Origin of the sequence: Enterococcus sp. BWT-B8 (assembly GCF_020567625.1) — a bacterium.
Lineage (GTDB): Bacteria > Bacillota > Bacilli > Lactobacillales > Enterococcaceae > Enterococcus_L.
Genome location: NZ_JAJDJV010000015.1, coordinates 1 through 57,671, shown reverse-complemented (window position 1 = coordinate 57,671; position 57,671 = coordinate 1). Strand labels below are relative to the sequence as shown.

The following is a 57,671-nucleotide window of genomic DNA, read 5'->3' as shown; positions in this document are numbered from 1 at the left end:
AAAGAAAGTAAAACCCCTGCTAAATCATCAAGCAGTTCTGCTTCTGGCATTTCTGACAGTGATATTGAAGGAATAAAAACGTACAAAGATTATTTGGATATGTATTCAAATATTATCACAAACTATCTTTCCGAATATGAAAAAGTATTTAAAGATACTGTATTATATGATGAATCAGCTTTTGCCGATATGAAAAAAGAATACCAGGCGACACTTGATGAACAGAAAAAGCAATATGATGACTTAGGCACTAAAACATTAGTTGGTAAAGATAGTCTGGTCAGCTTCTTAAAAACTTACCGTGACAGCTTATCAGACTACATTGACCGCATGAAAGATGCACTAAATTAAGAATAAAAAAATAAATGCGAGACCGAAATTCACCTTTTCAGTCTTGCATCTATTGTATCAAGATAAGGCATAAATTTTCTGCTAAAAGAGGTCGGAGGGCAGATACGAAGAGCGCGTTTGGAACTTTATTCTGTCCCACTCTCATTATCACATTTCAGCTACCTCTGGATGTTAAAGCAAATTCATAATAAATACTTTTAATCCAGCTTATCATTCTCATAATGATGTTGTAATTCTAAATTTGGAAACGCCTGCTGACGCAACGCTTCATAGACCACCAATGCAGCAGTATTTGACAGATTCAAGGAGCGAACATGTTTATCATTCATAGGAATTCTCAGACACTTTTCCTCATTCTCTCTCATAAACTCTTCTGGCAGACCCGTTGTTTCTTTTCCAAACATAAAGAAGTGGTTCTGTCCATCTGCAAAATCTTTATCACTGTATACCTGATTGGCAAACTTCGTAATCAAGTGCAGCGGCTGATCTCCCACATAACTTAAAAAGCTTTCAAGATCGGCATGATACGTGATATCGACATCATGCCAGTAATCTAAACCAGCCCTTTTCAAGTGCTTGTCATCTGTAGAAAAACCTAACGGCTCTATGAGATGTAATGGACTGTTAGTAGCAGCACATGTCCGGGCAATGTTTCCCGTATTCGCTGGAATTTGAGGTTCAAATAAAACAATATGGTTTTTCATTTCCTAATTCCTTTCTATCTAAAAAAATACTGCTTTCATGTTATTTAAAAAATAAAAAAAACGTATCGGCTCGGTGTCAATCACTGCGAGTCGTTACGTTAGTGAAGAATCTTTTCACTAACTTTTATCAGAACAGGAACCTGATAAAAACCAATGAAAAAACAACTTGTATGTAATATAACACCAATATAGAAGCATTGCAATAGTTTTTCATAAAATAATCAAATGTAAGCGTTATCTAACTCTGCCAACTAACATCCGAAGGTCAATTGTGACTTTTTCAAGAGGATTTTGTTTAAGAACTTCTTTAATTTTTGGATCAGCCTGCCATTCCAACGGAGACATTTCCAACAGATCCAGACGTTTTTTTTGAGGTATCTCAAAAACCGAAGTGATTCTTTCATCGGCAACAACAGCCAAAGACTGTGAAAACTTCTCAATTACTTTTTCATTCGAATAGGACTGCTTAGCTTGATTGTTTGGAAAGAAAGCCTCTCTCAATTCTCTCAAATAACCCGTTTCCGGAACAATTTTCACTACGAGTCCATTGGGCTTTAAAACCCGTTGAAACTCGGCATAATGAGAAGGAGAAAAAATATTCAGCAGACAGTCAGCAGATTGGTCAGCAAATGGAAGATTGGTCAAATCAGCTGCACACCAAAAAGCCTCGATCGGCTGATTGCTTGCCAAATAAATACCATCCTTCGAAAGATCAAAACCTATCTTTGTACCAGACATCCCCAAATGGGTTAATTCTGTCAGAAAGCTGCCTTCTCCACAGCCGATATCAATGATATTCTCTTTTTCCTGTACAAAAGGAATCAATTTATCCAGCATCTTCCGGTACATACCGCTCTTTATCATAACTTGCCTGTGGCTGAACATTTCATGATTATACTCACTTTGATTATGGCTTTTCAAAAAATAGAGTGTGCCCTTTTTTGAAAGATCAAACTGATGATTTTCTTCACATTTTAATGTATAGCTCTCCTGAACAAATGACTTGTGACAGATCGGACAGCGAAACAGCTGTCTGTTTTCAGCCAAAAAAGCCTTTGCTTTATCAATTTTTTTCTGCATAAGCAGCTCCTTTATCTTCACATTCGTTTATCCTGCTTTATCTTACAATGAGAATCCCGCTTTGGCAACTGCAGAAATTGTGTTACAATTCGTATGGATAAAAATAATTAAAATGAAGGCTTCCTACACTTCATCTCATCCAGTCTTGCTCAGTATTCCTACTAGGAAAAGGGCTCGTTCATCTTGATTAGCAAAAGAATATAAACAGCAAAGGAGCAATATAAAAAATGATTAAAGAATTTTGTGCAGAAAACTTCACTGATATTCCAACAGCAATTAGAAACGGTGCCGGCAGAATAGAACTCTGCGACAATCTGGCTGTAGGCGGTACTACTCCAAGTACCGGTGTTATTGAAGAGGTACTCAATTATGCTGGAGAGCACTCTATACCTGTCATGACAATGATTCGACCGCGTGGCGGTGATTTTGTTTATAATGACATTGAATTAAAAATTATGCATACTGATTTAATCGAAGCAAAAAAAATCGGCACAGACGGCGTTGTATTTGGCTGTCTGACAGCTGAAAATCAGTTAGATGAAGAAGCACTTGAATTACTCATTGAAACATCAGAAGGGCTGCAAATTACCTTCCATATGGCTTTTGATTCCCTAAGTAAAGAAAATCAATTTAAAGCCATTGACTGGCTGGCCGAGCATGGGGTTCAAAGAATCTTAACTCACGGCGGACCTACAGGAACCCCAATCGAAGAAAATCTTCCTCATTTGAAAGAACTAATTGATTATGCAGGAGACAGAATCATCATTTTACCCGGTGGCGGAATCAACACTCAAAATATCCAACAGATAACAGACGCACTAAACATCAAAGAAGCACATGGAACAAAGATAGTTTGATGTGAATTTTAAATCTGTCATGTCTCCAAAAAAAGGGTCTCAGACATTGGTATGTCTCGGACCCTTAAAATCGAATAAACGGTGTTCCAAAAACAACACTTTCGATAATAAGCCGAAAGTGTTGAGAATTACTATTTTGTTAAAAAATAGATGTTTCCTCGTGAGACACTCGTCACAGTTTAAGTCATATAAGTGATGAACAATATCTACTTGATCATAGAAAATTTGTAGAGCACCAAGTAGGAAGCCGCATAAGAACGCCTTGCCTTGCATCTGCAATTACTCGATGCATACAGCAACTGTGACAAGTAACCACAGGAGTACCCTGAATTAAGATTGATATTCAGTTTACGTTGCCTCTGCCGTTACTCACCGCATGGAGAAGCTTTGTAACAGCCTCTTTTCTCATCTTTTCAAATAAAATAGTACATAAAAATACTGGCAATATTGAAATAAATCAGTACACTGGTTAAATCACTCAAGGTCGTAATGAAAGGTCCGCTTGCTACAGCAGGATCGAAGCCCAGCTTGTCCATCAGCATAGGAATCAGACTTCCTGCAAGATTTGCAACAGTAATTGCACAAAGCATCGCCATACCAATGACAAAACCAAGCGGGAAGTTTTGTTTCCAGACACCAACAACAATGAATATTGTCAAACCAGTAATCGCTCCGGTGACAAGCCCTGTCAGCACTTCACTCACAATTAGACGACCAAAGCTGCTGTCTTTCTCATCATTTACAGCCAGACGCCTTACCGCCACCGCCAAAGATTGAGTCCCTGCATTCCCTGCTGTTCCTGTGATTAATGAAATGAATACAGCCAAAATACTGGCTTCACTAACAAGCTCTTCATAATGACTGATTAATGTCGCTGTGGACATCCCAAGAAAAAGCAATGTGATCAGCCAAGGCAGTCTCTTTGAAGCTGCTTTAAATGGATTTTCACTGACTTGTTCAACGTCAACCCCAGCCAAACCGGAATAATCGCTGGCAGCTTCATCATCAATGACATCAATAATATCATCAACTGTGACAATACCAAGCAAGTGATCGTCATAATCAATAACCGGTAGTGCCAGAAAGTCATAGTCCCTAATAGTTTGGGCAACATCCTCCTGGTCATCTCCTACATGAACAGAAATTACCCGTTCATTCAAAATCTCACTAATTAGAGTATCATCTTCATTAATAATTAAATCACGTAGAGAAATTACTCCGACCAGACGGTTATCCTGATCCACTACATAAACATAGTAAATAGTTTCTGCAACATCTGCCTGTGTTTTCAGAACGTACATTGCAGATCGAACCGTTTGATTGGCAACAATTGATACATATTCAGTGGTCATTATTGAGCCGGCAGTATCATCTTCATAATGCAGCAGTTCCTTTATTTCACTGGCATCTTCTGTACTCATCAAACTTAGATATTTTGCTTTCTGACTTTTATCCAGCATGTTCAGCAGGTCAACTGCATTATCCGTATACATCTCTGAAAGCATTTCTGCTGCATAACCTGGACGCATCTCAGCAATATAATCTTTCATGTCCTCATTATCTTCTTCTATCACATCAAACATGTCTGCCAGTTCTTTTGGAGACAGATAATTGTATAGCTGTTTACGCTGCTTCGCTTCAAGAGATTGGTAGAACTGCCCCTGCTCATAGATATGAAGGGATAAAAACAACTCTCTAAATTCATTCATCTGCTCTTCTTCCAAGAAAGTAAGCAAATTATCAAATTGTTCCTCTATTTCCTGTCCTTCATTCATTCCTGCAACCTCCTGTTCTACCTTATTTCAATAATTCTTTTCATATCCTCCGCAACTGGAGAATCAATCCTCATTTTTTCCTGTGTAAATGGATGAATAAAACTCAACTGACTGCAATGAAGCGCCTGCCTTCTTATACCTAAATCCATGGAACCGCCGTACATTTCATCACCCAGCAGCGGACAGCCGATGCTTTCAAAATGAACACGGATTTGATGGGTTCTTCCAGTATGAAGCTGAATTTTTACATAAGCTGAATCTTTCAGCTTTTCAGCCAGCCAGTACTCTGTTTTAGCGTATTTACCATTCTCTGATACCATCCTTTTTAATAAAGAGGACGTATCTCTGCTGATCGGACCAATAATCTCTTCATGTTCAGCTAAAGAATGGACAGCTCCTCCTACAAGAGCATAATAAATCTTAATAACTTGCTTTTTGCGCAGCTGCTGATCAAGGAGCGCATGAGCAAAACCATGCTTGGCAAACAACATGACTCCCGAAGTATCCCGATCCAAACGGGTGACAATATGAACGATCTGATCCGAATACTTCATCCGCTTATAATAACCCTTCACCTGATTTGCCATGGTTTCACTTGTATGATATTGAGAAGGAATAGATGCTATTCCAGCTGGTTTATTTACTATTAAAAAATGTTCATCTTCAAATAGAATATCTAGTCTCCCCTCCGAAGGAAGCATTGTTTCATGCTCTCCTTCGTCTGGGATAACGATCTTCAGCTGATCACCGAACGAAAGCTTAAATAAAACATTTTCCACCCGATCATTCACAGTAATTCGTCCGCCTTGAAATTTTATTTTCGCCAGCAAACCTTTTGAAACACCCTGCTCTTTCAAAAAAGACTTAATTTGCCGAGACTCTTCCTTCTTGTAAACCCATTGAAATTCCATAAATTATCTAGTCCTCGCTAATAAATGCATCCTTGACTCTATTCCAAAAATGCGTATGCTTATAGGAAGCAAAATGTATCCGTTCATCAGCAATGCGATATTGGATGGTATCCACCTCTTCCTGATATATATCTAACTGATCTACAGTAATCATATAATCACCGCGTTCCTTCAAAACAATCGTCACCCATTCTTTACTGGCAATTACCATAGGGGAGCCCAATGTACGAAAAACCCGATTATTTAATGAAGCAATTTCTGCCAGCTGAAAGGCATTAATACTTGGATGAATCACAGCTCCGCCTACACTCTTGTTATAGGCAGTCGAACCTGTAGGTGTAGAAACTGATAACCCGTCGCCTCTAAATCGCTCAAACAGATCATCCTTAATATAGATATCCGCTACCATTGTTCGATTAGAACGTTTAATGGTGGACTCATTTAGTGCTAAAAAATGCTTATCAGGCTGATCATCTCTAAAGCTGATTTTTACATCCAATAAAGGATAGCTGATACTTTTTTCCTGAGACATCAGCAGACTCTCTACAAGCTCTTCCAGTTCATAATCGCGCCAGTCTGTATAAAATCCTAAATGTCCGGTATGGACACCAAGAAATCTCACACTGTTCAACAGGTGACTGAAACGGTGGAAAGCTGAGAGCAACGTACCATCCCCTCCGATGGAAATAACCAGTTGAGGTTCTTGATTCGTTACTTCAATATTTTCCCTCTTTAAAAGTACCAAAAGCTCTTCAGCAACCTTTTTTGATTTATCTTCATTATTATGAACGATCGCCACTTTCATGATCTGCCCCCCTTCCTCCTTAAATTAATACAGTTTCAAATTCTCTACTATGTATAGTTAAGAAGTATTTGAAAAATTTTTTTATAAATTCTTTTTTATGGCTGATCTTCTTTGTAATAGCTTCTTTTATTTTTTCCTCTGCCATGAGAAAATAGGTGTTGTGCTTCCTGAATTTCTTCCCGAATATCTGACATTTCTCCATCCAACTGATACGCAGCCTCTGCGGCGCGCTGCAGTCGGGCATTTAATTCTTCTGGAAAGACTCCCTGATACTTATAATTCAAGGAATGCTCAATCGTTGCCCAAAAATTCATTGCCAGCGTACGGATCTGAATTTCTGCTAAAATCCTTTTTTCTCCAGTCACAAGTTGAACAGGATAAACTATAACCAAATGATATGAACGATATCCGCTCTCTTTTTTATTCGTAATATAATCTCTTTCCTGTACAATTTCCAAATCTTTACGATTCCTAATAATTTCGACAACCTGATAAATATCCTCAACGAACTGACACATAATCCGCAGTCCGGCAATATCCTGCATCTCTTCTTCCAAACGATCCATCGGAATCTTTCGTAAGGAGGCTTTCATGAGAATACTGTCTACAGGTTTTACTCGACCTGTCACAAACTCGATGGGGGTATGTCTGTTAAGCTCATTAAATTGTTTGCGTATCCCACGCAACTTGACTTTCATCTCTCCAACAGCTTGTTCATATGGCGCAAGAAAAAGTTTCCAATCTTTCTCCATATCTCTCCCTCAATTCCCTTGAATTTGACCCAATGCCTATTTTACCATAGACCAATTAAAAATAGGATTTTTTATTCTATTATAAGGATTATCTAAAAAGTCAAATAGTTCAATCACTTTTCTTGACGAAACTATGGAAGTTGTGTGAAAATTAGTACGAAGAAGGTGAGTTTCGGATGAGTAAAGATTTAGAAATTGAATACAAAACATTGCTCTCAAAAGAAAACTTTTTCCGAACTGCTGAGTACTTCAAATTTAAGGAAACAGATTTTTTTATTCAGATGAATACCTATTTCGATACGTTCGACTTTCAACTGAAAGAAAGAGCTATTGGTTTAAGAATTCGTACATTGCCTGATAAAGCAGAGGTAACTCTGAAAATTCCTAATACCGTTGGCTTACTGGAGATTACAGATTCTCTGAGTTTTGAACAGGCGAATAAAATGATCCATGCTTTTAAACTTCCTAAAGAAAGTGAAGTATTTCAAAAACTGAAAGAACTAAACATTGATAGTCCATTGCAAGTTATTGGTGAATTAAAAACAAAAAGAGCACAGAAAAAACTTCCCCAAGGTTTGTTAGCTCTCGATGAAAGTTGGTACAATGATACCCATGATTTTGAACTTGAATTAGAGGTTGAGGATGCTGTTACTGGAAAAATAGCATTTAATGAATTGTTAGACACTCTGTCTATTGAAAAAATTAGCGGTCCTAACAAAATTCAAAGAATGATGCTTTCCGCTCCTTCGCACCTCCGGTAGTAAAATAATTGAGCAGATTAGTTTCTTTTATTCTGTTTTTTTGTTAAATTACAAGGATTAGTTCATGTTGCGGAGATTGTCAAAGTGTCGAATTGGAGGAAGTATGAATGATTGAAATTTATTTGTTCGTGAATCCATTAGGGAGTATTTGTCTAGATATTGAAAGAGAGATACTTACATTTGCTCAGGCGGAAAATAGGAAAATTCAATTACGTTTGATCCCTTTGGTGAACATGAAAACAATTGACTTTCTGCTTAAAGTACATGGAATACACCCTAGTGATATTAAAGGAAGAAATCAACTGTTTGAAACAACCTATTCTGCTGCATTAGATTTCAAAGCTGCACAGCTGCAGGGAAAAAAGAAAGGCCGTCATATTCTCCTGAATCTTCAAAGTATGATTACTGAAAGCGGAGTTGGCTATTCACCTGATTTAGCCGAAACCTTGATTGTTGATGCAGGCGGAGATTTAGAAATGTTTAAAAATGATCGTAAATCCAGTTTTGTTAAAGAGTCATTTCAAATAGATCAGCAAATTGCAAGAGAAATGGGAGTTACTCAGCATCCATCTACAGTTATTTATAATTATGCCTGTGATAGAGATTATGGTGTATTAGTGGAGGGAGACATATCCATTCAGCAAATCGAACGATTGTGTGAAACATCCGAAAAAAATTATCTTCATTTTCATGATTCGCTTGAGTTGGCAGACAATAACGAACAGTCCGTTCCAAAAGGACATTTACATTTACTTTAAAAGAAGGAAACAGCCGAATAAATTGCTGCTTCCTTCTTTTATTGTTCATAATCTTTATCCGAGCAGACCCTCTTCTCATTTTAAATCCAGAAGCAGCAATAACAAATTATCTTCGCTTCAGTCAACTGTTTTTCTACTCATTTGAATAAAATCTAGTTCTTTTCCAATGTCTCTATCAACTCTTCCAGTTCTGCCAGGCGTGATTCAAATACTTTCATCGCATCTTCTATATAAGCCGGTTTTGTCATATCAACACCTGCTTTTTTCATCACCTCAATCGGATAATCACTGCTTCCGGATTTTAAATAGCTCAAGTATTTTTCCAAAGCTTCAGGCTCCTGCTTAATAATCTTGTCTGCAAGTGCAGAAGCAGCGGAAAATCCTGTTGCATATTGATAAACATAGTAGTTATAGTAGAAATGCGGAATTCTAGACCACTCTGAAGCAATCTCTTTGTCCTCAGCGACTTCCGGTCCATAATATTTTTGATTCAATTCTGCATAGTTTTCATTTAAATATTCACTGGTCAAGGGTGTTCCCTTTGCATCCTCAACATGGATAAATTGTTCAAATTCAGCAAACTGAGTCTGACGGAAAATTGTTCCTTTGAAACCATCTAAATAGTGATTTAACACATAGGCCCTTACCCGAGGATCTGCCTCTGTTTCCAAAAGATATTCAGTCAAAATATTTTCATTCGTTGTTGATGCAATCTCTGCAAGGAAAATCGAATAATCTCCGTATACATAAGGCTGATTATTTCTTGTAAAGTAGCTGTGAACACTATGTCCCATCTCGTGAACCAGTGTATACAGCTGATCAAGGCTGTCATGCCAGTTTAACAAGATATATGGGTACGTATCATAAGCACCTGACGAATATGCTCCGCTGCGCTTTCCCTGATTTTCCACTACATCAATCCAGCGATTATCAAAGGCCTCGTTTACAACATTTAGGTACTCTTCTCCCAATGGAGCCAATGCTGTCACAGCTTTATCTTTTGCTTCTTCATAGGAATATCTTACAGGTGCATCACCCAATATTGGCGTATACATATCGTACATATGAAGCTCCTCAAGATTCAACAGCCGTTTTCTCAGGCTTACATAGCGATGCAATAATGGCAGGTTTTTATTGACTACTTCCAAAAGTGTTTCATAAACACTTTCCGGTATATGATTATTGCTTAGTGCTGCTTCTCTGGCAGAGCTGTAATTTCTGATTTTCGCTTTAAAATTATGTGTTTTTACGTGCGAAGACAAAGTGGATGCAAACGTATTGTTAAACTGTTCATAAACACTGTAAAGTCCTTTAAATGCTGCCTCTCTTACCTTTCTGGAAGTACTCTCCATTAGTTGACCGTAAACTCCATGACTTAATTGAACTTTTTCACCCTTTTCGTTTTCAATCACAGGGAATTTTAAATCAGCATTATTCAAAATGGAAAATGTATTGCTTGAAGCTCCAAAAATTTCACTTGCTCCAGCCAATAAAGCTTCCTTATCCTCAGTCAATACATGGGCGCGACTATCTAAAATATTCTCAATGAAGTGTTTGTATGATTTCAATTCAGGCATTTCTTCAAAATAACCCCATATTTCTTTATCAGTAAGTGAAAGTACTTCCGGCTCAAACCAAGCTACAGCTTCACCAACTTTTGAATATAATGTTGCAGCCCTTGAATATAACGCCTGCTGTTCTGAATTCGCAGTATCCTGATCGTTTTTTAAATGCGCGTACACATAGATCACTTCAATTTTTCTATAGACATCCAGCAGATATTCAATACCAGACAAAAACGCTTTGCTGCCATTTCCAAGCGTTCCTTTTATTTGTTCAGCTTTCGTTATTTCCTCTGAGAGCTGACTATATGCTTTTTCGAAAGCTTCGTCATCTTTAAAAATAGCAGTTAAGTCCCACGTTAATTCAGTTGCAAGTTCTTCTCTTTTTGGTAATTGTTTTGCATCGCTCATATACATTACTCCCTTCATTCATATTATCTATAGTATCATATTTTTAATGGAGTACCAGTCTTTATCACTCGACCAGTACCGAGCTTTTTAAAGGGTGTTTTTGATTTAACTGACAGACTATTTACATTTTCTGTTACAGTAAAAAAATCAGCAGAATAAGGTTCCTGCTTTAGCAAGTCAAAGGTCATTAGACTCTCAATCAAATAGCAAACATACCACTCTATCAAGTCACCTTTAAAAACCAGCGGAAAATCATAAAGGATATCTTGTTTAATGATAAGCTCATACACAGCTTTATAGATATCCAGTTTTGAAATTTTTTGTAGTTTTGCCTTCAGCAGATATTCCCAAATTCGATGACGAAGAATAAATGCAGGTGCTTTGAAAATAAATGTTTGATTGATCGTATAATAAAACCAGGGATGAAGCTCCAGCAAATGTAAGTACCTTTCATAGAAATATGCCTGTTCATTCATAATATTCCGGTCTTTTGCAATCAGCTTTCTAGTAATTGTCCGATAATTTTTACTCATTTCCAGTTTAAGCTGATATCTTCTATAATGAAGTAAAGGCGCTCCGAAATTCCCTTGCAATAGTTCACCTAAATTTCCATAAAAAAATGACCAGCTTCTACTTCCATAATAAAGGTGTTTTTCCGAATCCTCTTCCAAGTGGTAGTGAAAAGCCAGCTTCTCTTTTTTCCAGTCTGCAGACCATATATGGAAGCCCAGTTCTTTTGTATAGTTGCAAAATTGTTTTGTACTGTCCTTTAATCTCTCTGGATTCCACAGTTTGGTCCCGCAAATCCATATCGGCTGATAGCCATGCTTTATGTAAGTAAGTGTCCTTTTCAACATTTTTTCAGGTGCTAATATACTACACTGAATTTCCACTGCCAAGTGACCAATCAGTATATCAGGACGCTGCTTTAAGTCCGGCAGATAAACTTCAAGCTGGTAGTCTATTTTAGATCGAAGACACCATTCTGCCAACGTACGTTTCAGCCATAAATGTTCTTCGGTCTCCTGCTCTCCGGAATATACACACGACTGATTAGACAGATGAGCGAAATGTGGAATTCTTATTTTTCCTATTTTTAAACGAACATGCTGATAACAAATTGGACAGCTAAATACCGTTGCCTTCCAGCCATTTATCTTATCCCGGTCAGTCTGTATCAGCGTGACTAATTTTCCTGTATCAGTTTTTGCAGTCAGCATTATAATCACCTCTGAATATAATACGCAAAAAAATAAGTATCCATCTCCAGTTTCCAATTTTTTTATACAACAAAAAAACCGAATCAGTCGGTTATTAACTGATTCGGTCTGACAAGTTTGTTATTGAAAGTAGTATCTCGTTAATTCTATTGCATTACGTTCCATAATACAACTTCCGTATTCATTAAGAACTTCAGGAGTAACAGATGCTACCTGCCCAAATTCTAGTAATTTTGACCATTCATTCTCCATCTCGTGGACAGAAACTTCATCTAAAAAGAATATAACCTGTAAAAAATATTTTTCTTTATATTTATATAGGTTGGCAAGCATTGTCTTTGCATATATTTCATTAGCCAATTGAATCATTGCATCAAAACTGCTCAATTCAAGAACAAAACTTCGGACACTGTCATCAACCAGATCTTTTGTCTCATCCACATAGCTTGCTTCAAGTTGTTTTCTGATCATCTCACTTGCTTCATCAGAACTTAAGTCATTGAAGCTGCCAATATTAGGAACATCATCAACAGAAGCGTTCTTACTGATGAACAATTCTAGACCATCACTTTTAGGCAGGACCTGAAAAGTAACAGCTTCACTTCCCTGAAACTCATCCTCAATATCCACTTCTTCCAAAATACTGTAGAAAAAGTTTTCTACTTCCTTATGATTCCCCAACAAATCCAGGAAAGTAATCCCACGATCTGCCAAGTCTTCATTACCAATCAATACTCGAATTGTATTTTCATTAATATGTTCCATTTCCATCTGGTTCCACCTCGCTTTTTGCTCAAGTCAGGAAACTACTTCTAGGTTAATTGTATAGCAATCACCTCAAAAGTAAAGAGAAAAGTTCATTTATTTGAAAAATAAACACCAGACATTATAAATTTCATAATAAATAAAGTTACTGTTAACTCTGGAAAAAGTATTTGCCGACAAAAAAAAGAGTCCTACACAATTTAACAAGTAAATGTGAACAGAACTCTTTAAAACCTGCAGGAATAAACGGACAGAATCAGTAAGTATCCTGCATTATTTTATTTGTAACTATTTTGGGACTTTGTCCAAACTTCTCAATACCACAATAATTAACTTACAGTTTTATAAACCAGCCATCAATTGTGCCTGGCGTAACTCAAGTTGACGAACGTCTCTTGACAAAAAGCGTCTGATTTCATCTTCGTTAAAGCCAACCTGCAGTCTCTTGTCATCGATCATGATTGGTCGACGCAACAATCCTGGATTGTCTTTAACCAATTCTAATAAATCTTGCAGTGGAAGTTCATCAAGATCCATGTTTAACTTTTGGAAGACTTTAGAACGAGTAGAAATAATTTCTTCTGTTCCATTTTCTGTCATTCTTAAAATTGCTTTCAATTCAGAAATATCTAACGGTTCAGAAAAAATATTTCTTTCTTTAAAAAGAATTTCATGTTCTTGTAACCACGCACGAGCCTTTCGACATGAAGTACAACTTGGGGAAGTATACAGTGTCAACATTGCGCATCACTCCTCTTATGAGTTAGTTATTTTATTTAGAAAAGAAGTTATATTAGATTTCTCTTCCAAATACAGTATACCGAATTTCAAGTGGAAATACTAGAGGATTTTGAAGAAAAAAAATGTTTTTTGTAATTTTCTCTCTATTTATTTTACTAATAAAGTCAAATTAATACCTTTGAGTAATAACGTTATAACATTCCTTATCTTCCTGTAATAATTTTCACAACTATTACAGCTGAAAAAACTGTACTATTATCATCTTTTCAGAGACGAAAGAATTGATATGGGATTTAGTACCTGTCTAAAAACGCTAGTATGCCGATCGATTTAAAGCTAAGTTGGGCTTTTAATCCAAGAAATGTGCTGACAACTATCCAATAGTATTATATATGAGACTGCTGGATAGGAGACGAACAGTCGAAGAAGCGCAGGAGCAAGCTTTTAACCCCAAAATGAATTATTGCTAATTCATCTGATTGTCATTCTGCTGAAACAAGGGGGCTGACTCCGTTTAAAGATTGAATATTTACACATTCAAAGCTTACCGTCTGCATACAGCTATTTCTTTTTGACACATTTATCCCCAGCAGAGCAGTGCATGTCATCCTGCTAACGCTCCTAGATGAGCTAGTCTTTATTCAAAGAACATTTATCGAGGCTTGCGCATATAGCATGTCTTGTATGTCCTTAAGACATACGACGAGCATTCGAAAAAGCGTGGGAGCAAACTCCTGATAAGGATCTAAATTTTAACCCATTTATCTCTATCAGAGTATTGCCTACCATCTCACTAGTTTATTTATCTTAGTGAGACTGGCAATTTCATTAGATGTTTCTACACAAGTGAAACTGACAAAATATCCTCCAATTCTTTGGGTGAATTTTAGCAAATTCAACGGATCGTCGAACACATACCATCCCACTAGATGTTCCTGCAGCAATGGGACTGGCAACTCATTCCCTCCATAGTTTCCAGACACATCCTGGAAAAATTTCTGTTCTTTTCATTTTATTAATTGTATACTGTTTTATATGCGCAATTAAGAAAATAGGGTGGTTAATTATGGAAACAATTTTTTCAGGTATTCAGCCTAGCGGAGTACCAACAATCGGCAACTATATCGGTGCACTAAAGCAGTTCATTAACCTACAGAATGAATATAACTGTTACTTTTGTATTGTCGATGAACATGCAATTACTGTACCTCAGGACCCTCAAAAATTAAGACAGCAGACACGCAGTCTTGCTGCACTTTATCTGGCGGTTGGAATCAATCCTGACAAATCAACAATCTTTATTCAATCTGAAGTTTCAGCTCATGCTGAGGCTGCCTGGATTATTCAATGCAATACAACAATTGGTGAACTGGAACGGATGACACAGTTCAAAGATAAATCTCAAAACAATGGAAGAGCAGGTGTCAGCGCCGGTCTTCTGACTTATCCTCCATTGATGGTTGGGGACATCATCCTTTACAATGCGAACTTAGTTCCTGTTGGAGAGGACCAGAAGCAGCATTTGGAATTGACACGTGATTTCGTAGAGCGTTTTAACAAACGTTATGCACAGCCAAATCAGGAGATTCTTACAATGCCTGAAGTACAAATTGCAAAATATGGCAGCCGAATCATGAGTTTACAAAATCCAGCAAGTAAGATGAGCAAATCAGACAGTAATCCTAAAGGCTTCATTTCCATGCTGGATACTCCAGATGTAATTCGCAAAAAAATTAAATCAGCAGTGACAGATTCTACAGGAATTATTGAATATAATCCAGAAAATAAACCAGGAATTTCAAACCTGCTGAGTATTTACTCCGCTGCAACAAATCGTTCTGTTGACGAACTAGTTGCTTCCTATGAAAATAAAGGCTATGGAGAATTCAAAGCAGATGTTGCAGAAGCAGTTGTATCCCTCCTTTCTCCAATTCAGAAAAGACATCAGGAAATTCTCGCTTCAGATGAATTAGATGACATATTAGACCGCGGCGCAGAACGAGCTCGTTTTGTCGCAAATAAAACATTGCAGAAAATGAAAAACGCAGTGGGGTTGGGGAGAAAAGTCAGAAGAAAATAATAAATAAATAGACAAAAAAATGAGTTTGGAACAGAATTAAAGTTCCAAACTCTCTTCATATCTAAACCCGAATAAACGGCGGGATAAAAGCAAAAATTCTTTTTGCGACGAGTAACCGCAGGAGCAACTCCTTCGGAATTAAGCCGAACTATCCTGAAAATATGAGAAACTACTTTCGGATAGTCCTTCTTAATTCTCGGAGCTGATCGCTTTTGTCCCGACCTCACTTTATCTTCTAAACTGAGCATCATGAAGACGTCGATAATGTCCGCCTTTATCCATCAGCTCCTGATGGGTTCCTTCTTCGAGGATTCCTTTATCACTAACCACAATGATACGTGTTGCATGCTTAATTGTAGCCAGTCGATGAGCAATAATCAGCGTTGTTCTGCCGGCAGCCAGTGAATTCAATGATTCCTGAATAACCTGCTCTGTTTCTGTATCAAGAGCTGATGTTGCCTCATCTAAAATCAGAATAGGTGGATTTTTGAGAAACATCCGTGCAATTGCTACACGTTGTTTCTGCCCGCCGGAAAGTTTTACTCCCCGCTCCCCAATGATTGTGTCCAAGCCTTCAGGAAGTAAATCAATGACTTTTTCCAGATGTGCAAGCTTAACAGCCTGTTGAATTTCTTCCTCCTTGGCATCCAGATTTCCATAGGAGATATTCTCGCGAATCGAACCAGGAAACAGAAAAACATCTTGTTGAACAATACCGATTTGGTTTCTTAAAGATGCAAGAGTCATCTCCCGAATATCCATACCGTCAATTGTAATTTCTCCGCCCGTCACATCATAGAATCTTGGCAGCAAATTACACAATGTTGTTTTACCGGAACCGCTCTGTCCCACGAAAGCCACCGTTTCTCCCTTTTGAATCGAAAGATTAATATGACTTAAAACCTTTGTGGCATCTGCGTATGAAAATGAAACATCTTTATATTCAATATCCCCTGTTAAATGTGTAACCGCAACAGCATTGGGACGATCTAGAATGGTCGGTTTCTTATCCATTTCTTCGGCAAAGCGTTTAAATCCTGCAATTCCCTTTGGATAACTTTCAATCATCGTATTTACTTTTTCAATTGGACGAACGAAAACATTGGCCAGTAGAATAAAAGCAACAAACTCTCCCTGAGTAAGCTCTCCTTTAATAATATAGTACCCGCCAAAAATCAGTGTAAATAAGTTAATTAGACGAATCATCAAATAATTGTAAGCTGAGCTGATCCCCATAATCTTATAAAATAGGATTTTTGACTGTCTATATGTTTGATTTAATCCCTCAAAACGCTCACTTTCGAACGGTTCGTTGGCAAAGGATTGTGTCACTCGAATCCCGCTTACAGAAGCTTCCACTCCTGCATTAAACTCCCCCAGATTATCATAAATTCTGGTATTAACCTTTGTCATTTTCTTATTAAAGAAAATCAGGGCAATTGCAATGAACGGAATTAGTACAAATGTAGCAAGCGCCAGTTTGACATGAAAGCTCAGCATCAGCATGAATGAACCTAATAAGGTCATAATCGTAATGAAAATATCCTCCGGTCCATGATGGGCAACCTCAGAAATTTCGAATAAATCTGTTGTTAAGCGACTCATCAGTTTCCCCGTTTTCTGATTGTCATAATATTCAAATGGCTGAGTTTGCAAATGCTGATACAGCTCCCTGCGCATATCAGTTTCTATATTGACTCCAAGCTTGTGTCCAAAGAACACAACAATATATTGGAGAATTGTATTGAGAACATAGAAAACAAACAAACCAAAACAAGCCAAGGCAATTAAACGAAAATTTCCTTTCGGCATCAGCTTGTCCAAAACCTGATTAACAACCACCGGAAAAGCCAGCTCTAAAAGTCCAGCCAAAACTGCACAGCTGAAATCCAATAAAAATAATCCCTTATATGGTTTATAATAACTAAAAAAACGTTTTAACATGTCATCGTCCCCCTCCTTTTCACATGCACGCCTCCTATTATACGAAAAGAAAATTTGAGATGCAAAAGAAGTTGGTAAATTTTGTAAAAACATCTGAAAATTTCTTTATTCTGCTGAAAATCGAGAAAATACATCAAAGTCGCCTGATCTCATCTGTGTCCATTTTTTGTACTGTCAAAATACATGCATCGAACCTAACAGCTTCTGTCTTCATAACTTAGGGGGGGGAGCTGTTTTATTTGTTTAAATCTGCCCTTTCTTATTGTAAATAGCTTAAAATATATTTATTTAAGCCTGAATTTAGTCTATCATTCAAAACCAGCTTTGTTTTTTTAAATAAATCAATTACAATGAAAGAGTTAAATATTTTTCTGAAACTAAAGTGTGTCTGAAAAGTTAGTGGCATTTGAATTTTTCAGTGATTTTTGTTGAAATCAAGGAAGAAAACACAGCTTATGTGGTTCATAAGCGAGTATTTATGACGATGCATTCTATAAAAATCATCAAACTATTCACCGCTTGAGTTTTCAGACACACCCTAATCAAAAGGAGTTGTTTTTGTTGTTAAAGTCCGTTGTGTTTGATGTTGATGATACTGTTTATGACCAGCAGGTTCCTTTTTATTCTGCTGTAAAAAAGATTTTCCCTACATTTCCTAATGAAGAGATACCCAAATTCTATATTCGCTTCCGTCACCATAGCGACAGTGTTTTTGAAAAAACAACTTCTGGTGAATGGTCATTGGCAATTATGCGCTTTTATCGATTAGCTGAATCTCTGAAAGATTTTGGCTGGTCCTCGTTAACAGAAAAAGAAAGTTGCGCTTTTCAACAGGTCTATGAAGATGAATTAGGGAATATCCAGATGCATCCTGAAATCGTTCGAGTGTTTGACTATTTAAAGGGAAAACAGATTCCCTTGGGGATTATTACAAATGGCCCTACTGACCACCAGTACAAAAAGATTAAACAGTTAAAAATCGAAGCATGGATTCCATCTGACAATATCTTTATTTCTCAAAGTACCGGTTTTCAAAAACCTCAAAAAGAAATTTTTGATCTAACTGCGAAACAGATGCAGCTTGATCCTCAGACTGCTCTTTATATCGGAGACAGCTTTGAAAATGATGTCGTTGGTGCGCATAATGCTGGTTGGCATTCTTTATGGCTCAATCACAGATTAAGAGATAAACCAAAAAATACGGAAGCATCCTCTCTAAAAGAATTAACTTCCTTCGATAAACTTTTGATACAGTTTCCTCCTTCATCTAGTAAAAAAAAGGGTTGTGACAGAGCTTCTTCATAAGAGCTTGATCCTACACTTCTTATGAATGCTCGACTCATACAAAGACTGGAACACCGTTTATTCGGCTTTAGGGGTACTTATATCACAATCCCTCCTAAAAGTCTTTGTATGTCTCTGCGGTTAGCTACCTTCTATTTAAATTTGAATGTGTAAGCATTCAATCTTTAAACAGAGTCCATCCCCTTGATCCAGCAGAATGCTAGACAGACGACAATCTTTAAAGGTGAAACATTCACCCCATAATTGGAGCAGCTGCCAATTAATAGGAGAGAACAACGCGACATTTTCTGCTGCGTTATTCCCGTGCTGGATGCACGTTTCTTGGATTAGAGTCATAACTTAAGTTTAACTTAGTCAATACACTACCAGAAAAAGTATTCTATTTTTTAACACAAAAGCATTTTTTTATTTGATAATAATTTTTTTCTTCTCACCTTTAATAGTCAGTGTAAAGCTCAATGATTTTATCTCTTTAGGCAAATTATTTTTAACTGAAATTTCACCATTAGTAAAGGTAAGTCCAGCAAATCCATAGATTAAGCCTAGCCAAGAACCTCCCATATTAGCCGCATGAATCCCATGACTGGCATTTCCTTGATGATCTTCTAAATCCATTATTGCTGCTTCTTTAAAAAATTGATATGCCAGCTCTTTTCTGCCTAGCTTACTTGCTGCGACACCATACACTGCTTTGGAAAGTGAACTATCATGTGTAGTTAATGGTTCGTAAAAATCAAAGTCACGAGCGACTTGCTCAACAGGAACATCGAAAAGCATATGAGCTAAAATAGTATCTGCTTGTTTCAAAACTTGATACTTATAAATAATCATTGGATGGTAATGTAAGAGCAATGGATAGTTTTCCTCAGGCGTGTTTTCAAAATCCCATATCTCTTTGCTTAAAAATGTATCATCCTGATTAGTAATCATCAAAGTCTCATCAAAGCTAAAATACATTTGATCAGCACAACGCTGCCAAAGCTTTGCTTCATCGTTATTTTCGTTCAGCCGATTTGAAAGCTGAACTGCATAATAGAGATTATTTTGCGCCATTTTATTTGTATAATAATTATTATTCACTAACGCAGTATATTCATCAGGTCCAGTTACTCCATGAATTTCAAAGCCTCGCTTTGAAAAAAAGCCGTAACTTGACCAAAATCTAGCAGTTTCAAAAATTAATTCACTATTTATCTCAATAAACTCGGCATCCCCTGTTACTTTTTCATATAGTTCAAATGCATAGGTGATATCTGCATTAATATGAACTTGTGCCGTTCCAGCAGGATAATAAGCAGAGGTTTCTTCACCATTGATTGTACGCCAGGCAAAAAGAGCCCCATTCATTCCCAGTTCTTTGGCTCTATCTTGTGCTTTGGGCAAAATATTTGTACGGTAGGTTAATAAGCTTTTAGCTATTTCCGGTTGTGTATAAATAAAGAAAGGCAATAGATAAATCTCCGTATCCCAAAAATAATGTCCTTCGTATCCTTCTCCTGTTAGTCCCTTAGCACAAAAATTGCTAAAGCCATCACGTCCTGCCGAGTTAAAGAGGTGGTATAAATTGAAACGAATTCCTTTTTGAAGCTGAGCATCACCTTCTATTTCAATATCTGAGCTTTCCCAAAAATTTTTGAAAATTTCGATTTGTTGTTCTTTAAGCTCATCGTAGTGAACAGAGTCAAATTTATTTTCACGAGAAATCTGATAGAGTTGTGTGAAAGTCGATGTTTCCCCTTCATCAATTAACAACTCTTCAGAAAAAGTATCAAACCTGACATGCAGACTCAGGCAGCTATTTGGTGTAGTAAATTTATTTCCTTCGTGAAGCAAATTAACGCTGATTTTTTTAATTCTTGGATCAAATTCAAGGCTCTCCTCCACTGAAATAGGGATTGCCTTTTTAGTAATTTGTATTTTTCCGGAAAAATTGATTGCTCTAATCCTAATCTTTTGAGCATAAGTATTTCGATTGAAATGGCTAGTAAAGCTTTCAAGCTCATATTCAATTTTTTTTCCATCAGCTGTTTTATAGATAAATATTTCTGTTAGAATACCTCGTTTCATATCCAACTCGACATTCATAGAACACAAAGAAAGATTGTCATCTCCGTCAATAGCCAGTTCCACACTTCTTAAGTCAAATAAATTAACCATTGTTTGATGATTTTTGGCATATCCATATGCATTTTCTCCATAGTTAATCTCATTACTTTCATAAAATCCATTCAAAAAAGTACATGGATTACTTTCCTTTACCGGCATAGGCAGACTAGCACGAACACCTATAGCACCATTTGCTTGAGCAAATAGGGTTTCAATATTTTGAACAGAGGTATTTCCTAAATCATCTAAAGTTAAAATAAAATCATTAATCATCTATTTCTTACTCCTAATTCATAATTATATTTTTAGGTAATCTAAGAATAAATAAAAATTTTACTCAGGTCATTTATTCCTAAATAGTTCTCTAAACAGCAGCTTGCCTAGTACGTGTTCTAGTGTCTTGTCCGGAAATTACTCTTCTGTAAAACACAACTGCAAGAATCGTCATGGTCAAACATTCGGGCAGTGAGCCGCAAGCGACTCGGCTGCGAAATTTGGTTGTCCGATTCCATTGCTGAATCAAGTTAAATCAGCTGTAACGATCCTTGTAAGGCAGCTGCTGATTCCCGATTTTCCTTTAATACTATGGAAATTCTTGATTGTCCGATCTTTTTGTTTTTCACTGACTCAAACACACATCCTATCATTTCTTTCTCTTACCAAACAGCTCTTATTTAACCGTATTCGACTATTAACAAGGGTTTATCAACAAAAACAGAGAAAATAAATCTACAGATAAGAATGCTGGGGCGTGTCTGAAAAGTTAGTAAGATTTGAATTTTTCAGTGACTTTAGTTGAAATCAAGGAAGAAAACACGGCTTATGTGGTTCATAAGCGAGTATCTATGACGATGAGTTCTATAGTATTCACCGCTTGAGTTTTCAGATACCCCCTAAGATAAAATCTATTTCTCACCATCCATCCGAACACCTTGCAGAAAGTATTTATTAAAAATAACATACAATATAACAATTGGAATGATGGAGATAATACTTGCCGGCATAATTTGATCCCAGCGTTGACCAGCATTTTGTGATTTAAATGTTTGCAGTCCTAATGTCAAAGTATACTTAGATGGTGTTGTCATGTAAAGCATCGGTTTTAAGAACTCGTTCCAAAAACCCATAAAGACAAAAACAGCTTGAGTCGAAATGCTGGGTTTAGCTAAAGGCATTACAATTCTAAAGAAAGTTCCTGTTCGAGATAATCCATCAATTGTTGCCGCTTCTTCTACCTCTTGAGGGAAGCTCAAAAAGAACTGCCGCATCATAAAAATATTTCCGATATTAATTGCAGCGGGTAAAATCAAGGCTGTAAAGCTGTCCTTCATCCCAAGACTTGAAATAATTAAGTAGTTGGGAATTAATAAGACCTGAGCAGGCACCATCATCATTGCCAGCATTCCCCAATAAATTCGCTCACGACCTGGAAAGGTAATCCGAGCTAAAGCATATCCGGCCATTGTATTCAAAAATAAATTGACTGCTGTACCTATGATCGATACAATCAATGAGTTCATAAACCAACGTGGAAAATTTTCACTTCGTCCTAAAATATATTGATAATTCGCCAATGTAAAATCGCCGCCAAAAATATTCATTCCACCGGAAACAATCTCTTTTAACGGCTTAAAGCTTGCAGCTACCGCCCAAATAAATGGATAGAAGGTTATCAAAGCATATAAAATCAAGATCACATACAATAAAATCTTAAAAAATTGCTGTTTTTTTGTCTTTTTCATTATTTTCCTCCATTTAATTTTTCAGCGATACGGCTTACAATAAAAATTATTATCGATAAAACAACAGCTAAGGCTGCGGCAAATCCCATGGTTGGCATTTGTCCAAATGCATTTTGGTAAATTAAAAGACTGAGTGTCAGAGTAGAATTATTAGGTCCACCGCTTCCGTTACTAAAGATATACGCTTGGTCAAACATTTGAAAAGTTCCTATAATTCCTGTTATTATGACGTACGTTGTGATTGGTCGCAGATAAGGGATCGTAACAAATCGCAGCTTTTCTAAGGCATTCGCTCCATCAATTTCAGCTGCTTCATATAGAGAATAAGGTAAGTCCACTAAGGATGCAAGATAGATAGTCATAAAATAAGGTACAGTTGACCAGATATTCATTGCCATAATAACCTTTAATGCATATTCTGGTTCCTGCAAGAAATTGATTGGCGTATTATACAAACCTAAATTTATAAAAAAATCATTGATGGGTCCATTGATATTAAATAAGAACATAAAGATGATTGTCAAAGCGCTGGAGCTCGTCAGTGTAGGTAAAAAATATATCATCCGAAAAACTTTCTTTCCTCTAACATCACGGCTTGCTAGAACATACGCCATTACAAGGGCTATGATTGTTTGAATAGGAACAACGAACAGAGCAAAAACTGCCGTATTTTTCAAAGCGATTAAGCTCCTTGTATCTTTAAATATATTTATATAGTTTTCAAAGTTATTCCACGTATACTCACCAGTAAATAAATCAACTTTATTGAATGATAAATAGATAGCAAAAACAATTGAAATAACAAAAAATACCAACAAAACTAGAAGTGCAGGTAGGATAAAAGCATAGCCTTGCATTATTTTATTGATTTCTCTTTTTGATTTTTTCACTCTTTTTTCCATTTTTTCCTCCTTAAGACCAACCATCTTTATTCTAACAAGCTTAAAGAATGTTCCGAGTGAGTTCAGGACAAACACTCATGAAAACTTTTGTCCCCATGAGTGTTTGCCTTGACCTCCTACGCAGCTTATTCAGCTTTTTTAATATCTTCAATGGCTTGCTTGTCAGCTTTTTTCATTGCATCTTCCAGAGTTGTTTTCCCAGAAGCAACATCCGGCCAATAATTCATATAAGCATTATTAATCGTAGTCAGGCTGGTTCCTTTTTGCCAGACAGTAGAATAATCAACTGCAGTGAGATGAATCTTCAAATCTTCATTTTTACTAACATCTGCTGTTTCTGCTACATCATCTCGTGTTGGTAATGTTCCAGTACCATTTACCCATTTCGCCATACCTTCTTTACCAGTAGCAAATTTGATCCAAGCATCTGCCAAAGCCGAGCTGTTCGTTCCGGCGTATTTGCCCCAGCCAACAGAGAACATCATGCCGCCTTCTTCTCCTTTGTATGTCGCCATTGGTGAAACTGAAAAGTTGATATCTTTGAATTCATCTTTCAACGTTTGATACACCCAGTTTCCTTCATCCATCATTGCAATTTTCCCTGTACCAAATGCTTCTCCATTCCACCCGGCACCAATCTCTTGAGGGGTTACTACAGCATCCGTACCAATCAATTCTTTAAGAATAGACAGATTATTTACAACATTTTCATCTTCAAGGTTAGGCATACCATCTTCCATTATCGGCTCCGCTCCATCACGGGCCGCCAAATGATAGGCGCGCGAAAGTTCGGCAGTATAGCTCATTGCTTTTACTTTTCCCTCACCATACTTTTCATCTAATTTTTTTTGAAAACCCGGCAACCAATCGATTAACTCTTCATAAGAACCGGGAACAGAGTCAGAATCAACACCAACCTCTTCAAAAATACCTGTATTTTTATACAAAGCTAATGTTGAAAAATCTTTAGGAATAGCATAAAGATTGCCATCATCACTAAATGAATTTATCAAATTTTCATAGTATTTATCTGCTGAAAATCCTTCTTTATCTAATGGTGCAAGAGCTTTTTTACTTACTAAAAATGGAAAATATGAGGAATCTACATAAAATGCATCCGGTGCTGTTTTACCGATTAAATCTGTTTGAATTTGCGTATTATAATCTGTATATGTCTTTAAACTTACTTTTGCGCCTGTCTCTTCTTCAAAATCCGTTATCAAAGATTTTAAGGATTTTTCTTCTGACTCATTTCCTCCCCAAACACCTAATTTCAAGGTCTTACCATTAAAATCAGTCTCATCTTTTCCATTATCAGAGCTGTTGTTTCCACATGCAACCAAACTAATTGAAGCAACAGCTAAAATCCCAACCATAAATAATTTTCTCCATTTTTTCATAATCATCCTCCTAAGATAGTTGTAATCGGTCTTTTAATGTGTAATTTTTCCCTTTTGAAATAAACGTTATATCAGCTCCATTCGCTTCTTTTGTCAATTCAAATCCATCGCTAGTCACTTTAACAGTGATAGACTGTCCTTGATAATCAAATCCATACGTTAATTCTTTCCAGGCATTTGGCAGATGAGGTTCAATTCTCAACTGCCCTTCAATCATACGAACACCGCCATAGCCAAAAACAATCATTTGCCAGATTCCTCCGAGACTTCCAGCATGAATACCATCATCTGAAGATTTCATGTATTCCCCCATATCAATGTTGCAGGCTTTTTTGAAGAATTCATAGGATTCATCTAGTTTCCCAAGATCAGCAGCAAGAATGGCATGTGTGGAAAGACTCAGTGAACTATCGTGAGTTGTTTTTGGTTCATAGTAGTCAAAGTTTTTTAATTTCAGTTCATGAGAGAATAATCCTTCGAACAAGTATAAGAGCAATAACACATCTGCTTGCTTTGTTATTTGCATTTCATTTACTTGCTCTAAATTATAATCATGGAACAATCCATCAACTCCATCTACTGCCTTATAGTTAGACAAATCAATGACTTCCTTCTCTAAATATGAATCATCCTCTGGAATAATCCCTTCTTCTGTAGGCTGTGGTAAAAAGATTTTATCAACCTTTTGTTCCAGGTCACTGAGTACACGCTCCAATTCCAATTTTTGATTCAGCTTTTCAAAAAGGACAGGTTGATTTTCTTTGAGTTCTTCAGCTAAATTTAGAGCGTAAGTGACATTCCAATGTGCTGTATAATTTGTATAGGCATTATTGTTAACATGCTCCTTATATTCATCTGGTCCAATAACATCTCTAATCTCATAGCAGTCCTTTTCAGTATTGTACTCCAACCTGCTTCCCCAAAACTTAGCAGTATCAAATAGAATTTCATAAGCTTTTTCCTCTGCAAATTCTTTATCCCCGGTAACATCAATGTACTGCTTTACTCCAAACGTTACATCGCTTGTAATATGCTGCTCAATGAAGCCTGACCAAATTTTGGTTGATTGTCCTGTGACAATATCTGCAGCACCCCAAACTGGTGTTACTTCTCCATCAGTCGGATTTGCTGCTTCCCATGGATATTGGGCTCCTTCATATCCGTTTGCTTTTGCTTTTTTATGAGCACCATCGAGACCTAAATATCGATAGGTCACTAAGCTCTTAGCGATATCAGAGTGTGTGAAATTAAAATATGGCAGCATAAAAATTTCTGTATCCCAAAAAGTGTGTCCCTTATAGCCTTCCCCACTCAAACCTTTGGCACCAATATTCATTCGATTATCATGAGCAGGTGTCATTATGTGTAAATGATATTTTGCAAAATGGATAGCTAATTGATCTTTAAAATTTTCTGATTCAATTTTGATAGGGTGTTTATTCCAAATCTCTTCCCATTTTCTTGACGATTCATTTAACAGATCATCAAAAGAATGCATTTCGATTTCTTTCATTTCAGAAATAGCCGTTTGGCGAATGGCAGCTGCCTGATGATTAGAAAGATCATTATCAATAGAGGTATAGACACTCATTCTTTTTTCTATCAAAGCGCTTTCTTTTGATGGAAGATCAAAAAAGTAATTCATAAAGATTTGACGCCGACCCATTTCGATGCGTTCACTTACATTGGCTGCTTTTATATCATGAGCAACAGTGAAAACAAAATCAATTTTGCTGTCTTTCGTTCGCGGCATCATTTGCATGAACCTGCCGTCTATTAAGCCTTTTTCCCCTTCAGTAAAATGCTGACTTCCTGAGTTTGTAACTTGACCATCTATACCAGAACAAATTTGAATGCGAGCAGACTGCTCTGCTAAATTTTTTATCTCCACCAGACTTGATAAATAATGTCGACGAGCTTTGGATACAAAACGGCGAAAGGTAAACTGTAACTTTATTGTTTCAAATGTCCATTCAAATTCGCGTGTTAGTTCACCTGTCCTCAAATTTAAGCGCTTACTATAATTAGATACTTTTCCTTTTTCCAAGGTAAAATTTTCACCATTAATAATAAAATCCATCCACCACAAATCAGGAATATTTGGTAGTTCACTCACTTCATTTTCATCAAATTTGTTGAATGTTCCCGCAACAAATGTATTACGGCGTTCATTAGTATAGTGTTCTTCTGCAGCACTTCGAGTGCCGAGATAGCCATTTCCCAGTGCCATGATACTTTCTGTCTTACCTAAATATTTACTGTCAAAGCCTAGTTCTTCAATTTGCCAAAGTTTATCTTTGAGATAATTCATTTTTGCCAACTTTTATCCTACTTTCTACTGTTTATTCCAAATTGTTTCCAGCTTGTTCCATGTTAATTCACTTGTATCCTTAACAACTGCAATATCTGTTCCCAGAATCTCTGGACTGCCAACTCCTATCGGTACTGCCCCGGCAGCCTTGATTGCTTGTATTCCTGCTTGAGCATCTTCAATTCCTAAAGCATCCTTAATATCTACCCCGACACCTTCTGCAGCAGCTAAGAAAATATCTGGTGCAGGTTTACTGGCACTAACTTTCTCTGGGTCAGCAACCATATCAAAATAGTCTGTCAGCCCCATTTGTTCTAAAAGAAAAGAACCATTTTTTGAAGCAGATGCAAGAGCAATCTTAATATTCTTTTCTTTTAAGCTTTTCAATAGTTCTAAAATTCCAGGATAAATATCTTTTGATGAAACAGCTTGGATCATTTGAACATAATTATCATTCTTTCGTGTAGCCAGGGCATTAAGCTCTTCCAATGAAAATTTATTTTCCTTATCGCCGGCCGCTATGATACGACGTAAAGACTCTTCTCTTGAGACTCCTTTTAACTGCTCGTTAAATTTTCTGTCAATTGAGATATCCAATTCATTAGCCAGCTTTTTCCAAGCTAAGTAATGGTATTCTGCGGTGTCCGTAATCACACCGTCTAAATCAAATAAGACTGCTCTAAACATTTTTTCAGAGAACTCCTTTATTATTTTTATCCTAAAACGTTTTAGTAATTGGCAAAAAAAATTATTCATTAAAATAAGTATTATTTCGAAAAATAACGACGACTAATCCAAATAGGTAAATTCCTATTATTAAAATTAATTTAAGCTGAAGCAGCAGTCCTAAAATAATAAAGGGGATCAGATATAGTGCATAGGCAACTAGTATTTTTTGGGGATCATAATTATTTCGATAGAACCAAGCTAAGAAATAACTCACTGCAAAAGTAACTCCTACTGTTAAAAGAAGAGACTCCGTTGACATCTCAGTCACAAAGAACAACCTCACTTTTAGCTATGATATCATGCAAGAATTTCTCTGTTTTGAAATAGAGAACAATGCTAATCAATCCAACTATCCAGCCTAAAATTGGTAAAAAATACAAAATCTTAACCACTTCCCGCACGCTATCATCCATGATACTTATACCTGTATCTTTTACTTTGATTTTTGCGAACGATTTTCCAATTGTTTTTCCGCAAAAGGAGTGAACCGCCACAACATGGTAAATAATAAAAAGAGCTGCAATTACTATTTCTGGCGTAAAATAACCACTTGACACTGCATTAACTAAAAAATACAGCGGCAAATAGATGACAATCCAATCAATTATTGCTGCTAAAACTCTTTGAACAAAAAATAAATTTTTCATACTACCTCTTCCTAAAACGTTTTAGCTATATTCAGATTATATTTTGAAACGCTTTCAATGTCAATCTTTTTTCAAAAAATTTTTGCACTCTGTCTTTCTATCAATTCAAAATCAACAAAAGAATGTTTAGCTTGCCCTGTTTCTATATGTTCAATTAAGTTTTCAGCAGCTACCTTTGCAATTTTAAAAATATCTTGTCGAACAGTAGTTAATGTTGGCGTTGTATAGGATGCTAACGTAATATCGTCGAATCCTACTAGAGCAATCTGATCTATTAGTTCCAGCTCTTTCAATGCCTTCAAACAACCAATTGCCATAAGGTCACTAGCAGCAAAAATAGCATCATATTTCTCTAGCTCATTTATTTTGAATAGCTTCAAAATCATTTCAAATGCTCGTTGCTCACTATAGTCAGCAAATACTACGTGGGACTTTTTTACAGCCTCTTTATATCCTGCTTCACGTTCAAGAGATACCGTTGCCCTAGGATCCCCATTCATAAATAGGATATTCTGAAATCCCTTATTAAGGAGAGCCTTTGTCATTTCAAAGCTTGCTTTTTCATTATCAATACTAACCATTCCAATTTCTGTATTATCTATATACAAATCAATAGCGACTACAGGTAAATCAAACTGTTTCAGCTCTTCATAATACGGATCAGTTGTGCGCAGACCTTGAATAATTACCCCTGAAATATTATGCTCGCTACAAAACTGTTTAAGTGTTTTTTCATTTTGCTTCTTTAAATTCGTAGAATAGAATACAAACTCATACTTTGTATCATCTAAATATTCACTAACACCAGAAATGATTTCTAAGGGCATTGCCACTCCTCGAGCAATAGCATTAATATCATTTAGAATAAGTGCAACTGTTTTCATTTGTTTGCTTGACAAACTGCGTGCAGCAGAGTTTGGGATATAGCCAAGCTGTTTGGCAGCCTCTTGAACCCTTTTCTTTGTATCTTCGCTAATATCCTCATAATCATTAAAAACATGTGAGACACTACTTACTGAAACTCCAGCTAGTTTAGCAACATCTCTTATCGTTATTTTCTTCACTATACATTCCCATCCCCTCTACCTCTATTGTATTCTATAGATTACTTAAACAAAAATCAAACAGCAGTTGTATCTATTCCAAGGTTCAAGCACAGATTGTTTCTCTCTAATAAAATATTAGCCTATATCCATATCTTGCTAGATATTTACAGCAGAATTTGCTCTAACAAATAATAAACAGCATTTACAATATTTAGAATTTAATTACCATGGAATAAAAACACTCCTATCAATAATTCATCCCCCACAAGTAAGGGTCGTCTCCTTCCTTCCATAGATAATAAACTAAGAAATATAGACAGGGGGATTAATATAACTTTTGGACCGAATTCTTCACACCAGCTTTCGATAGATGACCGATTTCAACAAGCAAAGATCACTGGAAACCATCATATATGGGGACTTACGATTCCAGTATGCCTTGCATATCCCCGGTTCCAATCAATAACCTTTCAGTAAAAATAGTTTTAATCGTTTCCGAAGATGATCGTATCTTCAAAGGTAAGAATTTTTATGAATTCTTGCTACTATCCTGCGCATACAGCTATCTCTTTATATATGGAATAAATTTTAACAAATTTATCCCCATCAGAGCTTCGCATACCATTCTGCTAGCTGTTCCTGCAATAGTAGGATATCCTTGTATCTACGAGTCTCACTACATTGCGCTACACTACACTACACTACACTTCGTTTCGATCTCATCAATTTCTAAATGGCAGAGCCATTAAGAATTGAAGGACTTCGTTTCGATCTCATCAATTTCTAAACAGCAGAGCCATTAAGAATTGAAGGACTTTGTTTCGATCTCAACAGTTTCTAAATATCAGAGTCATTAAGAATTGAAGGCCCTTATTACATTCTCGATACAAACACGTCGATTTGGAAATGTGTCGGCAGGTCTTATATGATCATCGGACCTGCGACGAGCATTCGTAGAAGCATGTCCTTTTATTGACCATCAGACCTTGCGACGAGCATTCGTAGAAGCGTAGAAGCATGTCCTTTTATGACTCCCTTCAGATAAGAAAAGACTGTCACAATGCTCCTTACTATTTAGCTTTTCAATCTTTTGACGAATTATTCATCACCCATACTCAAAATAGTTCGAATGTCCTCTTCAGTTAACTTGCCAAGCTGCTGTTCATTTCCTTGAATCACTTTTTGGAATAGCTCCCTTTTCTCCTGCTGAAGCTGATCCATTTTCTCCTCAATCGTACCTTCAGCAATCATACGATACACTTCAACTACCTTCTTTTGACCCATTCTGTGCGCTCGTCCCGCAGCTTGTTCTTCCACTGCCGGATTCCACCATAGATCATATAAAACAACAGTATCAGCTCCCACCAGATTTAGTCCTGTTCCTCCGGCTTTTAAAGAAATCAGAAAGACATCCTTTTCTCCTTCATTAAACAAGTTCACCATTTCCAAGCGATCTTTTGGTTTAGTACTGCCGCGTAAATAAAAAGTTTCAAGACCAAGCTCATTCAATTCTTTTTCAAGAATTGACAGCATACTGGTAAACTGAGAAAACAGCAGCACACGCCGCTTATTTTCCTTTGCTGTCTGAAGAAATACTTTCACCTGTTCAAGCTTTCCAGAACTTCCATAGTAATCATCCATAAATAAACGCGGATCACAGCAAATTTGACGAAGTCTGGTCAACCCGGCCAAAATACTGATACGATTCTTTTTGAACGCTTCGTTGTCCATTTGACTGATATCTTCCTGCATTTTTCTCAGATATGCCAGATAAACAGCTTTTTGTTCCTCTGTCAGTGTACTGTACAGGTTATTTTCTATTTTATCCGGCAAGTCAGCCAATACATTTTTCTTGTCCCGTCTCAGAATAAAGGGACGGATCATCCTAGCTACTTTTTCCGTTGCCAATTCTCTAAAAATCATTTTCTGCGGGAAAAAGCCCGGTAAAACAATTTGGAAAACAGACCAAAGTTCATCCAGTGAATTTTCAATAGGTGTTCCGCTTAATGCAAACCGCTGAGGAACATCCAGCTTTCGAAGTGCCTGAGCAGTTTTAGTTCCGCTGTTCTTGACCATTTGAGCCTCATCCAAGACTAAATACCCCAAATTCATTTGTTCATAGCTTTCTACATCCTGGCGAAAACTATTATAGGAAGTTATTAAAATATCCTGATCCTCTCCATTTTCCAGCAAGTCCAGACGTTCAGCTTTCTGACCCGTTATAACACATTCCTTCAACCCAGGGGAAAATTTCTTCAGCTCAGCCGACCAGTTATAAATTAAACTGGCTGGAGCAATAATCAGTGCCGGCTTCTTCATCTTCAGTTCTTCCTTTTCAGAAAGCAGATAAGCAATCATTTGAACAGTCTTTCCTAACCCCATCTCGTCTGCTAGAATACCGCCAAAGCCATAATGACTGAGCATTTTAAGCCATCTGAATCCTTCAACCTGATACTTTCTCAAAACAGCCTGCAAGGTTTTAGGCAGCTCCGCTTCATAGTTTTCAGGATGAGTCAGATCATCTGACAATTGTCGGAAGGAGTCGGAAAATACTGCTCTGGAATTATCCCCCAGCATTTGTTCAATAATTAATCCCTGGTTTTTGGGCAGCTGAATTTTTCCCTGAACATTTTTCATATTTTCACGAAGCTTCGATAAAACCTCACTGGTTTGATAAAATTCTTCAGAATCAAATGAAAGAATTTCACCTGATTCCAATGCATAGAATGAATCATTTCGTAAAAGACTTGCCAATGCGGCATCAATTTCATTCTCATTCACTCCGGCAATATCAAAACGTACATCCAACCAAGAATCAGCGTCTGTAATTTCAATCGTAGGCTGGTGACTTTGGGCATCCAAATAGAGTTCCCTCAGCTTTTTACCCATCAGCACTTCTCCAAGTTTTCGAAATAACGGAATTTCCACTTTAAAAAAGTAATACAGTCTTTCGCCGGAAGGCAGTCTTCTTTCAAACCCCGTTTCATTTTCTGTGTAGGAAAGCTGTTTCAATAATTCTACAGCAGCGGTTTCTTTGCGGATATCCCGAATTATTTCTTTTCCTTCAGATGTACTAGTATTCTGAGCTGGATCTGTAGAGAAAATCATATTGCCATAATGATAGTCCACTCTAACATCCAGTTTTTCTTTTCGCTTTTTAAAAATAAACTGAATATCAAGAGGCTCAACAATCAGCTTATGCTTCACCTCATCATCAATCTGCACATCCCCGATTTTTTTGAGTAGGGGTACCACAGAACTGAATAGCTCGGATAGCTGAATCTGTTCATAAATAATCTCAGATCTCTCCATACGTTTCAGCAATTGAATAAGCATACTGTAAATTTCTTCTTGTTCCCTTGAAAGAATATATATGATTTGATTAAAAATACCCCAATGATAGTGGCTAAGATAAGGGCTAAACAACTCACCAATAACCAGTTTGTACTGATCATCAGCTGTTCTTTCAACAACAAATTTCAAGGGAAGCTCATTTGCTGAAAAATTAATGTGACGAATTTTGTGATCATCCAAAATTAATTGTAAAGAATTGGTCCGGTTCATTTGTTCAAGCAGCTCTTTTGATTGCTCTATCGGCAGCAGCAAATAACGCTTATCCATTTTCCCTTTTACCTGAAGTCCTTTAACACCAAGAAGCTGACTAGTTTGATAAATTGAGGCCAGCTGATTTAAAATCAGTAAATCCTGTTCTGAAAAACTGTTATGCACCATGCGAAAGATATGTTGTTTGCTCACACTGTAAGTCTCTTCTTTTATAAACTTCTGCAGAAAATCACCAATATTTTTAATAATATACGTTCTCTTTTTCGCATCCTGAATCCCCACTCTTAACGAAATTCCCAGCAGAGCAAATTCTGGATAATAAGCATTTGTTTGAATATTTTCTACCAAATATTCCACTATAAGCGAGGACTGGCTGGATTTTTCTATTTCTTTCTGAAATTTAGCAAAGCCTTTCGTAAACATTTCAGCACTGGAAACTTTTTTAGCTGCAGAAGCTGCTGGCCGGCTGTTCGTCATCACTCTTGGAATCCCCTTCGAACGAAGATACAGCTCAACTGCAACAGTATGTTTACAATACCCCTGTTCAAGCCAGTATGGGCACTCGCATTTATCCTGCTCTTTTGGACTGCCGTCCAGTTCAACCAAATAAAGTTCTGTTCCAAGTACTTCACCATACCACACTTGCTTATCCCAATCCTGTATAACTGAAAGGACTCTTCCTTCATTCAGATATTCCCGTCCTCTTGTAATAATTCGATCCGGTATACTCCACTTCATCTTCTCACCCCGCTTTCCACTCTACATCATTTGATAACCTACACTGCTTTGACCGACACCATTTGTATTAATTCTCATCTGCTGTGAAATTCTGCTCTTAAGCTCGGTCACATGACTGATGATGCCGATCATACGACCTTCATTTTCGATCGTTTCTAAAGCTTCAATTGCCATTTCCAAAGCTTCCTCATCCAAAGAACCAAAGCCCTCATCAATGAACAGAGCTTCAATCAGAACACCGCCAGCCTGTTCCTGAATGACTTCTGCCAGAGAAAGAGCCAATGCCAAAGCAGCTATAAAGCTTTCTCCGCCTGATAAAGTTCTGGCACTGCGGCTTGCACCTGCATTGTCATCATAAATATTGATTTCCAGTCCTGTTTGACTTCTAAAACTGTTCTTCTCTTTGTTCAATTCAAACTGATATCGATTGTTAGTCAATACAGCCATTCGACTATTGGCTGTTTTCAAAACTTCCGTCAAGTAAGTTTGTAACACATATCGCTCTAAACTTGTCTTTTTAGGATTATTACCATTTACAGTCTCAGAAAGCTGCTGAAGTGCTGCAACTTCTTCCCATTTTTTATCAATTGCTGCAGCTGCAGCACTGACTTCCTGTTGAATTACTTCATTTACAGACATCTTTTCTTTTATCTGATAATATCTTTCTTCTTTTTCAGCAATCTCATTTGCAGTCCTCTGATATTGCTCTTCTATTTCTGTCAATTCTGAGAGTTCCACTGTCTCTATTTGTTGTTCTATTTCCCGAAGCTGAAACTGAATCTCTTTCTTCTTTTCTTCATATGCAGCAATTTTTATTTGCAGCTCAGGAAGTGTTGCTAATTCCTGCAGCAATTCTGAAAGTTCTCCCGAAGTGTAGAGAACTCCTCTGAGTTTCATTGACATTTCAAGCTTTTGTTTGGCCTTTTCGATTTTCTTTTGATCTTCAGCCAGGCCCTCTGCCAAAGTTTGAATCCGATGTTTTGTTTCCTGTTTGGCGGACTTATGTTCATCCAGCTGTTTGGCGATTTTCTCAGAAGCACACAGCCATTTATCTCGCTCTGATTTTAATACTTCCAGCTTCTGCAGACACTCATCCAGACTCATCTTATCATCCAGCTGTCCAAGAATTGTTTCAATCTTCCCCTGTAAAACCTGTTGCTCTGAATATTTTTTTAGATAAGCCTCATCTAACCCCTTCATCTCAGCCTGAGAAGTTTCAAGTGTTTCTGCAAAAATTGCAGCTTCCTTTTTATGCTTCTCCATATCAGAAAACAGTCTTTCAAATTCAGCCTCTTTACTGTTCAGCTGGCGTTCTCTCTCATTCCACCATTCTTCAGTAAGGTTTTGACTATTCATTTTCTCATTGCTGAACAAGAAGACTTCCTCGAGTATATACTCTTCTTGTTGACTAATCTCTTTTTCTGCAGCTGTCGTTTCTTCCAGCAGCTTTCTACTCTCCAATTGAAAAGTAGTCTGCTGTTCTTCAAGTTCCTTCAGACTTTTCTCTGCAAGCTCCAAGTCCTTTTCTGCTTTTTGAACCTCATCCAATGAAATCTCATGATACTGTTTCTGACTAGGGTGATCAACAGCTCCGCAGACCGGACAGGGTTCACCATCCTCAAGAAGAAGACTCAAGCGATTAATCTGTATTTTGATTGACTGATTTCTCTTATTTTTAAGATCTTCAGCTGCAAAGTCAAGTTTTTGTTCAACCGCTTCAATCTGTTCATTTAATAAAAGCAGCTGCTCCTTATTATTTTCTATTCTTAAAATCTCTTTTTGGAATGACTGCCATTTTCCAACCATCTGCTTCCAGTCTTTTATTCGCTGTGTGTGAAGCAGCTGCTCTTTTTCAATATTAGGCAGCTGATTAATTTTTTCTTGTACTAACTGCAATTGATCAGTCAACTGCTGATATTCTTCTTTTTTATGATTCAGCTGATCTTCAAGTGTAAGAAGGTTTATTTCAGACAGCTCTTTCTCCATTTTTTCTTTTTCTTCATATAAAGGAAGCTTTGACGTCAGCCTGTTGGATTCCATTTGCTTCGCATCCATTTCTTCTTTCAGCTCAGCGAGTTGGTCAGCCTCTTTTTGGAGCGAATCAGTCTGTCCTTCTATTTCATTTTTTGCTTCAATCGCTTCTTTATATTGTTGCTCCTTCTCCAATAAGGAAGATTCCTGTTCTTCAATAGAATCAATGAGATTTTCCTGAGTTGCCGCCCATAAAAGCTCCTGTTCTTTTTGTTTTGCCTTTTTCTGCTCCTCTTCTTTCTCAGAAAGCTGCTCCTGTTCAAGCTTTAGCTCCTTTTGTTTCTGAATCAGCTTCAACTGTTCCTCAAGTCGATATTTTTCCTGTTCAATATTTTTAATCATATGTTTAAGCTCGGTAAGCTCTTCAAATCGCCTTTGCTGCATTGATTTCACTTGTTTTTGCTGATCGGCAAGCAGCACCAGTTTTTGTTCAGTCAAAAGCTCTTCAATATCCGTCATTTCTTCTTCCCAGTAGACCTGTTCCATTTTCATTTCAATTTTCTGACGGGTCTGATTGATTTCCTGATTTCTGTTATTTGACTGCTGCTTCAATTCCTCACCAAGTGCTTGATAGATTTGTGTACCAAATAATTTACGGAGAACTTTCTCTTTTTCGCTGCTGTTTGCAATTAGAAAGGTTCGAAAATCTCCTTGAGGAAGAAGAACAATCTGAGAAAACTGATCTGCATCCAGGTGAAGCAGCTCCTGAATAAATGCGTCTACCTCTCTGCGTTTTGTATATTCCCGCAGTTCTTTTCCATCCGCACCTTTTATAATTAGTGAAATCTTGGCGCTTTGAGTCCTGGTTCCTTCTCCTCTTTTCTTGTACAGCTCCTGTTCGGGACTGCGTGTAACTACATAGAAAAATTCGCCATGTGAAAAAAGCAATTGAACTTGGGTCGGCTCAGAAGGGTCGGCAAAAGTAGAGCGCAACTCTTTCCCCTGACGTATCTTTCCAGAGCTTTCTCCAAATAGTGCATAGCTCATCCCATCGAAAATTGTCGTTTTTCCCGATCCGGTCTTTCCGCTTATCAAAAATAAAGACGATTCTTCAAAATTTGTAAAATCAACTGTTTCATCAATATAAGGTCCAAAGTTTTTTAATTTAAGTGTTAGTGGCTTCACCCTATTTCCCTCTTTCCTTTTGATGAATGGTTTCCAAAGCTTCCTTCAGCCAGAGTTCCTGCTGCTCCGTCAATTGCTCTTCAGTTACTTCTTTAAAAAAACGTTCACTAAGCTCGATCGGCGTCAACTGCTTCATAATTTCCTCACGAATTGTTTCTTGTTTATCATTTTCCCGCCCTAAAACTCGCTCAACACCGAGAATATTAGGATAAACTTTGCGTAACAAGTACATCATATTGGGAATAACTGCTCGATCAGTCAATTGGATAAACATAAAATTGTTACGATCAATTTTTTCATAAAATTCTGGCTGGGTTAATTCAGTAAAGCTTCCTTGAATATCTACAATTTCCCTTAACGGTTTCAGTACCTGAAAATCAAGCGTACAACTATTTGCATTTATATCGACTATCCAAACTCCTTTTTCCTGCTTTCTTTCTGAAAGAGAAAATTTCAATGGCGAACCACTGTACCTGATTTTGTCTGATATTAAGGCATCCTTATAATGAAGGTGACCAAGAGCTACATAGTCAAAACATTCAAGCAAATCCAATGATACTGTGTCTAATCCGCCGACGGTCAGCTTCGTTTCTGAATCTGTTTTAGTACTTCCCGCAGCAAAAAAATGACTAACTAAAACGTGGGAGAAGCCTTCTTTAAAATTTTTTTTCATTTCTTCAACAACAAATATCATCGCTGTTTCAATCGTTCGTATCTCTTCATTTTCAAAATAAAGTCGAGCAGAGATTGGTTCAAAATATGGTAGTAAAAAAAACTGAATCCCCTGATGTTCTACCGGTTCAAACGCCTGTTTCAGCTGCGTGTGCAAATGAAAGTCTGATTGCTTGAACCATGGACCGCCTGTTTCCAGACGAATACTGCTGTCATGATTTCCTGAAATAGCAAAGACAGGAAACTGTTCTTCCAGATTTAGTTCAATAATCATCTGATTAAATAGTTCCACTGCTTCCACAGATGGAACTGAACGATCGTATAGATCACCTGCGATAACAATACCATCAACTGCATTCTTTTTAGCCAAATCAATAATTTGATGAAAAACATGAAGCTGATCCTGCAAAAGATCATAACCATGTAATTTTTTCCCTATATGCCAATCTGCTGTATGTAAAAATCGCATTTAATCACCTCTTCTAATTATTAAAAAATCAAACAAAGCAGTCCTGTCTGTACTTATACATGCTTTTATTACTTAATCCTATGTATTTTTCTACTTTCATTTAAAAGAAAGAATCATTTTTATTCCTACAACGGCTAAAAAAGCCCTTCTCACCATTATATCAAAAATAGCGGGCTGTGCTACAGATAGTATTCCAATTTCTTTTATTTATAACTGAAATACACAATTAGATAAAAATAAATTTCTAAAAACTACTCATGTTTGATAATTGTTTTAAAATAATACAGATACCAAAGATACAGCATAAAAAATACAATTGATTAATTTACATAAAAATAGAGAGGTCGAGACAAACACTCATGAGTGTTTACCCCAAACTCTCTGCCCTTAAAAATAATTTTTTCTTTTATATTGCTGGAGCACCCAGACAAAAAAGAATTTTTATAAGATTATTTTGCTTCATACCTAAAATTAGGATCTACTTCATTGTCTAATTCAGCAAAAGCTTCGTTCATTCTCTGTTCAACTACTGCAATTCCCTCTTTATCCATCTTCTTAATATCGCTGACATCGATTGGAGCACCAAATGCTACTGTAACCTTTTTACGTTTAAGCAAGTCTTTAAATGTCAGCGGACCCTGATAAACAGACGGAACAATCTTCACTTTTGCCATTTTCGCAATAAGTGCCACTCCTCCCTTCAACTCAGAAGAATGTCTGGTGCCGCTTGGAAACATCACCAGGCTTAATTGGGTATCCTTCAATGTTTTCACAGGTGTTTTGATTGCACTTGGACCTGGTTTTTCTCTATCAACAGGAAACGCATTAGCATGTCTCAATATAAAACTCAAAAACGGATTCTTAAATAATTCCTTTTTCGCCATAAAACTAAATTTTTTTGGTGAAGCACCAACTGCCAGATGCAGCGGCTCCCACCAGGTTCTGTGCGGCGCAACAAGAATATAATTTTCATTTTGCGGCAGGTGTTCCTTACCGACAAGACACATTCTGCCGTTTAAAACGACTAAAACAACACGAACGATTCCCCGTATAAATGTAAAAAACATCATTATTCCCCTTTTCTTAATGTCACTAGGGCGTGTCTGAAAACTATAGAGGAAACCGTTTAAAGTTTGCTCATTTCATTTTTTGGAAATATTCGTCACTAGCGTTTTCAGACAGGTCCTAGTCTTTTATTCAACTTTCACGTTCAGCTTTTTTAGCCCGGCAGTCGGACAAACTATGTTATTCAATCACACGTTGTTTTATCTTCCCACACATTAACAGCATCCAGTGAATCAGCTGTTTTTAATCTTCTCCCATAATAACATAGTTATATTTTTATGAAAATAAACTTTGATCGCTTTCACGAAAACATTTTTCATCTTGCGAAATAAAGAAGCCCCCTGTATGATAAGAATTGATTAAAATTTTAACAGATTGTATTTAAGCAGAGTATGAAACTGCTTGAAAAAATTCTCTGCGTTTATTACAAAAAAAGTAAAGAAAGGAGCTGCCGTCATGCTTTTAGAAAATGAACGAGTTGATCAGCTGTATGCAGAAGATATCCAAATTATTCAAAGCAAAGAAGTTTTTTCATTCTCAATGGATGCTGTCCTTCTTGCAAATTTCCCTGCACTTCCTAAGCGGGGCTTGATCGTTGATCTTTGTGCTGGCAATGGTGCGGTAGGTCTTTTCGCAAGCAGAAAGACCAGTGCAGTAATCAAGCAAATTGAACTTCAGCCCAGGCTGGCTGATATGGGCACCCGCAGCATTCAGCTGAATCAGCTGGAGAAGCAAATGGAGATGATTCAGCTTGATTTAAAAGATGCACCGTCTGTCATCAAACCTGATTCTGTTGACTTAATTCTATGCAATCCGCCCTATTTTAAAGAACTGCCTGACAGCAGAAAAAATCCGAATCCGTATCTCGCAATTGCTCGACATGAGATTCATACCTCATTAAATGAAGTAATTAATGTCTCTGCAAAACTTCTGAAAACAAATGGCAGATTGGCTATGGTCCATCGACCGGATCGTTTCCTTGATATTATGAATGGTATGCAGGAAGCAAACATTGCACCAAAGCGAGTCCAATTTGTTTATCCGAAACCTGGGAAAGAAGCAACTATTCTTTTGGTGGAAGGCATTTTAAGAGGAAAAAAAGACGGCTTTCGGGTACTCCCGCCTTTTTATATTCAGAATGAACACGGCAGTTATCAGACAGAAATGGCGGCTTTATTGTATGGAAACTAAACATTATTTCTATGTCCTATTATGTAAAGACGGTTCTTTTTATGGCGGCTATACTACTGATCCCAAACGCAGGGTTACAGAACATAATTCAGGAACTGGAGCAAAATACACTCGCGCACCTGCCAGAAGACCCGTTCAAATGATTCACTTGGAAAGCTTTGATACCAGAAAAGAGGCAACTCAGGCAGAATATGCCTTTAAGAAACTCACAAAAGCAAAAAAAATTTCCTATTTAAAAAAGAATAAGCCAGCTTGTACTATACGATCGTTCAAGTCTGAAGATGCTGAAGCTGTCTCCCGCCTTCTAAAAAGAAACTTTCTGGAAATAAACAGTCAGTTTTACCCGATGGAACAAATGGAATTATTGGTCGAAAAATACTCAGCCCAGGCAGTAATCAAACAAGCCTCCTGTGCTCATACCTATGTAGCAGAACTGGGTGATACATTGATTGGGACAGCAACCATATGCCCCTACTTCAATTCCTTAACAGAAAGCATTATTCTCAGCGTTTTTATTTTACCGGAATATCAGCAAAATGGTATCGGAACAAGCTTGCTTAACAGATTAAAAACAGATCCTTTTTATATAAGAGCAAGTCGAATTGAAGTACTAGCTTCCAGAAACGCCCAGAACTTTTACAGCGGCTTTGGATTTAAAATAAAAAATCCTGCAGCCTCGGAAAATACACAAGGCTATGTGGTGATGGAGAAACACAGAAAAAAATGAGTATTAAAAAGACAACATTCGCAACTTAATACATGCGAATGTTGTCTTTTATTCATCTATAATCCTTGCTCCCAGCATATTCGCAAAATGTCCCAATGCCCATTCATGCCCAACAGGGTCAAAGCTGGCAACAGCATCTGCATGAATGAAAATTTTATAACCTAAATTATAGGCATCTACTGCTGTATGCAGAACACAAATATCTGTACAGACACCTGCTAAATGGATTTCTGAAATGTCTCTTTCTCTTAGACGTATATCCAAATCCGTTCCACAGAAAGCTGAATAGTGTCTTTTATCGATCCAGTAAATATTTTCCAAATCCTTTGTTTTTGTATATAAATCATTCAAGCTTCCATACAATTTTCTGCCTTTTGTACCGGCAAGATTATGTGGCGGAAATAATTTATTCTCAGGATGATGGACATCCGCTTTATCGTGTCTATCGATGGCATAAACAACAAAATCACCCGCTGCAGTAAATTTATCCGTCAGTTCTACCAAAGCTGCTTCAATATTCTGTCCGGCTTTTCCTGTTGTCAGTGCACCATCCGCTGCAACAAAATCATTGGTATAATCAATAGAAATCAAGGCTTTCACACAATCTCCCCCATTCATTACTAATTCTGTTTGCTTGTAAAAAATTTTCCAAGGTTGCCCAACATCAAAAATCGTGGTTGCAGCTTTATATTTACACTAAATGCTTAATAAACACAATAACCATTTCAGCCGATTTTTTCCCAGCATCTTCAATAAAGTCATCAAAGCTCTGTGTCGCTTCATGATCAGCCGTATCACTGATTGCCCGAACAACTAAAAATGGAATGTTAAATTGAGCCGCAGCCTGAGCTATCGAAGCTCCTTCCATTTCACAAGCCAATGCATCTGGAAAATCAGATACGATGCTTTCTATTTTCTCTTTACTGTCAATAAATGAATCTCCTGTTACTATCAAGCCATTGCGAACAGGCAAGCCTACTTTTTCCACTGCTTTTTTCATCTCAGCCTTCAAATAGGAGCTGCATTCATAATAAAGCGGCATTCCTGGAAGCTGTCCTTTTTTATAGCCAAATCCAGTTACATCCACATCAAAATAAGCTAATTTATCTGCAATCACAATATCTCCCACAGCCAGACCATGACCGATCCCGCCGGCAGAACCTGTATTAATGACCATATTCACACCATATTGATGTATAAGTAAAACTGTTGTTACAGCTGATAAAACTTTTCCTATTCCTGAACGAACGACAATCACCTCATGATTCCCCAATGATCCGGAAATAAAAACAGCTCCTGCCCTTTCCCACGATCTTTTTTCAGTCAGGACCTCTTTTAAAGCCTCTATTTCCTGTTCCATCGCTCCAATAATACCTATTTTCATTTCTGTCCCTCATTTCTATAAATTCAAAACAATTAATATTACAATGATCAGAAGTATTCCTACAATGACAATTGCTTTCGTCAATTTACTGCTTCGCTCTCTGATCTTTCCCTGTTCACCGGAACGTGTTGTCAAAACCTCTTTATTTTTTTTGCGTTCTTTTCGATAAAAATCAGATATCTCTTTTTCTTTTTCCTGATATTCCTCTTCAGCGATTTCCTGATTCCTTTTCATTTCTGAATCAGCAGCCTCTTTTCGCTTACGCAATTCTGTCCGAGTGATTAACGGACCTTTTGCCATCTCTATACCTCCTTCAACGCCTTTCTCATTTCCATAAGCTCCCAGTACTGTACAGCAAAAAGAGTTTTCGCATCACAAATCATTCCATTTGCAATTTCTTGTTTAGTCTGTTCCAACGTCAGCTCATACAATTCAATTACTTCATCTTCGTCCTGAGGAAGCGGATTTTCTGCTTTTTTTAAATTTTCAGCATAAAAAATATGAAGTAATTCATTAGCAAAACCTGGTGTCACATACATGGCAGCAACTGGCTCAAGCAGCTCTGCCTGATAAGCTGTCTCTTCTTCCAACTCTCTAAGTGCCGTTTCTTTTGGATAATTTTCTTCTCCGGGATCAATTTTCCCAGCTGGAATTTCCAGTGTTGCTTTTTCCAAAGGTTTGCGGAACTGCTTAACTAAAACCATTTTATTTTCAGCAGTAATCGGTATAATTGCTACTGCACCCGGATGAAACACTAATTCTCTTTTAGCAGTTGAGCCGTCAGGAAGACGAACATCATCCACAACAACTTCTATAACACTCCCCTTAAATATCTCTTGTCTTGAAATCGTTTTTTCTTCAAAGTCTTCAAAGCTCAACATATCCTCACCATTCTTTCTAGTGTAATAATACCTAATTTTATCATTTAGTGATAGCTTTTTGAATATTGATTCACTAACAACATCAGCAAACATGAAACTTTCAGGAAGTATACCCGTCCATTTCATACTAACTCCTGCCATCATTCTTTCAAAAAATAGCACATTTCTTCTGAAAATAAACTTTTTTCACTTTTTCTTACGTTTTTTGTAAAAATTAAAATCAACCCTAGGACGGATATTTTTTCTGCAAAGGAATGTGTTAGAATAATTGGTGTAGAAGGAGAGAAAACTCCTGAATAGGAAAATTGGAGGGAATCCACATGAAGGGTAAAAAATTTTTACAAGTAATTGCTTATATAATTATTGCTGGACTGTTTGTTCGTTTTACTTACATCAGTGTTGACCTAATTGCTATATTGCTTGTCATTGCTACACTGCTTACTTTATTTACAGGTCGCAAAAAAGTGAAGAACAGTGCCTCGCTGCCGGTCCTGACTAAAACAAAAGAAGCTCATTACGAGCAGCTTGGGATGAGCGACGCTGAAATTGCATTTTTCCGGGATACAATGAATTCTGCAAGAGTCCAAATCGTAGAACTTCAAGACAATATTAATCAGTCAACAAAACTTAGAGCCATTGATCTGCGGAATGACACATTACGTATTTCTAAAGCGCTGTTTAAAGAATTAGTCAAAACCCCGACAAAGCTGCATTCAGCAAACCATTTTCTTTACACGCACCTGCCTAATATAGTAGATTTAACTAAGAAATATCTTGAGATTGATAATCATGAAATTAAGAGTAAACAAGCTTATGAGAAGCTTGAAGAAAGCGCACAAATTATTGATCAGGTTTCTAAATTAATCAAAAAAGATTATGAACAGTTTGTAGCAGATGATATTGAAGATCTTGATATTGAAATATCAATTGCTAAAAACAGTCTGAAAAGGGATAATAGTAACAAAGAATAGAAACTTGTTACTATAATTAGGAGGTCACGAATAGATGGAAAACAAGGAAAAAGATACAGTCTCAGTGGATAACGCGTTGGATGATTTATTAAACAATCCATTCTCCACCCCAGTAGATTCATTAACAACAACACAGCAAGATGAAATCTCTGCTTTACAAAACCAGCAGATCGCACCCCGGCTGATTGACAAACTGCCTGAAGATCGTCAAAAGCAGGCACAGGAGCTTGCTGCCAAAATTGATATTCAGGATACACAGGCGATCATTACTTATGGTTCAAATGCTCAAAATAAATTAAGCGAATTCTCTCAATCCATGTTGAATCATGTACAGTCTCAAGACATTGGGCCTGTGGGAGATTCTCTGACAGATTTAATGTATCGTTTAAGTGAAGCAAATCCAGATGAGCTTCGTTCCGGTGAAGGAAATATCTTCCAAAAAATGTTTGGGAAAGTGAAACAGTCCATTTTTGAGATCACTGCAAAATATCAAAAAATCGGTGCTCAAATTGATAAAATCGCAGTTAAGCTGGACAGAGAAAAAGAAGGTCTTTTGAAGGACAATTTGATGCTGGAACAACTATACAATAAAAACAAAGACTATTTCGATGCTTTGAATATTTATATTGCTGCCGGCGAGTTGAAAATGGAAGAATTGAATACAACCATTATTCCGGCAGCAATGAAAAAAGCTGAAGAAACTGGTGATCAAATGGATGTTCAGATCGCCAATGACCACGCACAGTTTCTGGATCGCTTAGACAAACGCACGCATGATCTTCGTTTAGCCCGTCAAATTACTATTCAGCAGGCACCGCAGATTCGTTTAATTCAAAATACCAATCAGGCACTTGCTGAAAAAATTCAGGCTTCAATCAATACAGCTATTCCTTTATGGAAAAATCAGGTTGTTATTGCTCTGACTTTGTTAAGACAAAAGGATGCAGTTACCGCTCAGCGTCAAGTTTCTGAAACAACTAATGACCTTCTGAAGAAAAACTCAGAAATGCTGAAAATCTCTGCTATTGAAACTGCAAAAGAAAATGAACGCGGTATTGTCGATATCGAAACATTGCAAAAAACTCAAAACGATCTGGTTGAAACGATTCAAGAAACATTACGAATTCAACGGGAAGGTAAAGAAAAACGCCGTGCTGCTGAAATTGAGTTAAGCCATATGGAAGAAGATTTAAAGAACAAACTTTTGGAATTAACACAATAATGTTAGTCAACTGCCGATCAATAAATGATCGGTAGTTTTTATTTTCTCCTTGGCTAGAAGAGACTGTGACATATCAATGTCTCTTCCAGTATCAGCCATTCTATATACACATCAGCAATCTGATCTTCGATTATTTTGATAGCAGTCGGATTCATTGCCCCCATGTATGATTCCTCCCACATCTTTCGCTGGTTTTCAATTGGTGTGTTTAAAATTTCTTCAATATTTTTATGAGCCATTAACTATTTTACCGCCTTTTAAGCTTCTATATCTATACTTGACATTCTAACTCCCCTTCCTTTAAATCTCTCTTTTTATTCCACCACACAAAAAGAACTGCTTCAGTATAAGAAAAATCCATCCTGTTTTAACTATCACTTTTACAAACAACAGTTAAAACAGGATGGATTCTATTTGATTTTGTCGGAAAACTATAAATATAATGAGTTTTTAGATAGAGCTAAGCATTATTTCAAAGCTAAACTAGGGCGTGTCTGAAAAGTTAGCGGCATTCGAATTTTTCAGTAATTTTTGTTGAAATCAAGGAAGAAAACACAGCTTATGTGGCTCATAAGCCAGTATTTATGACGAGGAGTTCGATAAAAATCATCAAACTATTCGCCGCTTGAGTTTTCAGACACACCCTAATGTATTGACCAATTTAAAACTAAATTATACTTCTAAACCAATAAACATGCAGCCTATCCAGTAGTATTACATATGAGACTATTGGATAGACGACAAGCATTTGCCAAAAGCACAGGAGCAAATCTTTTCATGCGACGAGTAATCGCAGGAGCAAGTCTCGTATGAGTATAAGATATGCGACGAGCATTCGAAGAAGCGCAGGAGCAAATCTCTTCATGCAACGAGTAATCGCAGGAGCAAGTCTCGTATAAGCATAAGATATGCGACGAGCATTCGAAGAAGCGCAGGAGCAAATCTCTTCATGCAACGAGTAATCGCAGGAGCAAGTCTCGTATAAGCATAAGATATGCGACGAGCATTCGAAGAAGCACAGAAGCAAATCTTTTCATGCGACGAGTAACCGCAGGAGCAAGTTATGCAAAAAGCCTTAAGACATACATCGATATACATTAACAGCTGCTCCTATTAGGGGATGAATGTGCAAGTACTCTGTCACCATTTAGAGTTCGCTCATTTTATTTTTTGAAACTGTTCACCACTAAAGTTTTCAGACAGCTCCTAATTGATGATAGGAATCTCTGACCTTTTCAAATAGTTTTGTATAAGGCTTTAATCCTGTATACTGTTCAATCGTGGCATCAAGCCCGCTCTCTTCAATAGCCTGCTGCAATGCACAAGCTTCTTCATCTGAAGGATTTTTAAATTTTAATGCTGCTGCGATTGCAATTGCCAAAGCTTTAGGTGTTTCATTAAATGCTTCTACAAATTGTCTGGCCGGTTGAATAAATCGGTCATTTTCGCCAATTTTTCTAATAGGCGACCGACCTACTCGTGTCACATAGTCTGAAACATAAGGATTCTTAAACCGGTCAATTATTTTATCGATATATTCCTGATGCTCCTGATGAGAAAATTGAAATTTCTTCTCCAATAGAGCACCAGTTTCCTCTAATGCACTTCTGACAATAAACAGCACTTTATCATTATGAATGGCATCCTCAATAGAAGCTATATTTTTTATATAGCCAAAGTAGGCAGTCACTGCATGACCCGTATTAACTGTAAAAAGCTTCCGCTCAATATATGGCGTCAAATCAGGAACATAGGTCATCCCCTGTATCTTCGGTGCTGTTGTCATGTCCGGCAGTTCTTCAACCACCCATTCATAAAATGGTTCAACAGTCACCGTCAGTAAATCTTTATGTGTTTGGTCCGGAACGATTCGATCTACAGCAGAATTTGGGAATTGAATATATTTATCTGCATAAGCAGTTTCCTGTTCGCTTAATCTTTTGTAAGCCTCCTCTTTTAGGAGATTTGAACCGCCAATCATATTCTCACATGCAATTATAGTAAGAGGATTTTTCTCGGACATTCTTGCCTTAATCCCTTTGGCAATTATATCTGCCAGTCTAGGCAAAATAGTTGGACCAACTGCAGTTGTGACAATTTCGGCGCTGCTGATTTCCTGAATCAGTTGGTCTTCCTCTGTTAGGCTGTTTAATGCAGATACATGCTCAACAGTAAATGTATCCTGAGCTTCATTAGCCAGTACAACCTGATACTCTTTTTCCTCATTAATAGCATCTGTAATCTGCTGATTCACATCGGCAAAAATCACTTCATACCCAGCATCTGAAAGTAGCCAGCCGATAAATCCCCGACCGATATTCCCCGCTCCAAAATGGACAGCAGTTTTCATACAGCAATACCTCCTTTGAAGAAGTCAATGATTTCAGCTTCATTTTGAGCTGAGATCAATTTTTCCACATTTTCCATTTCTGAACAAACCATTGCTATTTCCGACAGCAATGCCAAATGTTCGTTCTCAACTCCGGCAATTCCTATAATCAATTTGACTTCATTTCCATCGAATGAAACGCCTTCTGGTGCCTGGATAATGACAATCCCAGATTTCAAAATTGCTGTTTTACTGTCTTCTGTTCCATGCGGGATTGCAACCAAATTCCCGATAAACGTGGATGTCATTCTATCTCGTTCAATCATTTTGGGAATATATTCCTCAGTTACGTATCCCTGCTCCTGAAGCAAGGTTCCAGCTGCTGTGATTGCTGCTGTTTTATCTGAAAAGTGCTGATTTAACCGCACATCTGCTTTTTCAAGTTTCATAATTTCTGTTCTCTCCTCATGTAAAATGTATTCATCTACAAAGCTATATCGCTAAAAAATCCATCAGTCTTTTTACAAAATAATTTGATACTTCTTTTACTGTTCCATATTCTAAAATATCAACCAGTTCCGGATCATCCACAAACATAGCGCTGATATAACTTAAAACCTTCAGTCCTTCTTGTGAGTACTTTTCAGGAGCCAGAAGCAGTACTAGTTTATTCACATTCATTTCTGTCTGATCCATCCCTTTTACTGAAAGCTCTTCTGATAAATGAAATAACTGAAAAAATGGCTGCTGAATCATCTCATCTCTTCCGTGAAACATTCCAATTCGTGTATTTGGTATACCAAATCCGCTCCAGTTTTCATCCTTCATTAAAAGACTGATCAGCAGTTCCACATTAATAGTCGAATCTTTTTCCAGTAACTGAGTACAGACTGCCCTGAGAATATCCTCTGTTGTTCCCATTTGTTTTTCGAGAAAGACATAGTTGAAATTTTTTAAAATATCCAATACGATGTTATGGTAAATTTGCCGTTCTTCTATTAGCTGGATCGCTCCATATGTGGTCAATTCAGCAGCTCCTGTACCAGTACTGTTTTTCCTTTGACTGTAGGTTTTTCCAGCATTTTTTAAATACAAATCAATTTGCATAATTTCCTGTTCAGTCAAAATAGGGGAAACCAGAAAATAATCAAAATCGACTTTCCCTAAATCTATTGTTGAAATGATAATATCTATATCAGATTCTTTTCGTTTTTTTGCCAGTTCAAACAATGAAACAGTCTGCAGCTTTTTCATTTGAGGAATCTTCTGACGAAGTCTGGTTACCAGCATTCGTGATGTGCCAATTCCGCTTGCACAGACCACTAATCCGGAAAATTCTGCTTCACTTTCCAGTTGCAGCAGGACTGAACCAAAATGCAGCACTAGATAACCAATCTCTTCGTCCAGTACCTTATCTCCCTGATAAATTTGATCAAAAACCCTTCGAATAATTTGAAACAGTTCAGGATAATCCTGTTTGATAGATTGAATCAGGGGATTGTAAATCCGCAATCCCTGTTCCAAACGTCTGAAGGTAGGCTTCAAATGAGAAATCAGCCCTTTTAGCAGCTGATCTTTCGGTAATTCCTGATCTAGCTCTTCCTCCACAAGCCCTATCATTTTTTTGGCAAAAAGAATCACTTGCATATCTTCGTTTTCAAAGAAAACTTTATCTGCTTTTCGGCTTTTTAAGCTGCGCAGATACATGGAAATGTAAACAGCTTCGCCCTCTGGAACTACTTCTGATTCGATCTCTAAAATATCAGCAAGCAGTCTTTGAGCTGTTTGATATTCTGATGAATCCAGAATTTCCTGTTCATAATCATAGGACTGTACAAAATTTCCATCAATGATTCGTTCAATCGCAATGGAAAGGTGAACGACTAAATTCACATAGGCTTCATCGCTGATTTCCTGAACTTCCCTTTCACGCCATTCCCGGATATGCACTTCTACATTTTGGAGGATGTTCTCATCAACTAAATTCAGCAGACGATCTTCCAGCCATGTCGTTGTCATCTCAGATTTCTCTTTTTTCTGAAAGTACTTCAGCAGCTGATAATTCGGAAACTGTTCACCAACGATTTCGCTCATTAAATGACGCTTCTCTATTTCAGGTGCTTCCAACGAAACGCCGGCTCCTCTCTTTCGCTCAATAGTCACACCGTTTGGGAGCTGCTCTTCCAATTTGTTGAGATCTCCGCTGATTGTTGAGACAGTTACATTTAAATCATTTGCCAGACCAATGAGCTTAACACCATTTTCTTCTTTCAACAATGTTTTTAATATCCTTAACTGACGTTCATCCGGGCTGTATTCATTGTAGGAGAGGTCCATCAGATACCAGCGGAAATTTTGTATATCCTTGTCACTCCCCAACAGCTGATAAAGACCGTTCTCCTTTTTAAGCTGTAAATTATAGGAGAATAATGTATCTTCCACTTCCTTCATATCACGACGAATTGTCCGTTCACTGACATTCAAATCTTTAGAAAGCTTCTTCAATGAAACCGGCAGCGAATAATCCAGAAACTGTTCCAGAATCAACCTTGCTCTTGCTGAAAGATACATTCTTTGCTCCTCCTCTTTTTAAAAATAAATCAGCCTATATGTGAGCCAGCAGCTTATCAACCAAGTCATCATATTGATCCCCATTTAAAAAGTTCTCCACGGACACATGATAAGCATTTGGCAGTTTTTCTTTTGCTCTGGATGTCAGATCTTTATGTGTGACAACGATATCCGCATCGTTTGGCAGCTGTGCAATTGCAGAGTTAACGACTTCAATTGATAATCCAGCTTTTTTCACTTTATTTCTCAAAACTGAAGCCCCCATCGCACTGGAACCCATTCCGGCATCACAGGCAAAAATAATTTTCTGCACATTAATTAAAATACCTTCGTTCTGAGTCTGCACATTCGTTTCAGTCAGTGCTTGAGCAGCAGAATGTTTTCCTTTTAAAGCACTGACCTTCTCTGTTGCCTCCTGCAAATCTGTTTCTGGTTCTTTTGATGTTTTTAGAATCAGGCTGGAAATTCCAAACGACACAGCTGTTGCTGCTGCGATAGCCAAAATGACACCAATATAACCATCACGTGGAGTCATCGCCAATATCGCAAAGATACTTCCTGGAGAAGCCGGCGCAACTAATCCCACATTAAAAACTGACAGTGTAAGTACGCCCGTCATTCCTCCTCCGATCGCTGAAAGAATGAGTGCTGGTTTCATTAATATATACGGGAAGTAAATTTCATGAATTCCTCCTAAAAAGTGAATGATAATTGCTCCCGGTGCCGTTTGTCTTGCTGATCCTTTTCCAAACAATGTATAGGCCAGCAAGATTCCCAATCCCGGACCAGGATTCGCTTCCAATAAGAAAAGCAGCGATTTTCCGGTTTCTGCCGCCTGCTCAATTGCAATTGGACTGATTACACCATGATTAATTGCATTATTTAAGAAAAGCACCTTTGCCGGTTCAATAAAAATGCTTGCAAGCGGCAACAGTGAACGCTCAATCAGAAAACTTACTCCTGAAGCTAAGGCTGTATTTAAGCCTTCTACTGCAGGACCAACAACTAAAAATGCTAAAATAGCTAAAATTGAAGATAGAATCCCTGCCGAAAAATTATTTACAAGCATTTCAAAACCTGGTTTAATTTTTCCGTCTACCAGTTCATCAAATTTCTTAATACACGCTGCTCCTGCCGGTCCGACAATCATTGCCCCTAAAAACATAGGAATATTGGCGCCCGTAATAACCCCCATAGTCACCATCGCTCCAACAACTCCGCCTCGAATATCATATACCAGACGTCCGCCGGTAAAACCAATTAGAATCGGCAGCAAATAATTAATCGTTGGTCCTGTGATCTCATTTAATTGTTCATTTGGTATCCAACCTGTTGGAATGAATAATGCCGTTAAAATTCCCCACGCAATAAATGCTCCAATATTCGGCATAATCATACCGCTTAAAAAGCTGCCGAACTGTTGGATTTTTACTTTCATGCTTCCCTGTGTCTGTTCCATGACTTTTTCCTCCTTGTGTTATGAAAAGTCTTTTGATTCATAAACTTCATTCAGGCTGCGCAGCTGAATTTTTTGACCAGCTCTTGCTGTCATTCTTATTGTAAACGCTCCCTATTCCATTCACAAGAAAATGAAAAGCTAGTTTTGTCCAAGTAATTTTGACAAAATCTTGCAATTCCCGCAAGTATCATTCACCTATTCTTCAATATGTAAATGATTTATAATCGAGAGAGTTTTTTAACATACTATATAATTTAAAAAATCTCATCCTGAAGGTTTCAAATTTACAAAAATTGGATTGTCTTCTCTTGGGTATTTACACAAAAAACAGGACTGTGATATAAGTATGTCTGATATCCCTAAAACCGAATAAACGGTGTTACAGAAGCTGTCTCTTCGGAAATAAGTCGAACTATACTGAAAATATGAGTAGCTATTTTCGTATATTCCGACTTATTTCTTGAGACAGAACACTTCTGTCACAACCTCGCTATAGTCTCATCCTATTCTTAGTTTTCCAAAAAATTTACAAAATTTCGCAGTTCTGTCTTTATTTCCACCGAAAGCTCTTTACTTTGGATAGCACCTTCCAAACCATAAAGAAACGACAAACAGGTCCCTTTGTCCCCCTGCTCTCTGACAAGCAAAAACACATTCATACTACCGATCTGTTCCAGCTCTTCCAGTGACTGTATATTTACTTTCCGCAGCTGCTCAGCGATTACTTTTCCAATTTCCAATGTACCCTCCAGTTCAGTCATCGTGTACTTCACTATCTCTCCAATACGGCAATTGTTTCAACTGGTATATCACCGTTTGCTTTGCAGCCGCTGTATTCAATCCCTGTGTTTGAATACTAATGCCCGCCATACTTTTGAGTATTTCTGAAAAATTCTTTATACTTCCATCTGCTAATTCGAGGTCGGGACAAAAGCGATCAGCTCCGAGAATTAAGAAGGACTATCCGAAAGTAATTTCTCATATTTTCAGGATAGTTCGGCTTAATTCCGAAGGAGTTGCTCCTGCGGTTACTCGTCGCAAAAAGAATTTTTGCTTTTGTCCCGCCGTTTATTCGGGTTTAGATATAAAGAGAGTTTGGAACTTTATTCTGTCCCAAACTCTTTGTTCTATTGAGCGAAATCTACGGTATTTCTCATTGGCATACCGTACGCAATACATTGTTTCATAGTCAGCCTTCTCCCTGATTTGTCACTATGAAATTCGGTCTCCTCCATCATTTTCAGTCTCACCTTAGTCATTATTCAATACTTTTATTTCCTGCAAGACTTCTTGAAATTCAGCTTCAAGCTTTAATTTTTCTGTCTGATCTGCTGAAATCAAGCGACCTAGTATCGTCGTTTTACGGGTTTCCAGCAACAGCTTTTGCTGCTTGACCTGTTCTTCCTTTTCACTGATACGGTTTTTGTCCTGTTCTGTTTGAATCTTCCTATCCGTAATCATCCACTTGTCTGTCGCCACATTTTCAATAAATGTCTCATCATGGGAGATAAACAATACAGTTCCCTGATATGCTGAAAGTGCCTCTTCCAAAACCTTTATTGAAGCAATATCCAGATGGTTTGTTGGTTCATCCAGCAGCAGTAAATTATATTTACTCAGCAGAAGCCTGCTGATAGCTGCTTTACTTCTTTCTCCTCCACTTAAAACACCAATCTTTTTAAATACCGATTCATTACGAAACTGCATATGCGCCAGTAAATCTCGAACTTCCTGTTCCCCATAAGGTGAGCTTTCACAAACAGAATCAAAGATGGTCATTTCATCATCCAGTGTTTCAAAGCTTTGGCTGAAATAGCCAAGATTTACTCCTCTTGCAAACGAAATCCCTTGTCCTCTATGCAAAATTTCTTTCATAAGTGTTGTTTTCCCTGAACCATTGACACCAAGTAACGCAGTTTTTGAGCCGGTTTCCAATTTAAAAGAGCTGTTCTTCAACAATTCTTTCTGACCGATTACCAGATTGTAATGATCTGCTGCCAATAAATAATTGGCATGAAGTGGTTGGGCAGAAGAAAAAGGAATGACCAGCTTCTTCTTTTCAACTGGCTTTTCCACTTTATTCAACTTCGATAACCGTGTTTCCATGATCTTCGCTCGATTATCAAGATTCTTCTTCGCACGCTGATCCCCCATCTTATGCAGCCTCGCCTCAGAATTACCCATTCGTTTTGGTGTTTTTCTCGTTTGACGGCTTTTATCTTTGACAACACCTACTGCACGCATAAGCTGCTGCTTTTCATGCTGGTAATTTTCATAAGACCGCTGATACTCTGCTTCTTCAATTTTTTTCTGTTTCAGATAGTCATCATAGTTTCCCTCGTATATCTTTACCTGACTATTTTCGATTGCCAAAATTTTATTCACTGTTTTATTTAAAAAAGATCGATTATGTGAAATGATCAGAAGTGTCCCTGCATACCGTTTCAGCTTTTTCTCTAAATAGTTTATTCCATTTTTATCCAAGTGATTCGTTGGTTCATCAGCCAAAAGAATACCCGACACCCCTTTTAGAGCTTCCTGAATCCTTTTCCTGGTCTGTTCTCCGCCACTGGCCGTATCCTCCGAATCAATTAGCTGTTCAATTGAGGCAACCCGATCACTGCAGTTCACCGTTCCCTCATTTGGCTGACAGTCCCCTTTTATGATTGAAAACAGGGTTGTTTTTCCTGATCCGTTATCACCGATTATTCCTACTCTGCTGCCCTGCGGAATAGTCAGATGGTCAATCGTAAATAAGTCTTTATCACCAAAGTACATTTTTATATTTTTGAATTTTATTGTCATAACAAAAAAAACCTCCTTCAATTCTGAAGAAGATGACAGTCTGCCTAATTAATTCCAATCATTTAACCCTACGCAAAATAAACGTATAGTTTCATTTTATGAAAGATAACTTGTCATCACTATTTTTAGGTAGACTCATCCACTACAGAATTTAATAATTTGTATTAAATTATTGAATAGTAGATGTATTGTACATAGTCAAGTACCTTTCCCTTTCTTAAAGTCACATACAGTCTAACAAAAATTTTCTTATTAATCAAGAGCAGGGATCAAGACTATAGCACAAAAAAAATTTAACTTATATATTTCTCTTGCTTTATCTGAAACATCTTGATAGAAAGTTTAACTTGCACACCAGTTGTTTTTATTCCTCTTCGTGATACAATAAAGTAAAAATTACTTTTATCTTAACTGGAAAGGATGAACGCTTTTGTCTCACTTTACTTCTAAAAAAGAAGAAAAACAATATTATGAACAAACTGCCAGTGAAGTTGAGTTTTTAAAGTGGTATCACCAGCAAGATCATCCTGAATATGAGAAGCCTTCATTAACTGTTGACATTGTCCTGATGTGCTATAACAAAGAGGAAGATCAGCTGAAGCTATTATTAATTAAACGAAAATCTCACCCTTACAGAAACTCGTGGGCGTTACCAGGAGGTTTTGTGACTCCTAATGAATCAACCGGGGAAAGCGTACTTAGAGAAACAAGGGAAGAAACAGGTGTGGTTATTTCCAAACACAATATTGAACAGCTGCACACCTTCAGTACACCGAATCGTGATCCCAGAGGCTGGGTTGTCACAGTCAGCTATCTTGCATTTATTGGTGAAGAACCTTTAATCGCAGGGGACGATGCAAAGGAAGTCAGCTGGTTCAATATGAAACGAGAGGATGGCAAACTAATTTTAAGTGATGGAAAAGCTGTTATCACTCTTGACCTAAATGATCCCACTGCAAGCGACCATCATTTGCTGGCATTTGATCATAGCGAAATTCTGTTAAAAGCTTTTAATCGGGTTGCGAATAAAATGGAACACGAGCCGCAGGTTTTACAGGTACTTGGACAAGATTTCACTATTACAGAAGCCAGAAAAGTTTTCGCCAAGTTTTGGGGAATCGATTATAAAACGATTGACCACTCTAACTTTAAAAAAGCTATGCTTCAATATTTTGAAGAAATAGGTGAACGACCGGTGGGGATTGGCCGCCCGTCAAAAATTTATCGTCTGGCAAATTAAGTTGTGTCTGTCAAAAGGTTAGCATTAGCAGGTCATGTAACCATTTTTCCCTTGTTCTCACAAATAGCATTGGATAGTTCCTGCTTTTGAATACATTTTTATAGATTCAATTCATAAAATAAAACAGCAGCTTCCCTTTCAAGTAAACTGATTTCGAAATAGACAACAAAACTGTCAAAATCAGTTGCTACATCGTTTGAAAACAGCTTGCTGTTTTTATTCTTTTGATTTATCAAATTAAGCTGGATAATCATTACTCTCAGCTAGTCAAAACGATTTTTCCCTTGCTGAGTATTTTATGAGCTGCTTTTACATTTTCTGGGTTGATTGAGTGAAGCTCTTGAGTAATGGTGACTTTCAGCTGTCTTACAGCTCAGCAATCTCCTGAAAAATTTTCCACTGTCGTATTTGATCTTTTGTCTGGTACATGGATCGTGTAAGTACGAATTCCCAGCTGAATGTTATACTTTTGCTTTCCAGCAATCCTAAATCAACTGATTGATCAGTTTCAACTATTGAGCAGCTTTTCCCCTACAGCTGAATAATTTTTGACATCGCTTCCCAATAGTTGCCTGTATTGTATAAATACAGAATGAATGGACTCTCATCAGCCCCCAATCAATCTAATTCCTCTGTTAGAGACTGTCTATGATTGATCACATGATCAGCTCCCGTTTTCAGTCCAGTGTTTCATCTCTGGAAGCGGTCGTAATATCTTCCATTCCAGCAGTCTTTGTCTGCTGAATAGCCATTAAACCGACACCACCAGATCCATTAATGATCAAAATCTGTTTTCCTCGACCTTCTTCTGTGATTCTGAGCCAATCAAACAAGGAGTCCTATGTACCGTCAAAGGCATTGCTGCACATTCTGCTATAGACATTTTTTTAGGCTTTTTCGCTACTAATTTCTCATCTGCCAGTTGGCACACTAGTGTTGCATGAAACAGCAAATGTTTCACAGAAGAAGATAAGAAAGATGTGGTGCAACTCAAATAGCTGAGCACTCTTTTTTCTGCACGCCCCTTTATTCGTTTCTTCCAACAAAAAATCCTTTATACTGACTCTTGAATGATTTATCCAAGACTTCATATAAAGGAAATAATTTTCAGATGGCGAAATTTGGTTTGTTCTGCTCTTTTCAATTTAAGCGAGTTCCTCTGGCAAATCAAGTAATACTACACCGTTCACCAGCGATGACAACTTTTGAATAGGCGTTCCAACATACTGAACCTGGACACTTCCATTTCTATAAAAAATTCCTTGCACATTTTTTATTGTTAACAGATTTAAATCCAAATTCAGAAGGCCGTCAAGTCATTCAAAGGCAATAAGCGCATGCGAACAACCCCTATCACCTGCTCCTTGTCAATCAGTCCATAATCCCGACTGTCATACCCATATTCTCTATTGTCTCCTAAAACCAAATAACAATTCTTTGGGATGACCGCTTCCCGGCTGATATCATACTGATCAAAATCAGCCGTGTACTGTCCCCCATTTTTTTGGGCTTCATTGATTTCATCAATGATAAATTTCTCATCCACTACCTCACCATTCACA

At 37.4% G+C, this 57,671-nt stretch carries 47 protein-coding genes and 1 pseudogene (1 of these 48 running past the window's edge); 12 read left to right on the top strand and 36 right to left on the bottom strand.

The features are described from left to right. Window positions 1-351, top strand: the final stretch of a protein-coding gene (locus LI951_RS13080; RefSeq protein ID WP_202067704.1) for a hypothetical protein. It extends 528 nt beyond the left edge of the window; only the last 351 of its 879 coding nucleotides appear in the window; its start codon lies off the left edge, out of view; the stop codon is at window positions 349-351. A 197-nt stretch (window positions 352-548) separates the two neighbouring features. Here the strand turns inward: LI951_RS13080 and trmL are convergent, their stop codons facing one another. Together trmL and LI951_RS13070 are read right to left on the bottom strand one after the other, a co-directional pair. After that, window positions 549-1,055 (bottom strand): tRNA (uridine(34)/cytosine(34)/5-carboxymethylaminomethyluridine(34)-2'-O)-methyltransferase TrmL, encoded by a 507-nt coding sequence (gene trmL, locus LI951_RS13075; protein WP_229442474.1) that lies wholly within the window; start codon window positions 1,053-1,055, stop codon window positions 549-551. A 234-nt stretch (window positions 1,056-1,289) separates the two neighbouring features. Next, window positions 1,290-2,135, bottom strand: coding sequence for a methyltransferase domain-containing protein (locus tag LI951_RS13070; RefSeq protein ID WP_229442473.1), 846 nt, complete (start codon window positions 2,133-2,135; stop codon window positions 1,290-1,292). A gap of 227 nt (window positions 2,136-2,362) precedes the next feature. On the opposite strand from LI951_RS13070, the gene LI951_RS13065 reads away from it, so the two are divergent. Beyond that, window positions 2,363-2,992 carry a copper homeostasis protein CutC gene (locus LI951_RS13065; protein ID WP_202067701.1) on the top strand — a complete coding sequence of 210 codons (630 nt, stop codon included), beginning with the start codon at window positions 2,363-2,365 and terminating at the stop codon, window positions 2,990-2,992. Between the two features lie 413 nt (window positions 2,993-3,405). On the opposite strand, the gene mgtE is transcribed toward LI951_RS13065, so the two are convergent. The 4 genes from mgtE to LI951_RS13045 form a co-directional block, all read right to left on the bottom strand. Further along, window positions 3,406-4,767, bottom strand: a complete 1,362-nt coding sequence (gene mgtE, locus LI951_RS13060) for a magnesium transporter (protein ID WP_202067700.1) — start codon at window positions 4,765-4,767, stop codon at window positions 3,406-3,408. A gap of 17 nt (window positions 4,768-4,784) precedes the next feature. Next, on the bottom strand, window positions 4,785-5,678 hold the full coding sequence (locus LI951_RS13055) for an RluA family pseudouridine synthase (protein WP_229442472.1): 894 nt from the start codon (window positions 5,676-5,678) through the stop codon (window positions 4,785-4,787). Between the two features lie 7 nt (window positions 5,679-5,685). Beyond that, the gene (locus LI951_RS13050; protein ID WP_229442471.1) at window positions 5,686-6,483 is read right to left on the bottom strand and encodes an NAD kinase; all 798 of its coding nucleotides are present in this window, start codon (window positions 6,481-6,483) and stop codon (window positions 5,686-5,688) included. Between the two features lie 95 nt (window positions 6,484-6,578). Then, window positions 6,579-7,235, bottom strand: a complete 657-nt coding sequence (locus tag LI951_RS13045; protein ID WP_202067697.1) for a GTP pyrophosphokinase — start codon at window positions 7,233-7,235, stop codon at window positions 6,579-6,581. Between the two features lie 176 nt (window positions 7,236-7,411). On the opposite strand from LI951_RS13045, the gene LI951_RS13040 reads away from it, so the two are divergent. Then, on the top strand, window positions 7,412-7,996 hold the full coding sequence (locus LI951_RS13040) for a CYTH domain-containing protein (RefSeq protein WP_202067696.1): 585 nt from the start codon (window positions 7,412-7,414) through the stop codon (window positions 7,994-7,996). 107 nt (window positions 7,997-8,103) lie between these two features. Then, a complete protein-coding gene (locus LI951_RS13035; RefSeq protein ID WP_202067695.1) occupies window positions 8,104-8,754 on the top strand; it encodes a DsbA family protein in 651 nt (216 codons plus the stop codon). A gap of 152 nt (window positions 8,755-8,906) precedes the next feature. Here LI951_RS13035 and pepF read toward each other — a convergent pair whose 3' ends face one another. The 4 genes from pepF to spxA form a co-directional block, all read right to left on the bottom strand. Continuing rightward, window positions 8,907-10,727, bottom strand: coding sequence for an oligoendopeptidase F (gene pepF / locus LI951_RS13030; protein WP_202067694.1), 1,821 nt, complete (start codon window positions 10,725-10,727; stop codon window positions 8,907-8,909). Window positions 10,728-10,762: 35 nt separating this feature from the next. Then, window positions 10,763-11,947, bottom strand: a complete 1,185-nt coding sequence (locus tag LI951_RS13025) for a competence protein CoiA (RefSeq protein WP_229442470.1) — start codon at window positions 11,945-11,947, stop codon at window positions 10,763-10,765. Between the two features lie 120 nt (window positions 11,948-12,067). Next, window positions 12,068-12,718 (bottom strand): adaptor protein MecA, encoded by a 651-nt coding sequence (locus LI951_RS13020; RefSeq protein ID WP_229442469.1) that lies wholly within the window; start codon window positions 12,716-12,718, stop codon window positions 12,068-12,070. Between the two features lie 336 nt (window positions 12,719-13,054). Further along, window positions 13,055-13,453 carry a transcriptional regulator SpxA gene (gene spxA, locus LI951_RS13015; protein ID WP_202067691.1) on the bottom strand — a complete coding sequence of 133 codons (399 nt, stop codon included), beginning with the start codon at window positions 13,451-13,453 and terminating at the stop codon, window positions 13,055-13,057. Window positions 13,454-14,519: 1,066 nt separating this feature from the next. Here spxA and trpS point away from each other — a divergent pair. After that, window positions 14,520-15,533, top strand: a complete 1,014-nt coding sequence (trpS, locus tag LI951_RS13010; protein WP_202067690.1) for a tryptophan--tRNA ligase — start codon at window positions 14,520-14,522, stop codon at window positions 15,531-15,533. Between the two features lie 228 nt (window positions 15,534-15,761). Here the strand turns inward: trpS and LI951_RS13005 are convergent, their stop codons facing one another. Next, window positions 15,762-17,477: an ABC transporter ATP-binding protein gene (locus LI951_RS13005; RefSeq protein ID WP_229442468.1), complete on the bottom strand. Its 1,716-nt coding sequence runs from the start codon at window positions 17,475-17,477 to the stop codon at window positions 15,762-15,764. Window positions 17,478-18,038: 561 nt separating this feature from the next. On the opposite strand from LI951_RS13005, the gene LI951_RS13000 reads away from it, so the two are divergent. Then, the gene (locus LI951_RS13000; protein ID WP_229442467.1) at window positions 18,039-18,782 is read left to right on the top strand and encodes an HAD family hydrolase; all 744 of its coding nucleotides are present in this window, start codon (window positions 18,039-18,041) and stop codon (window positions 18,780-18,782) included. A 405-nt stretch (window positions 18,783-19,187) separates the two neighbouring features. On the opposite strand, the gene LI951_RS12995 is transcribed toward LI951_RS13000, so the two are convergent. The 13 genes from LI951_RS12995 to LI951_RS12935 all read right to left on the bottom strand — a co-directional run bounded on the left by LI951_RS12995 (window position 19,188) and on the right by LI951_RS12935 (window position 39,331). Further along, on the bottom strand, window positions 19,188-21,161 hold the full coding sequence (locus LI951_RS12995; protein WP_229442466.1) for a glycoside hydrolase family 65 protein: 1,974 nt from the start codon (window positions 21,159-21,161) through the stop codon (window positions 19,188-19,190). Between the two features lie 632 nt (window positions 21,162-21,793). Next, window positions 21,794-22,630 carry a carbohydrate ABC transporter permease gene (locus tag LI951_RS12990; protein ID WP_202067687.1) on the bottom strand — a complete coding sequence of 279 codons (837 nt, stop codon included), beginning with the start codon at window positions 22,628-22,630 and terminating at the stop codon, window positions 21,794-21,796. After that, window positions 22,630-23,532 (bottom strand): carbohydrate ABC transporter permease, encoded by a 903-nt coding sequence (locus tag LI951_RS12985; RefSeq protein ID WP_229442465.1) that lies wholly within the window; start codon window positions 23,530-23,532, stop codon window positions 22,630-22,632. Before LI951_RS12985 ends, LI951_RS12990 begins: the two co-directional genes overlap by 1 nt. Window positions 23,533-23,657: 125 nt before the next feature. Next, entirely contained in the window at window positions 23,658-24,932 is a 1,275-nt protein-coding gene (locus tag LI951_RS12980; RefSeq protein WP_229442464.1) for an extracellular solute-binding protein, read from the bottom strand. A 10-nt stretch (window positions 24,933-24,942) separates the two neighbouring features. Continuing rightward, a complete protein-coding gene (locus LI951_RS12975) occupies window positions 24,943-27,243 on the bottom strand; it encodes a glycoside hydrolase family 65 protein (RefSeq protein WP_229442493.1) in 2,301 nt (766 codons plus the stop codon). A 24-nt stretch (window positions 27,244-27,267) separates the two neighbouring features. Beyond that, a complete protein-coding gene (gene pgmB, locus LI951_RS12970) occupies window positions 27,268-27,930 on the bottom strand; it encodes a beta-phosphoglucomutase (protein ID WP_229442463.1) in 663 nt (220 codons plus the stop codon). A gap of 61 nt (window positions 27,931-27,991) precedes the next feature. After that, window positions 27,992-28,186: a hypothetical protein gene (locus tag LI951_RS12965; protein WP_202067683.1), complete on the bottom strand. Its 195-nt coding sequence runs from the start codon at window positions 28,184-28,186 to the stop codon at window positions 27,992-27,994. 46 nt (window positions 28,187-28,232) lie between these two features. Then, window positions 28,233-28,619 carry an RDD family protein gene (locus LI951_RS12960; protein ID WP_229442462.1) on the bottom strand — a complete coding sequence of 129 codons (387 nt, stop codon included), beginning with the start codon at window positions 28,617-28,619 and terminating at the stop codon, window positions 28,233-28,235. Between the two features lie 71 nt (window positions 28,620-28,690). Continuing rightward, entirely contained in the window at window positions 28,691-29,683 is a 993-nt protein-coding gene (locus tag LI951_RS12955; RefSeq protein WP_229442461.1) for a LacI family DNA-binding transcriptional regulator, read from the bottom strand. 1,080 nt (window positions 29,684-30,763) lie between these two features. Beyond that, on the bottom strand, window positions 30,764-33,967 hold the full coding sequence (locus LI951_RS12950) for a DEAD/DEAH box helicase (RefSeq protein ID WP_229442460.1): 3,204 nt from the start codon (window positions 33,965-33,967) through the stop codon (window positions 30,764-30,766). 21 nt (window positions 33,968-33,988) lie between these two features. Beyond that, window positions 33,989-37,123, bottom strand: a complete 3,135-nt coding sequence (locus LI951_RS15270) for an AAA family ATPase (protein WP_229442459.1) — start codon at window positions 37,121-37,123, stop codon at window positions 33,989-33,991. 1 nt (window position 37,124) lies between these two features. Further along, window positions 37,125-38,264, bottom strand: coding sequence for an exonuclease SbcCD subunit D (locus LI951_RS12940; protein WP_202067678.1), 1,140 nt, complete (start codon window positions 38,262-38,264; stop codon window positions 37,125-37,127). A 449-nt stretch (window positions 38,265-38,713) separates the two neighbouring features. Next, window positions 38,714-39,331: a lysophospholipid acyltransferase family protein gene (locus tag LI951_RS12935; protein WP_229442458.1), complete on the bottom strand. Its 618-nt coding sequence runs from the start codon at window positions 39,329-39,331 to the stop codon at window positions 38,714-38,716. 454 nt (window positions 39,332-39,785) lie between these two features. Here LI951_RS12935 and LI951_RS12930 point away from each other — a divergent pair, with 454 nt between their 5' ends. The 3 genes and pseudogenes from LI951_RS12930 (at window position 39,786) to LI951_RS12920 (ending at window position 41,247) form a co-directional block, all read left to right on the top strand. Then, complete coding sequence (locus tag LI951_RS12930; RefSeq protein ID WP_229442457.1) at window positions 39,786-40,520, top strand: tRNA1(Val) (adenine(37)-N6)-methyltransferase; 735 nt, start codon at window positions 39,786-39,788, stop codon at window positions 40,518-40,520. After that, window positions 40,510-40,758, top strand: a pseudogene (locus LI951_RS12925) (GIY-YIG nuclease family protein); the annotation flags it as partial. The gene LI951_RS12930 and the pseudogene LI951_RS12925, both read left to right, overlap by 11 nt. Further along, window positions 40,744-41,247 (top strand): GNAT family N-acetyltransferase, encoded by a 504-nt coding sequence (locus tag LI951_RS12920; RefSeq protein WP_324254792.1) that lies wholly within the window; start codon window positions 40,744-40,746, stop codon window positions 41,245-41,247. The pseudogene LI951_RS12925 and the gene LI951_RS12920, both read left to right, overlap by 15 nt. Before the next feature lie 48 nt (window positions 41,248-41,295). Here the strand turns inward: LI951_RS12920 and LI951_RS12915 are convergent, their stop codons facing one another. The 4 genes from LI951_RS12915 to LI951_RS12900 form a co-directional block, all read right to left on the bottom strand. Beyond that, a complete protein-coding gene (locus LI951_RS12915; protein ID WP_229442456.1) occupies window positions 41,296-41,847 on the bottom strand; it encodes a cysteine hydrolase family protein in 552 nt (183 codons plus the stop codon). Window positions 41,848-41,938: 91 nt separating this feature from the next. Next, entirely contained in the window at window positions 41,939-42,631 is a 693-nt protein-coding gene (locus LI951_RS12910) for a 5'-methylthioadenosine/adenosylhomocysteine nucleosidase (RefSeq protein ID WP_229442455.1), read from the bottom strand. A gap of 15 nt (window positions 42,632-42,646) precedes the next feature. After that, on the bottom strand, window positions 42,647-42,931 hold the full coding sequence (macP, locus tag LI951_RS12905; RefSeq protein ID WP_202069200.1) for a cell wall synthase accessory phosphoprotein MacP: 285 nt from the start codon (window positions 42,929-42,931) through the stop codon (window positions 42,647-42,649). Window positions 42,932-42,933: 2 nt separating this feature from the next. Beyond that, window positions 42,934-43,512, bottom strand: coding sequence for an NUDIX hydrolase (locus LI951_RS12900; protein ID WP_202069204.1), 579 nt, complete (start codon window positions 43,510-43,512; stop codon window positions 42,934-42,936). 320 nt (window positions 43,513-43,832) lie between these two features. On the opposite strand from LI951_RS12900, the gene LI951_RS12895 reads away from it, so the two are divergent. Together LI951_RS12895 and LI951_RS12890 are read left to right on the top strand one after the other, a co-directional pair. Then, entirely contained in the window at window positions 43,833-44,483 is a 651-nt protein-coding gene (locus LI951_RS12895) for a 5-bromo-4-chloroindolyl phosphate hydrolysis family protein (RefSeq protein WP_229442454.1), read from the top strand. Between the two features lie 34 nt (window positions 44,484-44,517). Then, window positions 44,518-45,705 (top strand): toxic anion resistance protein, encoded by a 1,188-nt coding sequence (locus LI951_RS12890; protein ID WP_202069197.1) that lies wholly within the window; start codon window positions 44,518-44,520, stop codon window positions 45,703-45,705. Window positions 45,706-45,758: 53 nt separating this feature from the next. Here LI951_RS12890 and LI951_RS12885 read toward each other — a convergent pair whose 3' ends face one another. The 7 genes from LI951_RS12885 to abc-f all read right to left on the bottom strand — a co-directional run bounded on the left by LI951_RS12885 (window position 45,759) and on the right by abc-f (window position 54,869). Continuing rightward, window positions 45,759-45,944 carry a hypothetical protein gene (locus LI951_RS12885; RefSeq protein ID WP_229442453.1) on the bottom strand — a complete coding sequence of 62 codons (186 nt, stop codon included), beginning with the start codon at window positions 45,942-45,944 and terminating at the stop codon, window positions 45,759-45,761. Between the two features lie 956 nt (window positions 45,945-46,900). Continuing rightward, window positions 46,901-48,055 carry a mannitol-1-phosphate 5-dehydrogenase gene (locus tag LI951_RS12880; protein ID WP_229442452.1) on the bottom strand — a complete coding sequence of 385 codons (1,155 nt, stop codon included), beginning with the start codon at window positions 48,053-48,055 and terminating at the stop codon, window positions 46,901-46,903. After that, complete coding sequence (locus LI951_RS12875; protein WP_202069188.1) at window positions 48,052-48,483, bottom strand: PTS sugar transporter subunit IIA; 432 nt, start codon at window positions 48,481-48,483, stop codon at window positions 48,052-48,054. Before LI951_RS12875 ends, LI951_RS12880 begins: the two co-directional genes overlap by 4 nt. Window positions 48,484-48,526: 43 nt before the next feature. Continuing rightward, window positions 48,527-50,605, bottom strand: coding sequence for a BglG family transcription antiterminator (locus LI951_RS12870; RefSeq protein WP_229442451.1), 2,079 nt, complete (start codon window positions 50,603-50,605; stop codon window positions 48,527-48,529). Between the two features lie 34 nt (window positions 50,606-50,639). Then, the gene (locus LI951_RS12865; protein WP_202069184.1) at window positions 50,640-52,064 is read right to left on the bottom strand and encodes a PTS mannitol transporter subunit IICB; all 1,425 of its coding nucleotides are present in this window, start codon (window positions 52,062-52,064) and stop codon (window positions 50,640-50,642) included. 509 nt (window positions 52,065-52,573) lie between these two features. After that, complete coding sequence (locus LI951_RS12860; RefSeq protein WP_229442450.1) at window positions 52,574-52,837, bottom strand: TfoX/Sxy family DNA transformation protein; 264 nt, start codon at window positions 52,835-52,837, stop codon at window positions 52,574-52,576. A 478-nt stretch (window positions 52,838-53,315) separates the two neighbouring features. Then, on the bottom strand, window positions 53,316-54,869 hold the full coding sequence (gene abc-f / locus LI951_RS12855) for a ribosomal protection-like ABC-F family protein (protein ID WP_229442449.1): 1,554 nt from the start codon (window positions 54,867-54,869) through the stop codon (window positions 53,316-53,318). Between the two features lie 430 nt (window positions 54,870-55,299). Here abc-f and LI951_RS12850 point away from each other — a divergent pair, with 430 nt between their 5' ends. Next, window positions 55,300-56,109: an NUDIX hydrolase gene (locus LI951_RS12850; protein WP_229442448.1), complete on the top strand. Its 810-nt coding sequence runs from the start codon at window positions 55,300-55,302 to the stop codon at window positions 56,107-56,109. Between the two features lie 1,300 nt (window positions 56,110-57,409). Here LI951_RS12850 and lepB read toward each other — a convergent pair. Then, window positions 57,410-57,671 (bottom strand): signal peptidase I (lepB, locus tag LI951_RS12845; RefSeq protein ID WP_229442447.1); only part of this gene is annotated, 262 nt, incomplete at its 5' end.

Coding starts and splice junctions, on each gene's coding strand:
- trmL (WP_229442474.1), bottom strand. CDS start 1,055: ATGAAAAACCATATTGTTTTATTTGAACCTCAAATTCCAGCGAATACG.
- LI951_RS13070 (WP_229442473.1), bottom strand. CDS start 2,135: ATGCAGAAAAAAATTGATAAAGCAAAGGCTTTTTTGGCTGAAAACAGA.
- LI951_RS13065 (WP_202067701.1), top strand. CDS start 2,363: ATGATTAAAGAATTTTGTGCAGAAAACTTCACTGATATTCCAACAGCA.
- mgtE (WP_202067700.1), bottom strand. CDS start 4,767: ATGAATGAAGGACAGGAAATAGAGGAACAATTTGATAATTTGCTTACT.
- LI951_RS13055 (WP_229442472.1), bottom strand. CDS start 5,678: ATGGAATTTCAATGGGTTTACAAGAAGGAAGAGTCTCGGCAAATTAAG.
- LI951_RS13050 (WP_229442471.1), bottom strand. CDS start 6,483: ATGAAAGTGGCGATCGTTCATAATAATGAAGATAAATCAAAAAAGGTT.
- LI951_RS13045 (WP_202067697.1), bottom strand. CDS start 7,235: ATGGAGAAAGATTGGAAACTTTTTCTTGCGCCATATGAACAAGCTGTT.
- LI951_RS13040 (WP_202067696.1), top strand. CDS start 7,412: ATGAGTAAAGATTTAGAAATTGAATACAAAACATTGCTCTCAAAAGAA.
- LI951_RS13035 (WP_202067695.1), top strand. CDS start 8,104: ATGATTGAAATTTATTTGTTCGTGAATCCATTAGGGAGTATTTGTCTA.
- pepF (WP_202067694.1), bottom strand. CDS start 10,727: ATGAGCGATGCAAAACAATTACCAAAAAGAGAAGAACTTGCAACTGAA.
- LI951_RS13025 (WP_229442470.1), bottom strand. CDS start 11,947: ATGCTGACTGCAAAAACTGATACAGGAAAATTAGTCACGCTGATACAG.
- LI951_RS13020 (WP_229442469.1), bottom strand. CDS start 12,718: ATGGAAATGGAACATATTAATGAAAATACAATTCGAGTATTGATTGGT.
- spxA (WP_202067691.1), bottom strand. CDS start 13,453: ATGTTGACACTGTATACTTCCCCAAGTTGTACTTCATGTCGAAAGGCT.
- trpS (WP_202067690.1), top strand. CDS start 14,520: ATGGAAACAATTTTTTCAGGTATTCAGCCTAGCGGAGTACCAACAATC.
- LI951_RS13005 (WP_229442468.1), bottom strand. CDS start 17,477: ATGTTAAAACGTTTTTTTAGTTATTATAAACCATATAAGGGATTATTT.
- LI951_RS12995 (WP_229442466.1), bottom strand. CDS start 21,161: ATGATTAATGATTTTATTTTAACTTTAGATGATTTAGGAAATACCTCT.
- LI951_RS12990 (WP_202067687.1), bottom strand. CDS start 22,630: ATGAAAAAGACAAAAAAACAGCAATTTTTTAAGATTTTATTGTATGTG.
- LI951_RS12985 (WP_229442465.1), bottom strand. CDS start 23,532: ATGGAAAAAAGAGTGAAAAAATCAAAAAGAGAAATCAATAAAATAATG.
- LI951_RS12980 (WP_229442464.1), bottom strand. CDS start 24,932: ATGAAAAAATGGAGAAAATTATTTATGGTTGGGATTTTAGCTGTTGCT.
- LI951_RS12975 (WP_229442493.1), bottom strand. CDS start 27,243: ATGAATTATCTCAAAGATAAACTTTGGCAAATTGAAGAACTAGGCTTT.
- pgmB (WP_229442463.1), bottom strand. CDS start 27,930: ATGTTTAGAGCAGTCTTATTTGATTTAGACGGTGTGATTACGGACACC.
- LI951_RS12960 (WP_229442462.1), bottom strand. CDS start 28,619: ATGAAAAATTTATTTTTTGTTCAAAGAGTTTTAGCAGCAATAATTGAT.
- LI951_RS12950 (WP_229442460.1), bottom strand. CDS start 33,967: ATGAAGTGGAGTATACCGGATCGAATTATTACAAGAGGACGGGAATAT.
- LI951_RS12940 (WP_202067678.1), bottom strand. CDS start 38,264: ATGCGATTTTTACATACAGCAGATTGGCATATAGGGAAAAAATTACAT.
- LI951_RS12935 (WP_229442458.1), bottom strand. CDS start 39,331: ATGTTTTTTACATTTATACGGGGAATCGTTCGTGTTGTTTTAGTCGTT.
- LI951_RS12930 (WP_229442457.1), top strand. CDS start 39,786: ATGCTTTTAGAAAATGAACGAGTTGATCAGCTGTATGCAGAAGATATC.
- LI951_RS12910 (WP_229442455.1), bottom strand. CDS start 42,631: ATGAAAATAGGTATTATTGGAGCGATGGAACAGGAAATAGAGGCTTTA.
- macP (WP_202069200.1), bottom strand. CDS start 42,931: ATGGCAAAAGGTCCGTTAATCACTCGGACAGAATTGCGTAAGCGAAAA.
- LI951_RS12900 (WP_202069204.1), bottom strand. CDS start 43,512: ATGTTGAGCTTTGAAGACTTTGAAGAAAAAACGATTTCAAGACAAGAG.
- LI951_RS12895 (WP_229442454.1), top strand. CDS start 43,833: ATGAAGGGTAAAAAATTTTTACAAGTAATTGCTTATATAATTATTGCT.
- LI951_RS12890 (WP_202069197.1), top strand. CDS start 44,518: ATGGAAAACAAGGAAAAAGATACAGTCTCAGTGGATAACGCGTTGGAT.
- LI951_RS12885 (WP_229442453.1), bottom strand. CDS start 45,944: ATGGCTCATAAAAATATTGAAGAAATTTTAAACACACCAATTGAAAAC.
- LI951_RS12880 (WP_229442452.1), bottom strand. CDS start 48,055: ATGAAAACTGCTGTCCATTTTGGAGCGGGGAATATCGGTCGGGGATTT.
- LI951_RS12875 (WP_202069188.1), bottom strand. CDS start 48,483: ATGAAACTTGAAAAAGCAGATGTGCGGTTAAATCAGCACTTTTCAGAT.
- LI951_RS12870 (WP_229442451.1), bottom strand. CDS start 50,605: ATGTATCTTTCAGCAAGAGCAAGGTTGATTCTGGAACAGTTTCTGGAT.
- LI951_RS12865 (WP_202069184.1), bottom strand. CDS start 52,064: ATGGAACAGACACAGGGAAGCATGAAAGTAAAAATCCAACAGTTCGGC.
- abc-f (WP_229442449.1), bottom strand. CDS start 54,869: ATGACAATAAAATTCAAAAATATAAAAATGTACTTTGGTGATAAAGAC.